At 60.7% G+C, this 57671-nt stretch carries 51 protein-coding genes and 2 pseudogenes (1 of these 53 running past the window's edge); 16 read left to right on the forward strand and 37 right to left on the reverse strand.

Annotated features, from left to right (window positions below):
• From G455_RS26015 to istB, 3 genes are all read left to right on the forward strand, one after another.
• The coding region (locus G455_RS26015) for an integrase core domain-containing protein (RefSeq protein WP_154664376.1) at window positions 1–237 on the forward strand (237 nt) is incomplete at its 5' end.
• A 301-nt stretch (window positions 238–538) separates the two neighbouring features.
• Window positions 539–2077 carry an IS21 family transposase gene (gene istA, locus G455_RS0111690; RefSeq protein WP_028093881.1) on the forward strand — a complete coding sequence of 513 codons (1539 nt, stop codon included), beginning with the start codon at window positions 539–541 and terminating at the stop codon, window positions 2075–2077.
• A gap of 14 nt (window positions 2078–2091) precedes the next feature.
• On the forward strand, window positions 2092–2856 hold the full coding sequence (gene istB / locus G455_RS0111695; protein ID WP_028093882.1) for an IS21-like element helper ATPase IstB: 765 nt from the start codon (window positions 2092–2094) through the stop codon (window positions 2854–2856).
• A gap of 334 nt (window positions 2857–3190) precedes the next feature.
• Here the strand turns inward: istB and G455_RS0111700 are convergent, their stop codons facing one another.
• Both G455_RS0111700 and G455_RS23905 read right to left on the reverse strand, forming a co-directional pair.
• The gene (locus G455_RS0111700) at window positions 3191–4219 is read right to left on the reverse strand and encodes an IS110 family RNA-guided transposase (protein WP_028093883.1); all 1029 of its coding nucleotides are present in this window, start codon (window positions 4217–4219) and stop codon (window positions 3191–3193) included.
• A 72-nt stretch (window positions 4220–4291) separates the two neighbouring features.
• Window positions 4292–4486: pseudogene (locus G455_RS23905) on the reverse strand (transposase); the annotation flags it as partial.
• Window positions 4487–4634: 148 nt separating this feature from the next.
• Between G455_RS23905 and istA (G455_RS23910) the strand changes: the two are divergent.
• The 3 genes from istA (G455_RS23910) (at window position 4635) to G455_RS0111720 (ending at window position 6808) form a co-directional block, all read left to right on the forward strand.
• Window positions 4635–5873 carry an IS21 family transposase gene (istA, locus tag G455_RS23910; protein ID WP_078522926.1) on the forward strand — a complete coding sequence of 413 codons (1239 nt, stop codon included), beginning with the start codon at window positions 4635–4637 and terminating at the stop codon, window positions 5871–5873.
• Window positions 5861–6295, forward strand: coding sequence for an ATP-binding protein (locus G455_RS23915; RefSeq protein ID WP_276202913.1), 435 nt, complete (start codon window positions 5861–5863; stop codon window positions 6293–6295). Before istA (G455_RS23910) ends, G455_RS23915 begins: the two co-directional genes overlap by 13 nt.
• A gap of 84 nt (window positions 6296–6379) precedes the next feature.
• Window positions 6380–6808, forward strand: a complete 429-nt coding sequence (locus G455_RS0111720; protein WP_240474627.1) for an acyl-CoA dehydrogenase family protein — start codon at window positions 6380–6382, stop codon at window positions 6806–6808.
• A gap of 85 nt (window positions 6809–6893) precedes the next feature.
• Here the strand turns inward: G455_RS0111720 and G455_RS0111725 are convergent, their stop codons facing one another.
• Genes G455_RS0111725 through G455_RS0111735 form a run of 3 tightly spaced genes read right to left on the reverse strand, consistent with a single transcriptional unit; the run spans window position 6894 to window position 10120 of the window.
• A complete protein-coding gene (locus G455_RS0111725) occupies window positions 6894–8060 on the reverse strand; it encodes an acyl-CoA dehydrogenase family protein (protein WP_035366638.1) in 1167 nt (388 codons plus the stop codon).
• A 16-nt stretch (window positions 8061–8076) separates the two neighbouring features.
• Window positions 8077–9315 carry a thiolase family protein gene (locus tag G455_RS0111730; protein ID WP_028093886.1) on the reverse strand — a complete coding sequence of 413 codons (1239 nt, stop codon included), beginning with the start codon at window positions 9313–9315 and terminating at the stop codon, window positions 8077–8079.
• Window positions 9316–9331: 16 nt separating this feature from the next.
• Window positions 9332–10120, reverse strand: a complete 789-nt coding sequence (locus G455_RS0111735; protein WP_051312414.1) for an enoyl-CoA hydratase/isomerase family protein — start codon at window positions 10118–10120, stop codon at window positions 9332–9334.
• Window positions 10121–10232: 112 nt separating this feature from the next.
• Between G455_RS0111735 and G455_RS0111740 the strand changes: the two genes are divergently transcribed.
• Window positions 10233–11336 (forward strand): CaiB/BaiF CoA transferase family protein, encoded by a 1104-nt coding sequence (locus G455_RS0111740; RefSeq protein ID WP_035366655.1) that lies wholly within the window; start codon window positions 10233–10235, stop codon window positions 11334–11336.
• Between the two features lie 25 nt (window positions 11337–11361).
• On the opposite strand, the gene G455_RS0111745 is transcribed toward G455_RS0111740, so the two are convergent.
• From G455_RS0111745 to G455_RS0111830, 18 genes are all read right to left on the reverse strand, one after another.
• A complete protein-coding gene (locus G455_RS0111745; protein ID WP_028093889.1) occupies window positions 11362–12150 on the reverse strand; it encodes an SDR family NAD(P)-dependent oxidoreductase in 789 nt (262 codons plus the stop codon).
• 12 nt (window positions 12151–12162) lie between these two features.
• Window positions 12163–12954, reverse strand: coding sequence for an ABC transporter ATP-binding protein (locus G455_RS0111750; RefSeq protein WP_028093890.1), 792 nt, complete (start codon window positions 12952–12954; stop codon window positions 12163–12165).
• Between the two features lie 61 nt (window positions 12955–13015).
• Complete coding sequence (locus G455_RS0111755) at window positions 13016–14254, reverse strand: ABC transporter substrate-binding protein (RefSeq protein WP_051312416.1); 1239 nt, start codon at window positions 14252–14254, stop codon at window positions 13016–13018.
• 34 nt (window positions 14255–14288) lie between these two features.
• The gene (locus tag G455_RS0111760; RefSeq protein ID WP_028093892.1) at window positions 14289–15341 is read right to left on the reverse strand and encodes a branched-chain amino acid ABC transporter permease; all 1053 of its coding nucleotides are present in this window, start codon (window positions 15339–15341) and stop codon (window positions 14289–14291) included.
• A 3-nt stretch (window positions 15342–15344) separates the two neighbouring features.
• On the reverse strand, window positions 15345–16229 hold the full coding sequence (locus G455_RS0111765; RefSeq protein WP_028093893.1) for a branched-chain amino acid ABC transporter permease: 885 nt from the start codon (window positions 16227–16229) through the stop codon (window positions 15345–15347).
• A 15-nt stretch (window positions 16230–16244) separates the two neighbouring features.
• Window positions 16245–18221, reverse strand: coding sequence for an AMP-binding protein (locus G455_RS0111770; RefSeq protein ID WP_028093894.1), 1977 nt, complete (start codon window positions 18219–18221; stop codon window positions 16245–16247).
• Window positions 18222–18246: 25 nt separating this feature from the next.
• Window positions 18247–19026, reverse strand: coding sequence for an ABC transporter ATP-binding protein (locus tag G455_RS0111775; RefSeq protein ID WP_035366640.1), 780 nt, complete (start codon window positions 19024–19026; stop codon window positions 18247–18249).
• Window positions 19027–19237: 211 nt separating this feature from the next.
• A complete protein-coding gene (locus G455_RS0111780) occupies window positions 19238–20077 on the reverse strand; it encodes an FAS1-like dehydratase domain-containing protein (protein ID WP_028093896.1) in 840 nt (279 codons plus the stop codon).
• Between the two features lie 11 nt (window positions 20078–20088).
• Window positions 20089–21252, reverse strand: coding sequence for an acyl-CoA dehydrogenase family protein (locus G455_RS0111785; RefSeq protein WP_028093897.1), 1164 nt, complete (start codon window positions 21250–21252; stop codon window positions 20089–20091).
• A gap of 3 nt (window positions 21253–21255) precedes the next feature.
• Window positions 21256–22050: a citryl-CoA lyase gene (locus G455_RS0111790; RefSeq protein ID WP_028093898.1), complete on the reverse strand. Its 795-nt coding sequence runs from the start codon at window positions 22048–22050 to the stop codon at window positions 21256–21258.
• Window positions 22050–22964 carry an SDR family NAD(P)-dependent oxidoreductase gene (locus G455_RS0111795; protein ID WP_028093899.1) on the reverse strand — a complete coding sequence of 305 codons (915 nt, stop codon included), beginning with the start codon at window positions 22962–22964 and terminating at the stop codon, window positions 22050–22052. Before G455_RS0111795 ends, G455_RS0111790 begins: the two co-directional genes overlap by 1 nt.
• A 12-nt stretch (window positions 22965–22976) precedes the next feature.
• Window positions 22977–23936 carry a hydroxymethylglutaryl-CoA lyase gene (locus G455_RS0111800; RefSeq protein ID WP_028093900.1) on the reverse strand — a complete coding sequence of 320 codons (960 nt, stop codon included), beginning with the start codon at window positions 23934–23936 and terminating at the stop codon, window positions 22977–22979.
• Window positions 23937–23940: 4 nt separating this feature from the next.
• Complete coding sequence (locus G455_RS0111805) at window positions 23941–25947, reverse strand: acetyl/propionyl/methylcrotonyl-CoA carboxylase subunit alpha (protein ID WP_028093901.1); 2007 nt, start codon at window positions 25945–25947, stop codon at window positions 23941–23943.
• A gap of 10 nt (window positions 25948–25957) precedes the next feature.
• Window positions 25958–27565 (reverse strand): acyl-CoA carboxylase subunit beta, encoded by a 1608-nt coding sequence (locus G455_RS0111810; RefSeq protein ID WP_028093902.1) that lies wholly within the window; start codon window positions 27563–27565, stop codon window positions 25958–25960.
• Window positions 27562–28953: a phenylacetate--CoA ligase family protein gene (locus G455_RS0111815; RefSeq protein ID WP_028093903.1), complete on the reverse strand. Its 1392-nt coding sequence runs from the start codon at window positions 28951–28953 to the stop codon at window positions 27562–27564. Before G455_RS0111815 ends, G455_RS0111810 begins: the two co-directional genes overlap by 4 nt.
• Window positions 28954–28980: 27 nt before the next feature.
• On the reverse strand, window positions 28981–30141 hold the full coding sequence (locus tag G455_RS0111820) for an acyl-CoA dehydrogenase family protein (protein ID WP_028093904.1): 1161 nt from the start codon (window positions 30139–30141) through the stop codon (window positions 28981–28983).
• A 9-nt stretch (window positions 30142–30150) separates the two neighbouring features.
• On the reverse strand, window positions 30151–30930 hold the full coding sequence (locus tag G455_RS0111825; protein WP_028093905.1) for an enoyl-CoA hydratase/isomerase family protein: 780 nt from the start codon (window positions 30928–30930) through the stop codon (window positions 30151–30153).
• On the reverse strand, window positions 30927–32270 hold the full coding sequence (locus tag G455_RS0111830; protein WP_308434071.1) for an acyl-CoA dehydrogenase family protein: 1344 nt from the start codon (window positions 32268–32270) through the stop codon (window positions 30927–30929). Before G455_RS0111830 ends, G455_RS0111825 begins: the two co-directional genes overlap by 4 nt.
• On the opposite strand from G455_RS0111830, the gene G455_RS0111835 reads away from it, so the two are divergent.
• Window positions 32237–34237, forward strand: a complete 2001-nt coding sequence (locus tag G455_RS0111835; RefSeq protein ID WP_035366641.1) for an NADPH-dependent 2,4-dienoyl-CoA reductase — start codon at window positions 32237–32239, stop codon at window positions 34235–34237. The genes G455_RS0111830 and G455_RS0111835 overlap by 34 nt on opposite strands.
• Window positions 34238–34263: 26 nt before the next feature.
• Complete coding sequence (locus G455_RS0111840; RefSeq protein ID WP_028093908.1) at window positions 34264–35784, forward strand: class I adenylate-forming enzyme family protein; 1521 nt, start codon at window positions 34264–34266, stop codon at window positions 35782–35784.
• Window positions 35785–36259: 475 nt separating this feature from the next.
• Here the strand turns inward: G455_RS0111840 and G455_RS26020 are convergent, their stop codons facing one another.
• Window positions 36260–36670: a glutathione S-transferase family protein gene (locus tag G455_RS26020; protein ID WP_229861753.1), complete on the reverse strand. Its 411-nt coding sequence runs from the start codon at window positions 36668–36670 to the stop codon at window positions 36260–36262.
• Between the two features lie 25 nt (window positions 36671–36695).
• On the opposite strand from G455_RS26020, the pseudogene G455_RS23920 reads away from it, so the two are divergent.
• A pseudogene (locus G455_RS23920) lies at window positions 36696–37850 on the forward strand (IS256 family transposase); the annotation flags it as partial.
• A gap of 406 nt (window positions 37851–38256) precedes the next feature.
• Here the strand turns inward: G455_RS23920 and G455_RS0111855 are convergent.
• The 6 genes from G455_RS0111855 to G455_RS0111880 form a co-directional block, all read right to left on the reverse strand.
• On the reverse strand, window positions 38257–39297 hold the full coding sequence (locus G455_RS0111855; protein WP_028093909.1) for an IS110 family RNA-guided transposase: 1041 nt from the start codon (window positions 39295–39297) through the stop codon (window positions 38257–38259).
• Window positions 39298–39812: 515 nt separating this feature from the next.
• Window positions 39813–40268: a PaaI family thioesterase gene (locus tag G455_RS0111860; protein WP_028093910.1), complete on the reverse strand. Its 456-nt coding sequence runs from the start codon at window positions 40266–40268 to the stop codon at window positions 39813–39815.
• Between the two features lie 21 nt (window positions 40269–40289).
• On the reverse strand, window positions 40290–41015 hold the full coding sequence (locus G455_RS0111865; protein ID WP_028093911.1) for a helix-turn-helix domain-containing protein: 726 nt from the start codon (window positions 41013–41015) through the stop codon (window positions 40290–40292).
• Window positions 40999–41853 carry an SDR family oxidoreductase gene (locus G455_RS0111870; RefSeq protein ID WP_028093912.1) on the reverse strand — a complete coding sequence of 285 codons (855 nt, stop codon included), beginning with the start codon at window positions 41851–41853 and terminating at the stop codon, window positions 40999–41001. Before G455_RS0111870 ends, G455_RS0111865 begins: the two co-directional genes overlap by 17 nt.
• Entirely contained in the window at window positions 41850–43787 is a 1938-nt protein-coding gene (locus G455_RS0111875; RefSeq protein WP_028093913.1) for an AMP-binding protein, read from the reverse strand. The genes G455_RS0111870 and G455_RS0111875 overlap by 4 nt, the downstream gene beginning before the upstream one ends.
• A gap of 113 nt (window positions 43788–43900) precedes the next feature.
• Entirely contained in the window at window positions 43901–44662 is a 762-nt protein-coding gene (locus G455_RS0111880; protein ID WP_028093914.1) for a glucose 1-dehydrogenase, read from the reverse strand.
• A gap of 89 nt (window positions 44663–44751) precedes the next feature.
• On the opposite strand from G455_RS0111880, the gene G455_RS23925 reads away from it, so the two are divergent.
• A complete protein-coding gene (locus G455_RS23925) occupies window positions 44752–46152 on the forward strand; it encodes a TetR/AcrR family transcriptional regulator (RefSeq protein ID WP_229861755.1) in 1401 nt (466 codons plus the stop codon).
• Here the strand turns inward: G455_RS23925 and G455_RS0111890 are convergent.
• The 6 genes from G455_RS0111890 to G455_RS0111915 are packed head-to-tail and all read right to left on the reverse strand — an operon-like array spanning window position 46134 to window position 51119.
• Window positions 46134–46535, reverse strand: coding sequence for a PaaI family thioesterase (locus tag G455_RS0111890; protein ID WP_028093915.1), 402 nt, complete (start codon window positions 46533–46535; stop codon window positions 46134–46136). The genes G455_RS23925 and G455_RS0111890 overlap by 19 nt on opposite strands.
• Window positions 46535–47017 carry a PaaI family thioesterase gene (locus G455_RS0111895; protein ID WP_028093916.1) on the reverse strand — a complete coding sequence of 161 codons (483 nt, stop codon included), beginning with the start codon at window positions 47015–47017 and terminating at the stop codon, window positions 46535–46537. Before G455_RS0111895 ends, G455_RS0111890 begins: the two co-directional genes overlap by 1 nt.
• Window positions 47018–47029: 12 nt before the next feature.
• The gene (locus tag G455_RS0111900) at window positions 47030–47833 is read right to left on the reverse strand and encodes an enoyl-CoA hydratase-related protein (protein ID WP_028093917.1); all 804 of its coding nucleotides are present in this window, start codon (window positions 47831–47833) and stop codon (window positions 47030–47032) included.
• The gene (locus G455_RS0111905; RefSeq protein WP_028093918.1) at window positions 47826–48680 is read right to left on the reverse strand and encodes an SDR family NAD(P)-dependent oxidoreductase; all 855 of its coding nucleotides are present in this window, start codon (window positions 48678–48680) and stop codon (window positions 47826–47828) included. The genes G455_RS0111900 and G455_RS0111905 overlap by 8 nt, the downstream gene beginning before the upstream one ends.
• A gap of 11 nt (window positions 48681–48691) precedes the next feature.
• Window positions 48692–49891 carry an acyl-CoA dehydrogenase family protein gene (locus tag G455_RS0111910; protein WP_028093919.1) on the reverse strand — a complete coding sequence of 400 codons (1200 nt, stop codon included), beginning with the start codon at window positions 49889–49891 and terminating at the stop codon, window positions 48692–48694.
• A gap of 13 nt (window positions 49892–49904) precedes the next feature.
• Window positions 49905–51119, reverse strand: a complete 1215-nt coding sequence (locus G455_RS0111915) for an acyl-CoA dehydrogenase family protein (RefSeq protein ID WP_051312421.1) — start codon at window positions 51117–51119, stop codon at window positions 49905–49907.
• Between the two features lie 133 nt (window positions 51120–51252).
• Here G455_RS0111915 and G455_RS0111920 point away from each other — a divergent pair, with 133 nt between their 5' ends.
• From G455_RS0111920 to G455_RS0111940, 5 genes are read left to right on the forward strand one after another with little or no spacing between them, the layout of a single operon-like run.
• Complete coding sequence (locus G455_RS0111920; protein WP_028093921.1) at window positions 51253–52038, forward strand: enoyl-CoA hydratase-related protein; 786 nt, start codon at window positions 51253–51255, stop codon at window positions 52036–52038.
• A gap of 21 nt (window positions 52039–52059) precedes the next feature.
• Complete coding sequence (locus G455_RS0111925; protein WP_028093922.1) at window positions 52060–53859, forward strand: acyclic terpene utilization AtuA family protein; 1800 nt, start codon at window positions 52060–52062, stop codon at window positions 53857–53859.
• 12 nt (window positions 53860–53871) lie between these two features.
• Window positions 53872–55341, forward strand: coding sequence for an acetyl-CoA carboxylase biotin carboxylase subunit (locus G455_RS0111930; RefSeq protein WP_028093923.1), 1470 nt, complete (start codon window positions 53872–53874; stop codon window positions 55339–55341).
• Window positions 55341–55844: an acetyl-CoA carboxylase biotin carboxyl carrier protein subunit gene (locus tag G455_RS0111935; RefSeq protein ID WP_229861756.1), complete on the forward strand. Its 504-nt coding sequence runs from the start codon at window positions 55341–55343 to the stop codon at window positions 55842–55844. The genes G455_RS0111930 and G455_RS0111935 overlap by 1 nt, the downstream gene beginning before the upstream one ends.
• A 2-nt stretch (window positions 55845–55846) precedes the next feature.
• The gene (locus G455_RS0111940) at window positions 55847–57454 is read left to right on the forward strand and encodes an acyl-CoA carboxylase subunit beta (RefSeq protein ID WP_028093925.1); all 1608 of its coding nucleotides are present in this window, start codon (window positions 55847–55849) and stop codon (window positions 57452–57454) included.
• A 114-nt stretch (window positions 57455–57568) separates the two neighbouring features.
• On the opposite strand, the gene G455_RS0111945 is transcribed toward G455_RS0111940, so the two are convergent.
• Window positions 57569–57671 carry the 3' end of an acyltransferase gene (locus G455_RS0111945; RefSeq protein ID WP_229861757.1) on the reverse strand. Its footprint extends 560 nt past the window's final position, so only the last 103 of its 663 coding nucleotides appear in the window; its start codon lies beyond the right edge, outside the window; its stop codon occupies window positions 57569–57571.

The following is a 57671-nucleotide window of genomic DNA, read 5'->3' on the forward strand; positions in this document are numbered from 1 at the left end:
GACTTCTCACGGCCCGGTAAGCCGACCGATAACGCTTTCATCGAGGCCTTTAACGGACGGTTCCGGCAGGAGTGCCTGAACACACATTGGTTCATGAACCTTGCGGATGCCTGCGAAAAAGTGGAGGCTTGGCGGAGATACTACAATGACGAACGGCCACACAGCGCGATCGGGAACAAACCGCCGATCCTGCTGACGAAATCGGGAGGCGCAACCAGCCCGTCACCCCGATCATAGCCGGAAAACTCTGCCCGCCGCTGGTCCAAAGATGGGTGTCGCTTCAAGGTTGAGCAAACTCTACATCAGAACGAGGGAGGTTTCGGGGGGCATGTATGAACTGCCTTCTCCTGCAAGCGATTTGTCGATGTGCGCGTTTCGCGTGATGGCGGGCACTGATTTCATCTGATCGTGGGCAGTGATTTCACGGGAAGGCGGGCACCTGTTTCGCGGGATCGCGGGCATTGATTTCGCGCGATCATGGGCAGGACTGGCCAACGAACTGCAGTTACTCCGCCTCCTGAAGAACAGGAGGATCGGAATGCCGACAGGACGTTTGACCATGCGCCGTATTCGGGACGTATTGAGACTGAGATTTGCCCAAGGGCTGAGCGAGCGTGCGATCGCCGCGTCGCTGGGGCTTGGGAAAGGAAGTGTTGGGACCTATCTGCGCCGCGCGCGCGATGCCGGCTTGGCGTGGCCGCTGCCGGAAGGTCTGGATGACGACAGCCTTGAGCTGTTGTTGTTTCCAAACGCATCGGATGTATCTGACCCGGAGCGTCCGGTCCCGGATTGGGCGGCGGTCGACAAGGATCTGCGTCGGCGCAGCGTGACCCGCATGTTGCTCTGGCAGGAATATCGTGCGCAGCACCCCAACGGGTTTGGTTACACTTGGTTTTGCACTCATTTTGAGGCGTGGAAGGGGCGTGTCCGACCGAGCATGCGGCAGACACATGTCGGCGGCGAAAAGGTATTTATCGACTTTGCGGGTGACACGATCGACATTGTCGATCCGGCCACGGGTGAGGTCAGCGAGGCCAAGCTGTTTGTCGCGGCGATGGGTGCCTCGAGCTATACCTATGCTGTGGCCGTCGCCAGCGAAGGCCTTGAGGACTGGATTGCGGCCCATGTCGGAATGTTCGCCTATCTGGGCGGCGTGCCGCAGGTCGTCGTGCCCGACAATCTCAAGTCAGCCGTGATCAAGGCAGACCGGTATGATCCCGGCTTGAACCGGACCTATGCAGAAATGGCGGAACATTACGGCACGGCGATCCTGCCTGCGCGCGTGCGCAAACCCAAGGATAAGGCCAAGGTCGAGGTGGCCGTTCAGGTTGCCCAACGCTGGATCCTCGCGCGGCTGCGCAATCACAGGTTCTTCTCACTGGCAGAGCTGAATACCGCCATCCGGCCGTTGCTGGACGAACTAAACATGCGCGTCATGCGCGATTATGGGGCCAGCCGGGCGGATCTGTTTGCGACGCTCGATCGCCCAAACTTGCAGCCATTGCCAGCAGAACCCTATGTCTTTGCGCGCTGGAAACGTGCCCGTGTTGCGCCGGATTATCACATCGAGGTGGATCGCTGCTGGTATTCTGTGCCGTTCAGCCTGATCCGGCAGGTGGTTGACGCGCGCATCACCCACAGAACCGTGGAAGTCTTCCATCGCGGCAAGCGCGTCGCCAGTCACCTGCGGGACCCCGGGCGCCGCAGCCATATCACGGTGCCAGAACATATGCCCTCGGCCCATCGCCGCTATGCGGAATGGTCGCCTGGGCGGATCCTCAGCAGTGCTGCAAAGCTGGGACCATCGGTGGCTGCGTTTTGTGACATCGTGATGCAGGACAGGCCGCATCCCGAGCAGGGCTTCCGGACCTGCTTGGGCATACTGTCGCTGGCCAGAAGCTTTGAGCCGGGGCGGATTGATGCCGCGTGTCGACGCGGGATCAGCCTCAAGGCCCGGTCAGTCGCTTCCATTCGTTCCATCCTGAAGACCGGACTTGATCGGGCCTTCATGGAGCCCGAACCCAATGAGCTGCCGCTGCACCACCCCAACATCCGCGGGCAGAAGTATTACCATTGAAAAGGAGAAAACCCTTGTTGACACATCCCACTTGCGACCGCCTGGAGGCGATCGGGCTGAGCGGTATGGCACAGGCCCTGCATGAGCAGCGCCGCGCTGGCGCCATGTTCGAAAGCCTCAGCTTCGAAGAACGGCTGGGCCTGCTTGTTGATCGCGAAGCGGCAGAGCGTGATGCCAAGAGACTGGCAACCCGGTTGCGCTTTGCTGCCCTGCGTCACACAGCCTGCGTTGAAGATATCGATATGCGTAGCCCGCGCGGCATCGATGCAGGTGTCATGGCGCATCTGATCGATGGGGGCTGGATCAACCGCCATGAAAATCTGCTGATCACAGGGCCAACAGGCTTGGGGAAAAGCTGGATTGCTTGCGCCCTCGGGAACAAGGCTTGCCGGGACGATCGGCGCGTCGTCTATCACCGCGTGCCCCGCCTGTTCCAGATGCTGGCCATCGCCAGAGGCGACGGACGGCATGCCCGTGTCCTTAAGGCGATCGAACGCACTGAATTGCTGATCCTCGATGATTGGGGGCTGTCAGTTCTGACACCGACCGAGCGTCGCGACCTGCTTGAAATCCTCGATGACCGCCAAGGTCGCGGCTCGACCATCGTGACCAGCCAGTTGCCTGTCGATCAATGGTTTGAGGTGATCGGAGATCCCACCCTCGCAGATGCCATCCTTGACCGCCTGGTCCACAATGCGCACCGTCTCACGCTGAGCGGCGACAGCATGCGCAGAAAAATGAGAACATTGAAAACTCTTGACCAGGGCGTCGCAACCTGACTCAATATCAACCGTTGGCCAGCCTGCCCGGAGGCGTGAAATGGCTGCCCGCGATGCCGTGAAACGCGTGCCCGAGATCACGCGAAATCACTGCCCAAATCCCGCGAAATGCGCAGTCGATGCCCCGTTGACCCTGCTTCTATGTATTCGGTCTTTCTTCGAGGCCATTCGGTTTGCCTCTGACCAAGATGGGAAGTCGCGCGTCCTGTGTCTCGTTAGCTCATCGGCACTCTGGGGCCATGCTCCCCGTCAGACTGACAAGACGCCGATCGGTCGTTGGTCCATCTCCTCCTCGCTCGCAGATTCCGTTGTTCCCTCGATTACATCGTCCTGATCATGCGCCAGACAGTGCGGTTGGGCGGTATCTCTCACCCGTGGTCAGAATTGCCCAAGCAATCCGCGCCATTTTGTTTGCCATCGCGACGGCGGCGACATTCACATGCGCCCGCTCCTTGAGCCCATCCACCCACCTGGTGATCGGTGAGGTCCTGTCTCGAACAGGGTGCAGAACTGTCCGGGCCCCATGGATGAAGAGCTTTCGCAGGTATCGGTTGCCATGCTTCGATATGCCGATCAGCTTGGCCTTGCCGCCTGTCGTGATCTGTCGAGGAACAAGACCAAGCCATGCTGCGAGATCACGCCCCTTGCCAAAGCTCGAGCCCGTGCCGATTGCGGCAACCAAGGCGGACGCGATGGTCGGGTCGACACCGGGTATTTCCATCAAGCGAAGCATGTCCGCGTCATTCCTGGCGAGTTGCTTGATCTCCACATCCAGGGCCGTCACGCGTCGATTGATCTCGTCCAGCTCGGCGGCCATGTCGGCCAGCATCTGGACGATGCGCGGTGACAGATCGGCAGCGTCTTCGACCGTCAACTTCGTCAGTTCCTTCTGGAAGACATGCCGGCCCGTGCCGACGCGGAGACCACGTTCCATTAGAAACCCGCGGCCCTGATTGATCAGGCGTGTCCTTTCCGTCACCAGGCGCTCTCGTGCGCGGTGCAATGTCTGAAGGTCGAGCTGCTCTTCGGATTTGATGGCGACGAACGACATGGTTGGTCGAGTGGCGGCTTCGGCGATCGCTTCGGCATCACGGTCGTCGTTCTTGTGGACCTTCACATAGGGCCGAACGTAAAGTGGCGATATCAGACGAGGGTCATGCCCTTGCTGGCGGCAGAAGCGACCAATGTGGTGTGCGCCACCACAAGCTTCCATGGCTACGATGCAGGGCGACAGGGCGCTCAGGAAATCCAGAAGCCTATGCCGCTGGAGACGCTTCCGGAAGATAACCGCCCCCGCCTCATCCAGCCCCGCGAGACTGCAAACCGTCTTGCCCAGATCAATGCCTAAAACCTTAATGTCCATCGGATGCTCCTCTCCTCTGCCAATCCCGCCACGATAGCAGCGGGTCGGTGGGTAGGCAGTTCATCCCATTAGGTCATCCTCCTGGAGCCGCTTCAGTTCCTTCAATTGATCTACGCCCATTCCGCCATACTGCTTGCACCAGCGATAATACGTCTGTTTAACAACGCCGATCTGTCGGATTGCGTCGAGACGGGACATGCCCTGTCCCATCAGCACCTCAACCTGTCGTAACTTCGAGACAATCTCTTCGGGCTTGAGTCGTGTAATCGCCGGACGTAATCTCCCCAAAACCGCCGTTTGAAAAATCCCCAGCCATGAGCGGCAGGGCCAATTCCGAACCTCAAATATTCGGAATTGGCGCTGCCGCGGGACACAGGCCTGATGCTCCAAATAAAGACTGACAGGGGGCAGGCAGGTGAAGGGACTGAGGGAGATCGTTTTGATCCATGATCTGAAGAAACAGGGTCTCAGCATTTCCGCGATCGCGCGGAAAGTTGGCTGTGACCGCAAGACCGTGCGGAAATACCTCGACCGTGGACTGGAGGCGCCAGTCTACGGCCCGCGCCGACCACGGGCGCGGATGATCGAGCCCTATGAACGCTATTTGCAGGAGCGTGTTCAGGCTTTCCCGGATCTGAGCGGCGCGCGCCTGCTGCGCGAGATCCGGGAACTGGGCTACGAGGGCGGCTACACCATGGTGACCGATTTCCTGCGCGAGGTCCGCCCGCCCAGGCGGACGCAGTTCGAGCGCCGGTTCGAAACCCCGCCGGGCAAGCAGGCCCAGGTCGATTTTGCCGAGTTCACCGTCGAATTCAGCGACGAGCCCGGCGTGGCCCGCAAGGTTTGGCTGTTCTCGATGGTGCTCGGGCACAGCCGCTGGCTCTGGGGCCGGTTCGTTGCCAGCCAGAACCTGCAATCTGTCCTGCGCTGTCACATCGCGGCCTTCTCGGACATGGGCGGCGTGCCTGAGGAAATCCTCTATGACCGGATGAAGACGGCCGTGATCGGCGAGGACGAGGCGGGGGTGGTGACCTTCAACACCTCCCTGGTGGCGCTTCTGAACCATTATGGCGCGGTGTCACGTGCCTGCCAGCCGTATCGGGCCAAGACCAAGGGCAAGGTCGAGCGCCCGTTCCGCTATATCCGGCAAGACTTCTTCCTGGCCCGCACGTTCCGCAACATGGACGATCTCAACGCCCAGTTTGACGCCTGTCGGACCGAGGTCGCCAATCCGCGCGTCCACGCCACCACCCGGCGCGTGGTGGACGAGGCCTTTGCCGAGGAACAGCCTAACCTCAAGCCTCTTCCGGCGATCCCTTATAGCGCTGTGCTGACCGTGGAGCGCCGGGTGAGCAGGGACGGGATGATCTCGGTCGGCGGCAGCTTCTATTCCGTCCCGGACACCACCCGGCGTCGCACGCTCGAGGTCCAGCATCACGCCACCGAGTTGCGGATCTACGAGGACGGTCAGTTGATCGCCCGTCATCCGGTTCTGGAAGGCAAGGCGCGCCGCCGCGTCGACCCGGCCCATCGCAAGGCGCCGCCGCCTAGATCATCCCTGTCGCGATCCTCGCAGGGGCTGCGACGACCGCTCTCGGCGTCGCAGCCGTCAAGGCCGGCAAGAGCGTCTACCGCGCGACCCTGGCCGATCTGATTGCAGCGTTGAGCCAGGCCGAGCGGGAGGGCCGGCTGGCCGAGAAGATCCGTTTCTATGCCCGGGCGTCTCTGCTGATCGTCGACGAGATCGTCTACCTCCCCATCACCACCGGCGGCGCCAATCTGTTCTTCCAACTCGTCAACGCCCGCTACGAAAAGGGCGCCATGATCCTAACTTCAAACCGCGGCTTCGCCGAATGGGGCGAGGTCTTCGGCGATCCCGTCGTTGCCACCGCGCTGCTCGACCAGCTCCTGCACCACGCCGTGGTCATCCAGATCGAGGGTGCCAGCTACCGCTTGCGCGGCCATGCCGACCTCATACCCGAGCATGTTTGCGCCAACGCCCCCATCACCCCACCACCGCCGCCAAATCGACGCGGGCGGCCACCCAAAACAAAAAACGGAGCTACAGATCACTGACGCCGGCTGATCACCGGGACCAAGCAAGTGGGGAATTTTACTTCGGCACTTTTGGGGAAAGTTCAAACGGCGTTGACAAGTCGCTTGTTTGCCATTCTCGGTCCTCCGTTTCCTAAACATAGCGGTGGACCAGTTCAGTTGGGGAGGCTCACGCGCGAGCGCGTTGTCTTCGGCCGTCCAATCGATCAGAACCAGGCGATCCAGCATCCGCTTGCCGCGGTGTGGATGCGTCTTCAAGCGGCGGAACTGATGACCTACAAGGCCGCCGCGCTTTACGATCAGGGCAGGCCCTGTGGGCTGGAGGCCAATACCGCGCGCAACCTCGCAGGCTCGGCAGCCTACGAAGCAGCGTTCCGGGCGGTGCGCACCCATGGCGGCTTTGGCTTCGCGCAGGAATACCACGTCGAGCGCTACTTTCGCGAAAGCGTGCTGAACTTCATCGCGCCGGTCAGCGAGGAACTGATCCTCTCCTACGTGGCCGAGAAGGCACTGGGGATGCCCAAGTCCTACTGACCCTTCGCCCGTATCGCGATTCCGCCGGGTCGTGCCCACCCTCGACGCTGACGACCGTCGAGGGTGGGGCGGCCAAGGCCCTTTTTCAGAACGCGTTCAACCCGGTCAGGTTTCGCCCGATCACCAGCTTCTGAATTTCGGTGGTGCCATCCGGGATCGGCATGACCTTCGCATTGCGGAAGTGCCGTTCAACGGGGAACTCCTTGGTGATGCCGTTGCCGCCGTGGATTTGCACCGCTTTGCCGGCGATTTCGACGGCCATCTCGGTCGCATACCATTTTGCCATCGAGGTCTGGGTGTCGCAGCGCACGCCCAGATCCAAGAGTTGCAGCCCGCGTTGGCACAAAAGCCGCCCGGCATCGAGATGTGTGGCCATGTCGGCCAGATAGCCCTGGATCAACTGATGCCCGCCAATCGGTTTGCCATGCTGCTCGCGTTCCTGCGCATATTTGACCGCACATTCCAGCGCCGCCTGGGCGATGCCGATGCTGGTCAGGCCAACAAACACACGCGCGCTTTCAAACAGTTTCAAGGTCTGGAACAGACCGCCGCCGGAATTGCCCAGAACGTGGGCCTCCGTGGTTTCGGCCTGATCAAAGAACAATTCGCAGGTCGAGGCACCGACAAGCCCCATCTTGCGCAACTCGCGGCTTTCATAACCGCCGGTGTCGCGATCGACGATGACCATGGAAATCCCGTCGTCCAGATTGCAGACTACAATGGCAAAGTCCGATTGCGCCCCATTGGAAATCCAGAGCTTCTGGCCAGTGACGAAAATCTTGTCGCCCCTGCGTTCTGCGCGGGTCTTGACCTCGCGCACGTTCGAGCCGACTTCCGGCTCGGAAATGCAGGTGGCACAGATCCGTTCGCTGCGCAGGAGTGGCTTCAGATAGGCCTCTTTTTGCGCCGCGTCGCCCAAAAGGTTGACCGCAAACACCGCGTGGCCCTGGATCAGCACCGCAATCGCCAGATCGGCCCATATCCGGGCCAGTTCCTCGTAAAGGATGCCATAGGTCATGCGGTCGATTCCGGCGCCGCCGTCCTCTTCCGGAATCAGGCCGCTGATCAGCCCGAATTCCTCGACCTTGGCGAACAGGGATTTCAGCGTTTCCGCATCGGGCGGGTGGCCGAGGTTCTCGTATTTCTCGGCCAGCGGCGCGAATTCCGCCTCGGCCATCTTGCGGAAGTTTTCCAGCAACATGCGTTGCTCATCTGTATAGATTGCCTGAGCGGCGGCGATCACGTTTTCCATTGTTCTTTTCCTTGTTTCAGCGGCCAAGAATGGTGACGCAGGCGGCCGCTTCTTCTACCCCGTGCAACCCCCCGCCGTTTTCGGCGATGGCGTTCTTTGCCCCTTCGACCTGACGCGCGCCAGCTTCGCCGCGCAGTTGCGTGACCAGTTCGAAAACCTGCCCTATCCCTGTGGCACCGACCGGGTGGCCCTTGGATTCCAACCCGCCCGAGGGGTTCACCGGAATGCGTCCGCCGATCTTTGTCTCGCCGCGCAGACTGGCGGGACCGCCCTCGCCGAATTCGACAAACCCGAGGTTCTCGATCTGGATCACTTCGCCCACGGCCGTGGCGTCATGCACTTCGGCCACCGATATATCCTCGGGGCCGATCCCGGCCTGTTCATAGGCCTCAAGCGCGGCAAGCCGGGTCAGGTGGTTCTTGTAATCTTCCGGCGGACGGTCGGTGCCCGAGCGCAGGATCGCGGCCTTGACCTTGATGGCGCGGGCGGGATCGAGGCCCAGACGTTTTATCCCCTCGCCGGTGCATAAAACGGCCGCAGCGGCCCCGTCTGAGATCGGGGCGCACATCGGTAGGGTCAGCGGATAGGTGATCGGCGGCGCGGCCAATACCTGATCGACGCTCATGGCTTCTCGGTATTGCGCCAGTGGATTATGCACGGAATGCGCATGGTTCTTGGCGGAGACGGCAGCAAACTGCTCCTGCGTGGTGCCGAAAGTTTTCATGTGAAGCCGCGCGAAACCTGCGTAGACATCCATGAATACACTATAAGGCTTGGGCGATTTCGATCCTTCGGGTTCCTCGACCCCTGCACCCAGATCGGCCAGCCGTTGCGCGACCTCTTCGCTGTTGCTGACGTCCCAGCCGCTGTCGAAGGCCGAAAACATCAATGCACGGTCGTCAGAATACATCTTCTCGGCGCCCACGGCGAGACAGCAGTCGCCATTGCCGGCCTTGAGGAAATCGACTGCCAGTTTGAACCCGGTCGAGGCGCTGGCGCAGGCGTTTTCAACATTCACCACCGGAATGCCCTGAATGCCCATTTCACGCAGCGCGATTTCGCCCCGTATCATGTGCTGGCCCTCCATGTGGCCCTGCACCGCGTTCGAGAAAAATGCGCCGTCAATGCGATCGACCGTCAGCCCGGCGTCAGTCAGTGCGGCGGCGACGGCATCGCCCGTCAGGTCCTTGATCGATTTGTCCCGGAATTTCCCGAACGGTGTCATCCCGACGCCAACAACGTAGATATCCTGCATTTTGCAGTCTCCCTGTTCAGTAGCCGCGAAACTGCGGTTTGCGCTTTTCATTGAAAGCCGCCAGCCCTTCGCGCATGTCCCAGGAACGCATATGCGCGCGCAGGTTCAGCATCTCTTCGGCCAGGGCGGCGGTTTCGTCCACGTTCAGCGACCGGTTCGCCACCTTCTTCATGCGGCGCAATACGGCGGGGCTCTTGTCCGCCAGCCGGTCGGTGAAAGCCTGTACGGCGTCGCGCAATTCTGCGTCCGGCACGACCTTGTTCACCAACCCCCAGTCCATCATGTCCTGGGCCGAAATGTTCTCGCCCGAGAATAACAGGAATTTCGCGCGGTTCAGCCCGACCCGCCGCGGCAGGATCGCCGCGCCCCCCGCGCCCGGAAAGACGCCGAAATTGGAGTGAGCATCACCCAGTTGCGCGCTTTCAGCGGCAAAGACCAGATCGCAGGCCATAACCATTTCCAAACCGCCCGCCATGGCCAGCCCGTTTACGGCGGCGATCACTGGCTTGGGGCCGTGACGCATTAACCCGAAGGTGTGTTCGACGAGATCGAGAAGGTCGGGTTCGCCGGGTACGTGCTTGGCACCGGCGACCTCCTTGAGGTCCGCACCGGCGCAGAACGCCCGCCCGGATCCGGTCAGGACAATGGCGCGAACCGCGTTATCGGCAATCGCGGCTTCAAGCGCGTCCGCCATTTCCCGTAGCATCTGCATCGACATGGCGTTCAACTGGTCGGTCCGCTGAAAAGTGATCCATTCGGTTCCAGCCACACGTTCGACGGACAGGGTCTTTGGCACTTCAGTCATCTTAACCTCCTGAAGAACAATAATAATTTTTAGTTCTGGCTTGCTTTTCCCGACGGATCGAGTTGCTATGGACGGGACCCGCCCGCGGGAAAAACAAGAGCTGGAGACTGATATGAGCACTGCACCCCTGGCCGGCCTGAAGATTCTCAGCCTCGCTGAACAATTCCCGGGTCCCTATGCGACCATGCTGTTGTCGGACATGGGGGCCGAGGTGACCATGATCGAACGACCGGGAGTCGGCGATCCGGCCCGTCAGTTTCCGCCTCTGTTTAGGGCCCTGAACCGCGGCAAACGCAGCGTGGCGCTCGACTTGAAATCCGCTGATGGCCTCGCACAATTTCGCTCCCTTGCGCAAACCGCCGATGTCATCGTTGAAGGGTTCCGCCCCGGAAAGCTCGCGGCGCTCGGTGCCGGTTTCGAGGACATGCGTAGTGCTAATCCGCGGCTGGTCTACGTGTCGATTTCGGGATACGGGCAGGATGGCCCTTATCGAGACAGGGCGGGGCACGATCTGAGCTATGAAGGGGTTGGAGGTTTGCTGGCCGATCAGGCCGATGCAAAGCAGCCCGGCCCTGTGCCGCCGATCCCCCTTGCGGATGTTGGCGCGGCGTTGTTCGCGGCGATCGCAATCCTGTCGGCGGTGGTGTCGAGCCAGCGCACAGGGCAGGGGCGTTACGTGGACGTGTCCATGTCGGATGCGGTGGTTTCGATGTTGACCGCATTCCTCGCTCCCGCCGCCAATGGAACACCGCTGGGCGAATTTATCGCCGAGCCGGGCTATGGCGTGTTCACCTGCAAAGACGGCAAGCTCTTGACCTTGTCCATCGCGCATGAGGACTGGTTCTGGAAACCGTTCTGCGATGTGATCGACAGGGCGGATCTTGCGCCGTTGACAGGCCGCGACCGTGTCGCCCGCAAGGTCGCGCTGCGCGAAGAAATCGCGGCGATTTTGGTCGGCAAGACGCGCGCCGAATGGGGCGACCTTCTGGATAAGGCGGGGGTGCCATGGGGTCCGGTCAACTCCCTGGTCGAAACGCTGGACGACCCCCATGTGCGTGCGCGCCAGCTGCTGCGCAAGATTACGCATGACGGCGGCAAGGCCGAGACTTTTATTGTCCAGCCGTTGAAATTTGATGGATTCGAAACCGCAACACCGAATCTGCCCCCTGAACTCGGGGCAGATAATGACAGCGTTTTTTCGGACGACGCCAACTAGAGGCGGCGGTTGGCCGATGTCGGCTCTAGCAGGCAAACGAATACCCTCCATTCACTGGATAGGTCTGTCCGGTGATCCAGCTGGCAGCATCCGAGCAGAGGAACAGGATCATTCCGGCGGGGTCTTCCGGCTCGCCCAGCCGGCGGATCACGTATTGCGACAATGCCCGCTTCTCGGTCTCTGCATCTGGGATCAGGTCGGCGACAGCCGGAGTTCTTGTGCCCCCCAAGGCGACGCAATTCGCGGTGATCCCGAACCGACCACCGGCTTTTGCAATTGCCCGCATGAAGCCGGCCGCACCGGCCTTGGCCCCGGAATAAACCGCCAGATGCGGTTCACCGACACGGCCGGCGTCGGAAATGACGGTCACAATGCGCCCATAGCCACCGTTGACCATCAACGGCATGGCGTGACGGGTGCAGTTCAGCACCCCATCGAAATTGGTGGCCATCCAGCGGCGCCATTCGTCGGGATCGGATTCCCAAAACGGGACCAGATCGTCGAGCCGCGATGTCGGCCCGGCGTTGCCCGCATTGTTGACCAGAATATCCACGCCGCCAAATGTGGTCTGCGTTTCGGCAAACGCCGCGCCAACCGCATCGAAATCCGAGACGTCGAAGGCGAGCGGCAGAGCATTTGCACCCGCTGCCTCCACTTCCGCGGCAACGCTTTCGGCCCGTTCTGCATGAAAATCGTTGACAACGACGGCACCGGCTCCGTGTTCTGCCAGATAAAGCGCGACTTGCCGACCAACGCCTTGCCCCGCTCCGGTTACAAATGCGGTACGACCTTTGATGGAAAGCAGGTTACTCATCTTCGTTCCTTTCTATCCCAGCCATCTCTTCCGGCGGCGATAGTGTTTGATATCTCGATAGCTTTTGCGCTCGCCCGATGCGGTGACGCCGAGATAAAATTCCTTGATGTCCTCGTTGTCCGCGAGCTTGTCGGCAAGGCCGTCCATCACGATCCGGCCATTCTCCATCACATAGGCATAGTCGGCGATCGACAGCGCCGCGGCACTGTTCTGTTCAACCAGGAAAAAGGTCGTGCCTTCTGACTTGAGCTGCTTGAGCACTTCGTAAACATCCCGGATCATCATCGGGGCCAATCCCAACGACGGCTCGTCGATCGCGATAATCTTGGGGCTGGCCATCATGGCCCGGCCGATCAGAAGCAGTTGCTGTTCGCCGCCAGACATGAAGCCAGAGGTGCGGTTGCGCAGGTCCGCAAGCCGGGGCATCAAGGCGTAAACATGGTCCAGGCGCTTTTTCAGCTCGGCGGAGTTGGGCACCATGTGTCCGCCGACGATCAGGTTTTGCTCTGACGTCAGATGCCGCAAAACGCGCCGCCCTTCCATCACATGGATGAGACCGTTCTTCACGACTTCCGAGGCTTCCATGTTCTGAATGGGAGTTCCGTCCAGAACGATGGACCCCGCCGAAACGGTTCCATCCTCGGATTTGAGCGTTCCCGAGATGGCTTTAAGCGTCGTGCTTTTTCCTGCGCCATTGCCACCGAGCAGAGCAACACATTGTCCCGCACGGACTGTCATGGACACGCCTTTGAGCGCCAGGATGACGTCGGAATATGTCACCTCTACGTTGTTGAGTTCCAGCATGGTCATATTGCCCGGGGCTAAGGATCAGAACGGGCACCGCGACTGCGGTGCCCGGAGTAGTTCACCATTTTTCTACGTGCGGAACATCGACACCAGTTGCTTCGATGGTGATTTTCCCATCTTTGACGGTGCCCACATTCACTTTGAGGCCTTCTAATGGGAAAGGCGCTTCGGGAGTAAACGTGAGGGAGGGAAGAAAGCCATGGGTTTCTTCGGTCGTGATCGTTCGAGCAAAAAGCGCCTCGCGCACTTTCTCTCCGGTCAGCCCCTCGGCGCCGTTCGCCTCGATCGCGTGATCGATCACGATCACGGTATAGAGACCCTGAGATACGCCCATTGCGGTCACGACGTTCCAAGGTGCTTCGAGTCCGTAATCGGCAACCAATGTCTCGTAGAATTGTCGCGCGGGAGTGTCCTCATCGGCCGCAATCGCCATGCCGTAGGCTTCAAAGTCCCCCTCCATTTGCTCAAGCCCGCCAAGCGCGCCACCCGAGGCCGGAAGCCCGTTATGCGAACTCATCATGATCGGGATGTTCGCCCCGTTGGCCTGCAGCCCACGTTTCGCGGCAACCACGATAGAGGTGTTCGTTTGGATTACCAGTGCCTCGGCCCCGGCTCGTACAACGCGGCGCATTTGCCCCGTCAGATCGGTGGGTTGAACTTCGGTATAGATGACCTCGACGAGGTCGATCTCCTCGGGGTGCTCTTCGGCATAGAGTTCAAGGCCCTTTGCCATGTCGACATAGGCAGGCGATGCTTCGGAGGCGAGGATCGCAACCTTGAGCGGTTCGTCTCCTCCGCGCTGTTCACGCATCCAGTTCAGAAAGCCGACACTTTCGTGCGAATAGGTCGGGCGTGGGTTGAAAATCCAGGCATCCGGTTGCCAGGCAAAACCGTAGGCCGCTGTGGCCATGAACATTGGGATTTTGTCTTCCGGCAGGCGTTCGGAAAGGGCCGCGACGTCAGGCCCGCCGAGGCCGACAACCGCAATCGGGTCCAGTTCCGATTTGATCCCGGGCCAGAGACTTGCCACCTGTGCCGCGTCATAGCGGGTTTCGTAGTTTTTGTAGTTCAGCGTGACGCCAAGTTCCTTGCCGCGGGTTTCATTCCACCAGGTGAACACAGCCTCACGTCCGCCGGCCAGGATGGGCATGATGTCAGCATAAGGGCCGGAAAAGTCCGACAGCAGGGCCAGATTATAGGTCTCTTCGGCCTGCGCCTTCAAAGGCATGGTAGCCGCGGCCGCCAAGGCAGCCGCTGCCAGTAAGCCGCGAAGACCTCGATTCGATTGGTAAGTCATATTTTTCCTCCCAGGTTTAGAGCCGCTCTATTTCTCAGTGAGGAAACGGCCAGATACGGTATGACGACTTCAGGATGTTCCAGCGGTGCATCAGCCCCTTGGGTTCGAGGATCATAAACAATGCGATCACGCCGCCAAGAACGACATTCATGCCAGCGAACACGATGTCACCGCCAAGGAATGACACCGAGTCGGCGATATTGGGTCCGACCGTCGCGATAATTTCCTGGATGATGCGGATAATGAAGACGCCGATCAGGGCCCCCACGATTGAACCCATCCCGCCGACGATGATCATCGCGACGAAGAAGATCGAGTGAAACAGGGTGAACTGGTCTACCCCCACGAAGCGGATCAGATAGGCCCAAAGCGCCCCGCCGACGCCCGCATAGAAAGCGCCGATCAGGAAGGCATTTGCCTTTGTGGCCGCGACATTGATCCCCATTATACCCGCAGCCACGTCATCATCCCTGACCGCCACGAAGGCACGGCCGAAGCGTGACCGAACGATCCCGAACGCGCCCGCCACCATGATCGTGGTGACCGCGAAATTCAGATAGAACTGCGAAGATTCGCTGACAAATCGCAGCCCGAAAAGCTCGGCCGGGGGCACGGTGATACCGTTCGATCCACCCAGCCAGGTTGACGGCAGGTTCAATACGGCAAAGTGGAACAGGAACTGAGCCGCAATCGTGGTCAGTGCCAGATAGAACCCCTTGATCCGCGCCGCGGTCAAGCCAAAAAGAAAGCCGAACAGCGCAGCCGAGAGCCCGGCCAGAGGAATGGTCAGCAGAAACGTAAGGCCGGTCTTCGAGGCCAGTATCGAGGCCGTATAGGCGCCGACCCCCATGAACGCCGCCTGACCCAGGTTGATCTGGCCCGCATAGCCGGTGCAGATCTGAAGCCCGACGGCGATGACGGCGCTGATCATCATCATGTTCAGAATGGCGATTATGCGCCCGCTCACCAGATAGGGTGCCGCCAGAAGCAAACCCATGAACAGGACGAGGGCAAGCGCTTGCCAGCGTGTGCGGACAATACGTCTGTCACTGCGATAGCTTGTCGGGAATACGCCGGAAGGGTCCATGGATTACACCCGTTCGATTGTGCGCCAGCCGAACAGGCCGGTCGGTCGGATCAGCAGAATGGCAAGCATGATGATATAGGGAACAACGCTGCCCAGTGACCCTCCGATCAGCGGGTCAAGATAGTTGGTTGTCAGGCTCTGGACGATACCGATAATCACGCCCGCAAGGATCAGCCCACCGATGGATTCCAGCCCGGCAAACAGCGCCACCGGCAGGGCCGCGAACCCGATATCCGAGGCCAGGAAGGTCAGCGATTTGCCGCTGAGAAAGATCATCGCACCAATTGTGGACAGGATTGCCCCGAGAACCCAGGCAACGGCAATCGAGCCTTTCACCGAAATGCCCATCGAGGAAGCTACGACGTGGTCCTCCGCCACAGCGGTCATACGGAGGCCGGACCGGGTCCGGTTGAAGAACCACGACAGGCCGACGGCCGCGACAATGGTGATGATCCCACCTATCAGGAGGTTCATCGGGATCAACATATCGCCGAGGAACAAGGGTTTCAGCGGAAAAATGATCGGGAAGGGTCTTACCGCGGGACCGAACACAAGCAGCACCAAACCGCGCAGCAGGATCAAAAGGCCGACGGTGACCATGACCATCGAGAAAACCGATTCACCGATCAGCTTTGTCAGGAAAATCCGTTCGATTGCGTACCCGACCAGCCCGGCCAGAACCAGCGAAAGGGGTATCGACAACCAAAGGCTAAGCCCCGCTTGCATCGTTGTGAACCAGACGATGAACCCGCCGATGATCACAAGCTCGCCCTGCGCGAAGTTGAACACCTTGCTGGCGCGGTAAATCACAACAAAGCCCATGGCCACCAGCGAATACAGAAGGCCGATCAAAGCCCCGGTAATGATGTCATTGATGAAATAGACCATTGTCGCCGACCTCCTTTAAGATTTGGACTGCCGCTTGGCAGCCTTCGATGCGTTTTCAACATCCGACACGCGAACCGTGGTCTTGAGAACGCCTTGACGGCCGTCCTGATAGGTCACAGCGATTTCGAGATCTGTCTCGTCATCGCCAGCATAGATCGCCTCGACGAGCTTGGCATACCGTTCCTCCAGAAAGGCCCGGCGAAGCTTTCGGCTGCGGGTCAACTCGCCTTCATCCGGGTCGAGTTCCTTGGGAAAATTCGCAAAACGTGCCACGCGCGAGCCTTCGGGCAGGAGCGCATTGATGCGCGCCACTTCGCCTTTGATAAGGTCCAGAACTTCGGGTTTCTGCGAGAGATCGGTGTAGGTCGAAAAGCTGATCTTGTTCTCTTCCGCCCAACGCCCGAGAACTTCCATATCGATATTGATAAGCGCGCTGACGAAGCTCCGGGTTTCGTCGCCCAAGGTCATGAGATCCTTGATGAAGGGGCTATATCGCAACCGCGTTTCGATGAATTGCGGCGGATAGGTGTGCCCATTTGCCAGGCGGCGCATATCCTTGACACGGTCAAAGAACAAAAGCTCGCCGTCGTCGGTCATCGACACCGCGTCACCGGTCTTGTACCAACCGTCTTCAGTCAATTCCTCTGCGGTCTTTTCGGGCTTGCCGTGATAGCCACCGAAGCCCGATCCGCCCCGCACCTGAAGCTCCCCTTCGTCCGAGACCCTGTATTCCAGCGGTTCGCCGTAGTTCGTGTTGCTTTGCATCCAGCTGCCGCTGGTTTCCAGCTGATAGCTTTCGCCGACATGCGCGGTCAGAAGGCCGATTTCGGTCGCGCCATACACGTTGCGCAGCTTAACCCCCATCGCGTGGAACATACGAAAGACGTCAGGTGCCATCAGGGCGCCGCCGCTCATTGCGTTTTTGGCCTTACCAAGGCCAAGATTGTCGCGCAGGTGATGCAGCACCAGAGCTTCGGCAAAGGGAAGCTGCAGGCGTGCGGCAAGGCTAGGGCTACGCCCCTCCAGCCGTTCCACATAAACGTCGTGGCCGACCTTCATGCCCCAGTTGTACATCGCATTGCGGATTTTGCCCGCCCCCAGCATCCGGGCCTGAACGATGGAGGCGAGATTTTCCCACTGGCGCGGGCTGAACACCAGTGCGTCGACCGCCAGTTCGCGAATGTTGGTCAGTACGTCTTCAGGGCCTTCGGGGAAATTGACGACCATGGGCGCGATCAAACCGATCGACAGGCCGAAAATCTGTTCCGTGACCCAGGCCGGCGAAATGTAGGTCAGGTATTCGGTGCCCGGCGCGATTTCGATTGCCCCCATCACCCGCGAGCAGTTGTCGAACAGGTAGCGATGGCTGATGACAACGCCCTTGGGTTTTCCCGTGGTCCCCGAGGTATAGGACAGCAAGGCGGTATCGTCCGCCCGTCCACGTTTTACGTGTTTTTCAAATCTGGCGGGTTCCTTGGCGTGGATCTGACGCCCTGCCGCGCTCACACTTTCAAACGAATGCAAAAGGGGATGATCATAGCCCCATAGACCGGAGTCATCCCAGTAAACGATCGCCAGGGCGCCCGAGTACTTGCCCGCGATCTCGATGCATTTATCGACCTGCTCCTGATCCTGCGCCAGAAAAATCCGCGTTTGCGAGTCTTCGGCCAGATACAGAATTTCTTCGGCGTTTTGATCCGGATAGGCAGACAGGACTTTGCCGCCTAACGACTGGACGGCGTATTCAGCCCAGAAATGCTCGGGTTCGTTTTCGCCGATCGTCATGACGGATTCGCCAGCCGACAAGCCCAGGTTCTCCAACCCGAGCGCCAGGGCACGAACCCTGTCAAGAACATCCGCCCAGGTGAATTCACGCCAGATGCCCAGGCGCTTGTGCCGTTCGGCGAGATTGGTCGGTGTGGATGTCGCTCGCGCGAGCAAAACCTGCGGCAAGGTTTCGCTATGTGTCACCGCCGGGTCCGAAAATGCCATTGCTGTCCGTTGCTTAGCCATTTCGCTACCCCAGATACGCCTTGATTACGGCCGGGTCGTTCTGGATTTCTTCCGGCGTGCCTTCGGCGATGACCCGCCCGAAATCAAGCACCACGATCCGGTCGGCAAGGTCCATCACGACGCCCATGTCGTGTTCGACCAGAACCACTGGAATCTTGCGTGCCTCGCGCACATCGAGAATGAAGCGCGCCAGGTCTTCTTTCTCTTCCGAGTTCATGCCGGCCATCGGTTCATCCATCAGGAGGATCGATGGTTCCTGCGCCAATGCACGGCCCAGATCGACACGCTTTCGCAACCCATATCCCAACGTCCCCACGGGCCGGTTGCGGATTGCCTCAATCTCTAGAAAGTCAATAATTTCTTCCGCCGCTTCGCGATGTTCCGTTTCTTCGCGCATCACGGGACCGAACTGGAAAAAGGCCTGGATCACATTCGATTTCATCAGCATGTGACGACCGATCATGATGTTTTCTACCACGGTCTGCCCGGCAAAAAGATGGGTGCCCTGAAACGTCCGCGCCAGACCGCGTCGCGCGATCTGGTCAACACGCAGGCCGGTCACGTCCTGCCCGGACAATTCGACACGGCCCTTCTGCGGACGGTAGAAGCCCGCAGTCACGTTCAGAAGTGATGTTTTTCCGGCACCATTCGGACCGATAATTGCAAGCAATTCATCGTCGGCCACGGAGATGCTCACATCGTCGAGCGCGGTCACACCGCCAAATTTCAAAGTTGCACCACGCACCGCAAGCGGTGACGATACGTGCCCGTTATTCGTGGTCATGTTACAATCCGTGCTTTTCCCCAACACCTCATGGAGGCACGCATAGCCTGACCGCACGGTTTTCCGTTGGTTACGGGTTTTCCTCGCATTGTTCCTCCTCCCACCTCTTAATTCAGAGGTTTGCCTGGTCTATTTACCAAGTCTCTCCGCACAGCCTAACAGTTGTTAGAAAAATTGGTCAACAACTGAATCCGCTACCAAAGGAAACCGATCAGACAGCCGCGTACTCTGCGGAAAAGCTTCGAAGACCGTTTTGATCCTGACACCAGACTGTCCCGGAGGTGCCGGTCTCTTCATTGTGCAGTTGCAATTCGCAGGGCAGGGTGAGTGGCGCGAGGCCGCGGAACGAAAACCGGTGGGGCGATGTTTTCAACGCATCCGCCGCCAGATTCAGAAGCAGCGTGGCCTGCAATGGACCATGCACAACAAGTCCGGAATAGGCTTCGGTTTCGGTGGCGTAGACGTAATCATAGTGAATGCGATGGGCATTGAACGTCAGCGCCGAATAGCGAAACAGAAGAACAGGATCCGGTGTCAGCGTCGATCTAAGCGTGGTGGGGTCACCCGCGTCAGCTGCGCTCTCGCCCGTGCGGGGGGTGGAAATCTCACGATAAACGATCGATTGCTGCTCCCGGATACAAAGCCGTTCGCCACTCAGATACTCGTGCTCGACGGTCACAAAAACCAATGGGCCACTGCGGCCCTGCTTGGCCGTTATGTCCCCGATCACCGAGCGGCGGGTGATGGTTTCGCCGGTCTTCAGCGGCGCGATATGCGTAACATCGCCGCCCGCCCACATGCGGGCGGGCAGCGGAACTGGGGGCAGGAATCCACCCCTCGCGGCATGGCCGTCTGCTGAAAGGGCGGCAGCTGGCACGGTATCAAGGGCAATGCACCAATGAATTCCCAGCGGGACATCGCCTGATCCGTCCCAAAGATGCGGACCGAGCGTGGCGCGGAATTTGTCGATCAACCCCTGCGTCAGAACATCTTCCTTGGTCTCGGTGCGTCCCAGCCAGGGCGCCAGCGCGTCAAGGTCGATCTCACCCATAACCCTGGCCTTCAGAACGATCTTGGCATGCCGAGGATATGTTCTCCGACATATGACAGGATCAGGTTGGTCGAGATCGGGGCGACCTGATAGAGGCGCGCCTCGCGGAACTTGCGCTCGACATCGTATTCCCGTGCGAAACCGAAGCCGCCATGGGTCTGGATGCAGGCATTGGCCGCTTCCCAGCTGGCCTCCGAAGCCAGCAGCTTTGCCATATTCGCCTGTGCTCCGCAATCCAGCCCAGCATCGAACCGCCTGCAGGCTTCAAAGCGCATCAGATTGGCGGCCTCGATGTTCACATAGGACCTGGCGATAGGGAATTGCACGCCCTGGTTCTGGCCGATGGGACGGTCAAAGACCATGCGGTCGCCGGCATAGATGCGGGCCTTGTCAACGAACCAGTATCCATCACCGATACATTCCGCCGCAATCAGGGTCCGTTCGGCATTCAGCCCGTCAAGAATATGGTAAAATCCGCGCCCCTCGGTCCCAATCAGGTTCTCGGCGGGGATTTCCAGATTGTCGAAAAACACTTCATTGGTTTCGTGGCCGGGCATATTGGCGATGGGGCGGACTTCCATACCGTTGCCGATTGCCTCTTTCAGATCGACCATAAAGATCGACAGGCCCTGCGACTTTTTCCTGACATCGCTCAACGGCGTGGTGCGTGCCAGCAGGATCATAAGGTCAGAATGCTGGATACGGCTGATCCAGACCTTCTGGCCATTGATCTCATACCGGTCACCCTTCTTGACCGCGGTGGTCTTCAGTTTGGTGGTGTCGGTCCCGGTTGTCGGTTCGGTCACGGCCATGGATTGCAGGCGCAACGCGCCGCTGGCAATACCGGGCAGGTATTTCTGCTTTTGCTCATCCGATCCATGTCGCAGAAGCGTGCCCATGTTATACATCTGCCCGTGGCAATGGCCCGCGTTTCCGCCGCAGCGGTTCACCTCCTCCATGATGATCGAGGCTTCCGTCAACCCCAGACCCGAGCCGCCGTATTCCTCGGGGATCATCGCGGCAAGCCAGCCCTCGCGGGTCAGCGCATCGACGAATTCCTCCGGGTAGGTTTCGTTTTCGCCGAACTTGCGATGATATTCTGGCGGAAACTGCGCGCATAGTGCGCGCAAGGCGTCGCGTAGATCGGTATGAGTGTCTGGGGCAGACGTCTGCATCTGTTACTGCGCTCCCGGACCCGACGTTTCAAGAATCTCCTGCTCGGCACGCTGCCAAAGCTCATAGGAAATCGGGTTTTCGCTCTCTTCGAGGATATGACCGACAAGACCGATGGCGCGTGCCATGACGCCAAAGCCCCGCACGATCTTCCAGGGGAAGCCAAATTCACAGCAGATTGCTCCGATCGCCCCGGTGGCGTTAATCGGCAGCATCTTACCCGATTTTTCTTCGGCAACGGTCTGAATTTTCTGGATCAACTCGATGTATTCACCGGACTTGCCGTTCTCGGCAGCGATCTGGAACAGGCGAGGTGTGCGCGGATCGACCGGCTTGTGCACCGGATGTCCGAGCCCCGGCACGATCATCTTGCGGGCGCGGAATTTTTCCACCGTCTCGACGGCCAGCGCATCCAGATCGACACCGGTGCCCAACTTGTCCTGCGGCAGCGCCTCGTAAAGCATTTTCGAGGCACCTTCCATCGAACCGACAAAGACGGTGCCAAGCCCGCACAAGCCAGCCGCCACAGCCGCCTGAAGCGATTCTGGCGCCCCCATGTAAGTCATCCGCGCCGCCAGGGCCGAAGGCGTGATGCCATGTTCGACCAGGGTAATGACGATGGCGTTGAACACCCGGCTTTCCTCGGGCGTGGCCTTGCGACCCGTCAACTGCAGGAACGCCAGATCGCCAAGGTTCATGTGCCCCAGGATCTCGTTGGGCAGATCGAGCCCACGCACACTGATTTTGTCAGAGGTGCTCCAGGCAATGTCGGAGCTGATTTTTTCTTTGCGTTTTCCCATTATACCGGATCCCACGAAAAGACATCCGCCGAAACCTCGAGCGGTGAGAATTGCGATTTGAGCGCGGGAATGGCACGCTCGGCGATTTCATCGGCGGTCCAGCCATCACCGGAATGAACCGACCGCACCGGGCGGGGCTGGTTGAACAGGAAGATTTCGTTCTTGCGAACCGCAAAGATTTGTCCTGACACGTCAGCCGCGCGGTCGCTCATCAGGAAGCAGGCCATCGGTGCAACCTTGGCCGGTGTCATCTCCTTGATCTTTTCGACCCGTGCCACCTGTTCCGGGGTGTCGGTCTTGATCGACGAGATCATCCGGCTCCAGGCGAAGGGCGCGATGCAGTTCGAACGCACGTTCCACCGCTTGAGGTCAAGCGCCACCGATTTCGAGAAGGCCGCGATGCCCAGCTTTGCCGCCGCGTAATTCGCCTGCGCCAGATTGCCGATCAGCCCCGAGGTCGAGGTCATGTGCACCAGAGCACCGCCCTCTTGTTCGCGGAAATAATCAGCCGCCGCGCGGCTGGTGTTGAACGCACCGTAGAGATGGACCTTCACAACCGCGTCGAAATCCTCGTAGGTCATCTTGTGGAAGAACCCGTCGCGCAGAATGCCGGCGTTGTTCACCACCGCGTCGATGCGACCGAATTCCTTGACCCCGGCTTCGATCATCGCGCGCGCGGCAACGGGATCGGTGACAGAGCCGCCATCGGCAATGGCATCGCCCCCAGCGGCCCTGATCTCTTCGACGACTTTCTGCGCCGCAGTTTCTGTCTGACCGGTGCCTTTCAGGGACGCGCCCAGATCGTTGACCACAACGGCAGCGCCTTCTGCGGCTGCCATCAAGGCGATGTCGCGCCCGATCCCACCGCCGGCCCCGGTGACCAGAACGACCTTTCCGTCAAGTGCTTTTGCCATCTTCTTCCCTCCTCAGCCCGCCTTGCGGTATTTGTCCAACCCGCCGGTATGCATGACCCGGCCCATCAGCGGCACGCCGATGATCTCTTCTGCCTTGACCGCCGCTGCGATCAGCTTGTCCAGATCAATGCCGGTTTCGATGCCGAGCTCGTGACACAGGAACACTGCATCCTCGGTGCAGACATTTCCTGCGGCGCGCGCGTGGCCGTGGCCCGCGAAAGGACAGCCGCCAAGACCGGCGACGGAGCTTTCGAACATGTCCACGCCCATCGACAGGGCCGCATAAACGTTGGCGATCCCCAACCCACGCGTATCATGGATGTGCATACCGATGCGCGCCTCGGGCGCCATTTCCCGCAGCGCGCCGATCATCCGTTTGACCGCCTCGGGGTTTCCCCAACCCATGGTGTCGGCGATCACAAGGATCGGCACGGGGATGTCCTCTTCCTCGCACAGTTGGAGGATAAAGCGGAAATCGTCCAGAATGCGTTCTTGGGGGATAGGGCCTTCGAGGTTGCAGCCGAAGGCGGTCATCACATAGGCTGCGTCGACCGTATATCCCTCTTCCTTGTAAAGACGGACCCAGTCCCGTTGTCTCTCCCGCATTTCCGCCGAGGAACAATTGTTGTTTGACTGGGCAAATGCCTCGGAGGGATAGAACAGCAGACGCGGGTCGATATCGACCTCATGCGCGGTCAGGGCCTTGCGAAACCCTTTGTCGTTCAGCCACAGCGACGTGTAATTCACGCCCGGCTTGCGCTTGATACGCTGGAACAACTCGCCGGTGTCGGCCATTTGCGGTACGTATTTCGGGCTGACGAAACTTCCGACCTGAATGCGCTTCAGACCGGTTTCGCTGAGCATGTCGATCAGTTCGATCCGCTCTTCGATTGGATAAATCTTTTTTTCGATCTGAAAACCCTCGCGCGGGCCTTCTTCACGAAATTCTACGAATTTGGGAAAGTCGGTCATTTCATCACTCCTCGGATGGCAGAATCTCGGCGATGACCTGGCCGCGATCGACCATGTCTCCATTCGAGACGGATATGTGGCTGGCGATCCCGGCCGCGGCTGCCCGGATCGAGATTTCGAGTTTCATGGATTCCATGACCGCAACCACGTCGCCTTCGGCCACGCTCTGACCATCGGAGACCTTGATTTCGACAATCATGCCGGTCAGCGGAGAGGTCACGGCGCGATCCGCCGCAGCATCGCCGCCGGCAAAGGCAAGGGGCGCGGCGGGGCGGAAGACCAGGCGGCCTTCGGGCGTGTCCAGTTCGATCACGCCCGCGTGCAGACGTGCCTCGATCAGATGGACGGTGTCGCCTTCGCCGACACGCCAACAGCCCGGGGTCAGTTCACGTGCCGACAGTGTCAGCGCCTCGCCGTTTTCCGAATAGACGGTGTATCTGGCACCCGGTTTGACAGGACTGACGCGCAGTTCCTCGGATACCTCGTCAGAATCGGTAAGCGTCACGCGCTGCCCCGCTTCAATCGCATCGCCGCCCAGACCAAGCCGCCAGCCGGTAAAGGCATCACGGTTGGTCCAGGGATTGGCGTTTGTGTCGCTGCGCGACTTGGTCACGAAGAGAATGGCAGCGGTCGCTTTCCACAGATCGGGGCGGGTCAGGCCGGGTGCCTGTGTCAGCTCATCCAGCCTGCCGTCGATCCAGCGGGTATGCACCTGCATCCGTTCGAATTCATGGTTTCGCGCCAGCGCCGTTAGAAAGGCGCGATTGGTCTCGACACCTTCGACCGCGACATGATCAAGCGCCGTGGCCAGACGTGCCAATGCGGTTTCCCGGTCGGGCGCGTGCACGATCAGCTTGGCGATCATCGGGTCGTAGTAGGGCGTGACGTCATCGCCTTCTTCGACGCCGCTGTCGATGCGCAGGCCCGATGGCAGGCTGAGCGTGGAGAGCGTGCCCGTCGACGGGGCGAATTGCATCGCCGGATCTTCGGCGTAAAGCCGCGCCTCGACCGCGTGGCCGTTGATCGTCAGATCGTCCTGCACCAGTCCAAGGCCCGCGCCTTCGGCAATCCGCAGGTGAAGCGCGACAAGGTCCAGCCCGGTGATCGCTTCGGTGACGGGATGTTCCACCTGAATGCGCGGGTTCACCTCAAGGAAGAAATACTCGTCACCCGCGACCAGAAACTCGACCGTGCCCAGCCCGCGATAGTCCAGCGTTTCACCAAGACGCACCGCGTCGCGCGCGATGTCGTCCATAAGCGTCCGGGGCAGACCCCAGGCCGGGGCTTCCTCGATGACCTTCTGGTGGCGGCGCTGAAGCGTGCAATCGCGTTCGAACAGATGCACCACATGGCCCTTGCCGTCACCTGCGATCTGCACTTCGACATGGCGCGCCTCGGGCAGGAAACGCTCCAACAGCAGCCCTTCGGAGCCGAAGGTGGATTTTGCTTCGCGCAGCGCGCCTTCGATGTCCTCGACCAGCGTGGTTTCGTCGGTGACGAGCCGTTGTCCGCGCCCACCACCGCCGCCGACAGCCTTGAGCAGGACCGGCAGGCCCATTTGGCGCACTTCGTCGGCGATTTCCCGGGGATCCGACCGCGCGCCTTCCGCGCCCGAAATCACCGGGACGCTGGCAGCCACGGCGGCTTCCTTGGCGCTGGCCTTGTCCCCGAAACGTTCAAGCGTCGCCGGCGTCGGCCCCATGAAGATCATGCCGGCGGCTTCGACCGCACGGGCAAAATCGGGGTTTTCGGCCAGAAAGCCGTAACCGGGATGGATCGCATCCGCGCCCACCGATTGCGCGGCGGCAATCACTGCGTCGATTTTCAAATAGCTCTCAGATGCAGGTCCGGCGCCGATACAGACCGACTTGCCGATCTCGCGGACATGCAGGGCATTGGCATCGGCCTGCGAATGCACGCCGACAGGGGTGATACCGCTGGCCCGCGCGGTGCGCGCGATCCGGCAGGCAATTTCGCCGCGGTTGGCGATTAGAAGCGTTTTGATTTTCACGGTTCGCTCATCACATCCTGAACACGCCGAAGTTGGTATCGACCTTGGGTCTGCGCGATGTCACATCCAGCATCAGCGCCATGACGTCACGGGTCTCACAGGGCTCGATCACGCTGTCGATCCAAAGGTTGGAAGCAAAATTATAGGCTCCCTGAAAATCTTCGTATTCCTTGCGGATCGGTGCCTTGAAGGCTTCCTCCTCCTCGGGGGTCCAGCTTTTGCCTTCGCGTTCGTTGATCTGCGCGCGGACCTGAGCCAGCACGCTGGCGGCCTGTTCCGGCCCCATGATTGCCGACCGTCCCGTCGGCCAGGCGAACATTGCGTCCGGCTGGAACGGGCGGCCCAGCATCGCCAGGTATCCGGCCCCGTAAGAGCCACCGGTGATGATTGTGAATTTCGGCACCCGGGCCGAAGACATGGCCGTGATCATCTTGGCGCCAGCCTTGGCAATGCCCATCTGCTCGACCTCGCGGCCCACCATGAAGCCGTTCACATCGGCCAGGAACAGCAGCGGAATATCACGCTGGACGCAGAGATTGATGAAATGCGTCGCCTTCAGCGCGGCTTCGACGAAAAGCACGCCTGTATTGGCGATGATCCCGACCTCGTGGCCGTGGATGCGCCCCCAGCCGGTCATGATCGTGTCGCCATAAAGCGGCTTGAATTCGTGAAAATCGCTCTCATCGACCAACCGAGCCACGATTTCGCGGTTGTCGGTCGGCACCTTGGGGTCGCGGCTGATGAGCCCATAAATCTCTTCGACCGGGTAGGCGGGCGCACGGGGCGTTTCGGGCGTCTTGCGGGGTTGGGGTTTTTCGCCAAGATGGCTGACAATTTCGCGCGTGATGGCCAGAGCGTGGGCGTCATCTTCGGCCAAATGGTCGGTCACACCGGAAACGGACGAATGCATCTTGCCGCCACCCAGTTCTTCGGCTTCGACCTTTTCGCCGGTTGCGGCAAAGGTCAATTCCGGTCCGCCCAGATACATAAAGCCCTGACCGCGCACGATCACCACTTCGTCACAGAGCGCGGGGATATAGGCACCACCCGCGGTGCAGGGCCCCATGACCACGGCGATTTGCGGCACACCATCGCCAGACATGCCGATCTGTTGGTGAAAGATGGAGCCGAACTGGCCTTCGTCGGGGAAAAGGTTGGCCTGGTCGGGCAGGAAGGCACCGCCGGAGTCCACGAGGGTGATGACGGGCAGGCGGTTTTTCCAGGCAATTTTCTGTGCCCGGACGTGTTTGCGGCAGGTGATCCCGAAATAGGTGCCGCCCTTTACGGTGGCATCATTGGCGATGATCATGCACTGACGGCCTTCGATCACGCCAATACCGGTAATGATGCCGGCGCCGGGTGGAACTCCCTTGTGCATATTCAATCCGGCCAACTCGCCGAGTTCCAGAAATGGTGTGCCCGGGTCGATCAGCCGTTCGATCCTTTCTCGCGGCAGGATCTTGCCTTTCTTCACATGCCGTTCGCGTGCCTTTTCGGGGCCGCCGACGCGTTGGGTCAGGCGAAGGGCGTGCAGTTCGGCAATCTTTGCGCGATACTGCGCGTCGTTTTCCCGGAAGTCATTAGATCCGGTGTCGAGAAGGGATTTCATTCGTGTCATGGCAGGTCGGGATATTCTCTCAGAACGAAGGCAACTTTAGCTGCGCCGGGTTTTTCGAAAGTGTCGGGCGCGACCAGATGGACGTCGGCCTTGAAGACGAGCGCGTCGCGAAGTCGCTGTTCGATCTTCTTTTTCAGGGCGCCGTCATCGGCCGGATCGCGACCGGGGCCACGTTCGACGATCACCGTCAGCGCGCCTTGCGTAGTATGGCCCTCGAAATCTGCGACAATCCGCATGACGCCGTTGGTCTCGGGCACCATTTCGATGATTAGGCTGTTGATTGCGGACGGAAAGACATTGGCCCCGCGAACGATCAGCATGTCATCTGTGCGCCCGGTGCAGCGGATCTTGGGGCCGGTGCGGCCGCAGGAGCATTCGGTGTCGATGACCTCGATGTAGTCGCCTGACCGGAACCGCACGAGCGGGCTGGCCTGGCGGCCGAGCGCGGTATAGACCATCTCGCCTTCTGCGCCTTTTTTCCAGGGAATGATCCTGCCGCTCTCCGGGTCGAGCAGCTCGGTCAGGACATAATCCATGTTGACCATGTGCATACCCGACTGGGCGTCGCACTCGGCCCAGTAGGTCACGCCCAGATCGGTGCCGCCCAGCATCTCGGTGCATTTCGCGCCCCAGGCCTTTTCGATTTTGGCGCGGATAGAGGGGATGCCGCCACCCGGTTCACCACCCACGATCACCCGTTCGACGCCCAGTTCGTCGGCCTTGCAGCCCAGCACTTCGGGCGCTTTTTCGGCCAGGTGCAGCACGAAATTCGGGGCACCGACGATGCAGCGCGGACGGGTATCGGCACAGGCACGCAGCAGCCGTTCCGCGCCGCCATCGGCGCCCACCGGCACATCGATCGTGCCCATGTACTGCAACCCCTGCATCACGGGGATGCCGCCGACAAAGCCCTTGGCGAGCGAAAACGCGTGCAGCACCATGTCGCCCGGCCGCACGCCATTGGCAAAGAAACAGCGTGCCGTCATCTCGTGCCACATTTCGGCGTCGGATTCGGTCAGGGCCACATATGAGGGGCTGCCGGTCGTGCCCGACGATGCCTGCATTTGGATGATCTCGTACATGGGCGCGGCGCGGTGTTTGCCGAACGGCGGATCGGCGGCCAGGCTTTCGCGGATCTCGGTCTTGTAGGTATAGGGCAGTTTCTGCAGGTCTTCGATGGTGCGGATATCGTCGAATTCCACACCGGCTTTCGCGAACTTCTCCTGATAGAAAGTCGAGTTTGCCTTGAGATAGGTCATCTGATCGCGCAGTCGCTCTTCCTGAATACGGCGCACCTCGTCGAGCGGCGTGCCCTCGATCGCGTGCCAGAAGCGATCATTTACCTTGTCGGCGGCATCTTCCCGCCGGAAGCGCATTCCAAATTGCATGTCGTTCTCCGTTCCAAGCGGTGGCGATCAATAGGATCGTGGCAGGCCCATGACCTTTTCGCCGATAAAGCTCAGGCACAGTTCGCGGTTCACCGGCGCTGTGCGCAGCAGGCGGACCAGCGGGTACATTTCGTAAAGTCCCGTATCTTCGGTAAAGCCCGATCCACCATGCGCCTGAAGCGCCGCGTCGACCGCTTCGATCCCGGCTTCGGCGGCGGCATATTTCGCCATGTTCGACGACGCACCGGCAGGCAGCTTGTTGTCGAACTCCCATGCCGCGCGCCGGGTCATCAGACTGGCCATTTCGACTGCCGTATGCGCCTTGGCCATCGGATGCTGTACGCCCTGGTGCGCACCGATGGGTTGGCCGAACACATTGCGCTCGGAGGCATAGGCCACGCCCTTGTTCAGGGCGAACCGGCCGATGCCGCAGCACAAGGCGGCCAGGATGATACGCTCGGGGTTGAGGCTGTCGAACAGGATCGAGAACCCTTCGTCCACCTCGCCGACCACATCCTCGGGGCCGAGATCCACATCGTCGAAGAACAGTGTCCACTGCTCCTCGGGCAGGGGGATCGAGATCTTCACCCGCTGCTTGTCGACGCCTTTTTTCTTCAGATCCACGGCGAACAGGGTAAAGCCGTCGGTCTTGCGGCTGACCTCGGTATGCGGTTTGGTCCGCGCCACCACAAGGCAGTAGTCGGCCACTTCGGCCCCGGTGATGAAGGTCTTTTCGCCCGACAGGCTGAACCGGTTGCCTCGACGCTTGGCCAGCGTAGTGGCCTTCATCGTGTTCGACCCGGCCCCCGGTTCGGTGATCGCGAAACAGAACTGGATATCACCGCGGCAGGCAGCCGGCAGCAGTTCTTTCTTGTGGAACTCGCTCCCGTGGCTGGCGATATGGGCCAGCGACATGGTCGGCCCGACCACCATCATCAAAAGCGGAATGCCGTGATTGGCGGTGCCCTCCATGAACAGGGCCATTTCGGTCATACCAAGGCCCGCGCCGCCGAATTCCTCGGGCACCATGATGCCCAGGAAACCGTCATCGGCAATCTGCCTGAACATCTCGTGCGGGAACTCATGCCTGCGCGCGTGGTCCAGCCAATACGCATTGTCGTATTTCTGCGCCAGCTGGCCGCCATACTCGTAAATCTGGCGTTGTTCGTCGTTCAAAATGAAATCCATGTTTCGTCCTCAGGCCTTGAATTCGGGGGCGCGCCGGTTCTCGAATGCGTCGAGGCCCTCGGCCACGTCATCGCTGGGCAGTGCGCGCACCGCGGCATCGCGCTCAAGCCGCATCTGCTGGTCGATACCAAGGTCCGCGCCTTCGCGCGCCAACCGCTTCATCTCCGCGATGCCGGGACGCGAGCGGGTGGCGATCTTCTGGCAGTATTCCAGCGAGATCTTGTACAGATCCGCATCCGGCACGATGTAGTTGACCAGGCCGGCCTCTTTGGCCTCGTCCGACTTGAGCCAGCGGGCCGAGAACATCAGGTCGAGCGCCCGGCGCTGCCCCATCAACCGCGTCAGCCGCTGCGAGCCACCCCAACCGGGAATCAGCCCGAATTGCGCATGCTGATCGCCAAACTGGGCGCTTTCGGCCGCAAAGCACACGTCGCAGGCCAGCATCAGTTCGATCCCGCCGGCCAGACACAACCCCTGCACTGCGACTACGACAGGGAGGGAGGAGGTTTCGAGCGCACGCAGGTTTTTCATGCCAAAGGCGATGAAATGGTCCAGCGCGGCGGGATCGTTCAATTTACCTTTCACTTCCACCAGATCGGCGCCGGTGCAAAAGTTCTTGCCTTGCGCCCGGATCAGGATCGCCCGAATATCCGGGTTCGCCTCGAATTCCGACCGCGCAGCAGAAATGCGCTCATGCACGTCAAGTGACAGGCAATTGAATTTCTCGGGGCGGGCAAGTTCGATGATGCCGGTGTTGCCCTCGGAAGTGACGAGGATGGGGCCGCTCATTTGGCCGCTCCCTTCGCCTTCTTGTCATACTGCAGCGCCATGCGACCGACCTTCTCGCGGGCGATCACCAGCTTCTGGATCTGCGCGGTGCCGTCACCGATCTGCAAGCCGAGCACATCGTTGTAGCGCTGGTGGTGGGGCAGGTCGGTGGTGTAGCCGTAATGTCCGTGCAGGATCAGGCACTGGTGCAGGATCTCGCAGGCGGTTTTGGGCAGGTACCATTTGCACATGGCGGCCTGAGAGGTGTGGGGCAGGCCACGGTCGCGCAGGTCCAGCGTGTAATAACAAAGCTGGCGCATCATGGTCAGTTGGGTCTCGGCCTCGGCCAGGGGAAAGCTGACACCCTGATACTGAACGATCGGGGCTCCGAATGCCTCGCGCTCCTGAACGTAGGCCCAGGTTTCATCCACCGACGCTTGCGCGGCCCCCAGGCACTCCAGCCCGATCAGTGCGCGGGAATAGTCGAAGCCCGCCATGATCGTGCCAAAGGCACGGTCCTGTTCCGCCATCATGTTTTCAGCCGGCACGAAAACATCGTCAAAGAAAACCGAGCCGCGCCCGACAGGCTTGGTGCCGATGTCGTCAAAATGGGTGCGCTTGATGCCTTCCTGGTTCAGATCGACGAAAAAGGCGCTGACCCCGCGTGAGCCGCCGTCAGGATCGCCGGTACGGGCAAAGACGACCGCCGCATCCGCCTGACTGGCAAAACTCATGGATGTCTTTTCACCGTTCAGCCGCCAGCCGTTGCCGGATTTCTCGGCCCTCAGAATCAGGTTCGCCGCATCCGAACCGCCGCGCGGCTCTGTCAGGCCCAGGCCAATGACAGCATCACCCGAAACAACCTTGGGCACCCATTCCGACGCGATGTCCTTGGAGGCATGTTTGGCAACCATTCCGCCCATGAGAGAGCCCAGAAGCTGCACGTAACTTGCGTTGAAATCAGCATAGGCGATCTCTTCGACGATCAGCCCTGACGTGACAGAGCTTTCGCCGAGTCCCCCGAATTCCTCGGGCAGATCGGCCCCGATCAGCCCCAGTGCGCCCATCTCCTTGATCAGCGCACGGTCGAATGTATGGCCGCTGGCGCGTTCTTGATATGTGGGCGCAAGTCTTTCAGTTGCGAAGCGCTTTGCGGTCTCGCGAAACGCCTTCTGATCGTCTGTAGGCTGGAATTGCATCGGTGCTCCTCCCCATGAGCGAAAATCTTCTTTCCAGAAAAATCTAACAAATGTTAGATTGTAGATCAAGTGCAGTTTTGAGGAGGAGAACCGAAGTGAAAAATAGACCAGATGGAAGCTTTGAAACCATGCTCTCGCCCATCCGCGCAGGCCAACATACATTGCGAAATCGTGTCATCATGGGGTCGATGCACACGCGGTTGGAAACCGAGCCTGACGGCATAGCCAAACAGATCGCGTTTTACGCCGAGCGTGCGCGGGGGGAGGCGGCGATTCTGGTCACCGGCGGGTTTTCGCCCAATGCCGAAGGCATATTTGATCCAGAAGGTCCGCGAATCGATGCCCGGCAAGAAGCGCTTGACCTGCGCCCGATCTGCGAGGCGGTGCAGGCCGAAGGCAGCCTGATCTGCGCGCAACTTCTTCACGCCGGGCGCTATGCCAAGATCGAAGGCTGTGTCGCCCCGTCGCCGATCCGCGCTCCGATCAACCGTTTCATCCCGCGTGAAATGACCGAAGCCGACATTCTCCGTACCATCGAGGATTTTGCCGTGGCGGCCGCCAATGCGCAGGCCGCAGGCTTTGATGGCGTCGAGATCATGGGGTCCGAGGGATACCTGATCAACGAATTCACCGTCACCCATACCAACAAGCGCCAAGACGACTGGGGCGGCAGCGCCGCGAACCGCCACCGATTCCCGGTCGAGATCGTGCGCGCGGTGCGCGAACGTTGCGGCCCCGACTTTCTGGTCATCTACCGGATTTCGGCGGCCGATCTGATCGAGGGCGGCGCGCCCGCCGATGAAATTGCCGCACTGGCCCGCAAGATCGAGGCCGCAGGTGCGGATATTCTGAACACCGGCATCGGCTGGCACGAGGCCCGCGTGCCGACGATCGCCTATCCGGTGCCGCGCGGTGCCTGGCGCAAGGCGGCAGCCAACGTGAAAGCGGCCGTGTCGATCCCGGTGGTCGCCTCGAACCGGATCAACACACCCCAGCTTGCCGAAGACATACTTGCCTCTGGCGATGCGGACATGATCTCGATGGCGCGCCCGTTTCTGGCCGATCCGCATTTCGTGAAAAAGGCGCGAGAGGGCCGCGCGGACGAGATCAACACCTGCATCGCCTGCAACCAGGCCTGCCTGGATTTCATCTTTTCTGACCGTCCGGTCGGATGTCTGGTCAATCCAAAGGCCGGGCGTGAAACGGAATTCCGGGATACGCCAGCCGACACGCCAAAGAAAGTGGCCGTCGTTGGCGGTGGTGCCGCGGGCATGGCCACAGCCGCCGAGGCGGCGCGGCTGGGCCACGATGTCACCCTGTTCGAAGCGCAGGACAAATTGGGCGGTCAGCTGAATCTGGCCCGCGCCGCACCGGGCAAGGACGAATTCGACGAAACCCTTCGGTATTATGCCGGTCAGATGCAAAAACACGGGGTCACGCAACGTCTGGGACAGCGGGCAGAGGCGAGCGATCTTGACGGATTTGACCATGTGGTGATCGCCACCGGGGTCACGCCGCGCATTCCCGACCTGCCGGGTATCGACCATCCCAGCGTCGCGACCTACGCCGAAATTCTGTCCGGTGACCGCGTGGCGGGCGACCGTGTCGTCGTGATGGGGGCAGGGGGCATCGGTCATGATGTGGCCGAGTTCCTGGTGACCGAATCCGCCGAGACCGCCAACGCCGAAGTCTTTTGCGAAACCTGGGGTGTGGACCCCGAATTTGTGTCGTCGGGTGCCCTGGCGGGCGACCCTCTGGCACCGAAACCGTCGCGCCGCAAGGTCGTTATGCTGCAACGCAAGACGGCCAAACCGGGCGCGGGGCTTGGTGTTTCGACAGGGTGGATCCTGCGCAACGCGCTGCGCAAACATGGGGTCGAGGCAATGGGCGGCGTGACCTATGAACGTATCGACGATGCGGGACTGCATATCGTCGCGGACGGAATGCCAAAGGTCATTGCGGCCGATACAATTGTGCTATGCACCGGTCAGGAACCGGAACGGACCCTGGCCCAAGAGCTTGCCGCGCGCGGCGTCCCGGTTACGATGATCGGCGGGGCAAAAGAGGCCGCTGAACTGGATGCGCTGCGCGCCATTGATGAGGGCGTGCGCCTGGCGCAGGATCTCTGAACCGAAGGCCGGGCAAGGGGTAAACCATGCTGACCGACGTCATCCGCGCGGGGCGCGCTGATCTGTATTCGATCTTTCGAACCCGCGCACATGACTGCGCCCGCGCCCTGGCCATCGAGGACGGCAGCAGGAAACTGACCTATGCAGAACTGCTGGAGCGGGTCGATCGTCTGGCTGCCGTGTTTCTGGCCAGGGGCGTTGCGCCGGGCGACAGGATTGCGATCCTGGCGCACAACCGCTCTGAATACCTGGAGGTCGAACTCGCCGCAGCGGGAATCGGCGCGATCGTCGCCTGTCTGAACTGGCGGCTTGCTTCCGATGAACTGCGGCACTGCATAGATCTGGTCGCGCCGGTTCTCGCGGTCGTCGAACCGGACCTTTCAGAAGCTTACCGGGCCGTCGCGGCAACGCCCTGTCTGATTATCGGGCCGGATCTGGACACGGCCATTGCCGCGGCCGGACCGGACCCGCGCATCGGAACCATGGTCGACGATCCAGAGGCTGGTCTGACGATCCTTTATACCTCGGGGACCACGGGCCTGCCCAAGGGGGCGCTTATCAGCCACCGCGCGCATATTGCCCGATCCATGGTTTTTGCGGCCCAGCTGGCGCTGGATACCGGCGACGGGTTCATCGCCTGGGCGCCGATGTTCCACATGGCCTCCACCGATCATGCGCTGGCGACGATCCTGCGGGGCGGGACCGTGGTGATGGTGGACGGGTTGAGGCCTGCCGTCATCAACGAGGCGCTGTCACGCCACAGGATCGGCTGGTTCGTGATGATGCCCGGGGCGCTGGAAGCTTTTATTGCCGAACGACGCGCCAACCCTTTGCCGGTAAAAGGCATCAAGGTTTGTGGGGCTATGGCCGATCTGGTGCCGCCGCATCAGATCGCGGAACTGACCGGCCTTCTGGACACGCCTTACCTGAATTCCTTCGGTGCAACCGAAACCGGCCTGCCGCCAGGAACCGCCGATCTGATCGCGCCGGGTGTGACCCCGGACCGGCTTTCCAAACGCATCAGCGCCTTTTGCGAGGTACGGCTGGTCGATCCCGACGACCGCGAAGTCCCGGATGGAACGCCTGGCGAAATGGCGCTTCGGGGTCAGACGCTGTTTTCCGGGTACTGGAACGCCGACGACACCAACGCCCGTGACTTTCGCAACGGCTTTTTCCACATGGGCGACTTGTTCCGGCGCAATGCGGACGGAACCATCGACTTTGTGGACCGGGCCAAATACCTGATCAAGACCGGCGGCGAGAACGTCTATCCTGCGGAGATCGAGCGTGTTCTTCTATCTCATCCCGGGGTGGTCGATGCCGCCGTGGTCAGGGCATTTGACGTGAAATGGGGGGAAAGTCCGGTGGCCTTTGTCGCCCGCGGCAAGGACGGGCCGGATGCCGAAGCGCTGATGAATTTGTGCCGCGACAACCTCGCAGGCTACAAACGACCGCGCGAAATTCGCTTCATCGCGTTCGAGGACTTTCCCAGATCGACCAGCGGAAAGGTCCAGCGGCATATCCTCGAAGCCCGGCTCGCAGATTAATTTTCGCTCTGACCCGATCGTCACCCCGCCACGCCCGTTCGCCCCACTAGCGATAAAAGCGTTCCTTTCATCGTTGCGATGAGCTCATCCCCCCCCTTTGGAGTAGCCCCCTGAAAGAGGTCCACCAACTGGGATAGATTGACCCGCGATTGATGTGCTGCCCTCTGTCGGACCACACGGCTGCGGGTATTCCGGGGGATTGAGCTCAGGAGGATTCTTCGATCCCTAAGCCATTAATCAGCGCGATCGGTGGTTTGTTCCAGGTTGCGCTGTGGGAGCAGCAGGTAACCCGGCGCTTCGCACGGACGGGCATGGAATGCCGGCAAGTGCCGGTTGACGCTGCTGCGGGCCTTCAAGGGAAAGTCGGCGACTATCCGATGTGCGGAACAGTGCGCGCATTCGCCAAGCGAACTCAAACGTCCGGTTCTGTACTGCGACCCGACAAAACGATATCAAGTGATCAGCGGTCAGCCGATTACACCTGTGTAACTGTCTTCTTCGGCCCTCCTGTCTGCATGATCTGGGACAGGTAAGAATTGCGCCGTCTGATGAAGTCACGCAGAAGAGTCGGGTAGTCTTCACTGACGGCACTCTTCACAGAAACCCGATGCTCCAGTTCATGTCGCCAGGCCCTTACCCGGGCAAGCCCTATGAAGACGCCAAACTCTCCGATGGCGTCAAAAACGTCGAAATAACGGAAGACCGGGCCGAATACGACATCGACGAGGCTGAACCGGTGGCCATCGAACCATAGTCCCTCCCCAAGCTCCGCGTCCAGCCGAAGGAACTTTGCGCGGAGCGCCGCGACTTTTGCTGGTGACGTCCCGGGGCGTGGTGTAGCTGTCGGTGGCCATCGGGTTTCTCGGTAGGGTCGGGTTGCTGACACCAACCTGAACCGAGGGATAGACCCGATGACCAAACCGATGATGGACCTTCGCGCGCTCGTCGAGAAGAGCGGCGATGCGGACTTGCTGCGCGATATGATCGGCTTTGCCGCCGAGCGGCTGATGGAGCTGGAGGTCGGCGCCAAGACCGGCGCCGACTACGGCGAAAAGAGCACCGAGCGGCTGGCGCAACGCAATGGCTACCGCGACAGGGATTGGCAGACCCGTGCGGGCAGTGTCGAGTTACGCATCCCGCGCCTGCGGACCGGCTCTTACTTTCCCTCGTTCCTCGAGCCCCGGCGCTCGGTGGAAAAGGCGCTGACGGCCGTCATCCAAGAGGCTTATGTCCATGGCGTCTCGACACGGTCCATGGACGATCTGGTGCAGGCCATGGGGGGCACCGGGATCTCGAAGAGCCAGGTCAGTCGGCTCTGCGAAGAAATCGACGAGCGGGTCGATGCCTTCCTCACCCGACCGATAGAAGGAGAATGGCCCTACCTGTGGATCGACGCGACCTATCTCAAGGTCCGCCAGGGTGGTCGGATCGTATCCGTCGCCGTGACGATCGCGGTGGGCGTGACCACCGACGGCCGACGCGAAGTGCTGGGCATGGCGATCGGTGCTTCCGAAGCCGAGCCCTTCTGGACAGAGTTTCTGCGCGACCTCGTGCGCCGCGGCCTTTCCGGCGTGAAGCTGGTGATCAGCGATGCGCATGAGGGCATCAAGGCGGCCACGGCGCGGGTGCTGACGACCTCCTGGCAGCGTTGCCGGGTTCATTTCCAACGCAATGCGCTCGCCCATGCCGGCAAGAGCAGCCGTAGGGTCGTCTCGGCCTTTATCGCCACCGCTTTTGCGCAGCCTGACCATGCCGCGGCCAAGACCCAGTGGCGGCTGGTAGCGGACCAGATGCGGCTCAAGCTGCCGAAACTGGCCACGCTCATGGATACGGCGGAGGAGGACGTGCTGGCCTACATGACCTTCCCGGCCCAGCACCGCGCGAAGTTGCATTCCACGAATCCGATTGAGCGCCTCAACGGTGAGATCAAGCGACGCACGGACGTCGTCGGCATCTTCCCCAACGAAGCCTCGATCCGGAGATTGGTAGGGGCAATCCTGATGGAGCAGACCGAGGAATGGACCGTCCAGCGCGGCCGTTACATGACACTTCCGTCTTGGGGCCCCTGCCGTCAATCCGGAATTTGCACGGCAAGGCACCCGCAATTGCCGGGCTGGCTGCGGAACGCGAGGCGCGGGCGGCGCGGAGACATCAGATATCGGAGCGCCGCCCGCGCCGACAGCCGCGTTGGTCCTGGGCAAAACCATGTGCTCCTTCTGCAGCGCCATCGCCTCCACTCCCAGTCCCATACCGGTGTCATGCTTCCGTCCGTGGTCGGCGCGCTGGCCGCCTACATGATGTCGGTGAGATCGGTTCCCGGGCGCCCATCTGGAAAACGCGCTCGGATGGAACGTCCGGCGGCAGCGTCATATCCGGCGTCGCCGGGAACCGCGTCCCGGTGGGGACTTCTTCGTGGCGGGGCAGACCCTGCCAGAAGTTGATCTTCTCCTTCTTGCCGTGTCGATGATCGTCTCAGGCTGTAGTCGGGACCGGCTTGCGCTGCGGGCGGAACTCGGTTCCGTCCAGCCACATCCGATGAAGCACGACGCCGATCCGCCGTGCGACGGCCACTGTGGCGCGCTTCGATCCGCGGCGTCTGGCAACCTGCATGCCCCATGCCTTGAGCCGGCATGGCCTCGCATTATGCATCATCACGGTGGCGGCATTGAAGAGCGCCGTCCGCAGCGCTGCATCTCCTGCCTTGGTGATCCTGCCGGTGACATCGCGCTCGCCTGACTGTTCCCGCCGCGGCGTCAGGCCGACCCATGGTCCTACATCCCGAGACGACCGGAACCGCGCCGGATCGTCGATCGCCGAGCGCACGGTCAATGCGACCACGGCGCCGACTCCGGGCATCGTCATCATCAGTCGGCAGGCATCGTCCTGCCGGGCAAGCTCGAGCACCCTGCGGTCCAGCGCCGATAGCCTGTCGCGCAGCACCGTCCGGGCATCGAGGATGGCCGTGGCTGCTGCCTCCAGCGCGGCATTCCCGGCAACCAGCTCTCGGACCCGTGATTCATAGCGCCCCTTGCCCTTGCCGACAGGACCGAGCTTCATCCCGAAATTGCGCAGGACCCCGCGCAAGGACTGCTCGATGTCCAGTGCCGCCTTCTGGACCGCCTTGCGGGCGCTCAGCAAAGCGCGCATCTCCTGGGCGGACACCGACTTGCAGTGGACCGGCCTGAACCAGCCCATGCGGAGCAGCCTGGCAATGCCCTCGGCATCGCGGCGGTCGGTTTTGACGGGCATGGCCTTCAGGACCGCCTTGACCTGCCGGGTCTCCATCAGGACCAGTTCGAAGCCCGCTTCACCCAGGCCGCGATGAAGCCACTGCGACAGCGGCCCTGCCTCCAGTCCGATTGCCTCGATGGTAAAGGGCAGGTCCCGCAGGAAGGCGATAAGCGCCTCGGGCTCGCTGTCGATCTGCGCCCGCTTCACGACCTGCCCATGTTCGTCGATCACACAGACTGCGGAGCTCGCGAGCGAAACGTCGATGCCGATGAAGATCTTCATGCCGTCCTCCTCTGGGTTGTGGAAGCGCCAGCCTATCCGGTCCTGGCCGCCCCATGACGACATCTGGAAACGCTCACGCCGGTCAGCGATGATGTCATGGTCAGCCTGCCTGCTGCGCAGCGCGACTGACCAGCTCGGCCCGCCAGTGAGCGCGAGGCCCATGAGGAGCTACACCACGCCCGGGGACATCATCCTTTTGCTTCCAACGCTTTATCCCAATTACGGTTGCAGCATCAGGCCGCTGCCGCATAAACTTGAACAGAAACCGAACCAGATCCTCCGTTACGATACAGTCTCAGCTCTCCGAAAAACCCTGACGACGGAAAATCGGCGACCGCACTGCTAAAGGCTAACATTACCGCTTGGGAGGTCTGAACCTGCTGGCGGCGATCTGGATACCGCGCGCGCCTACGGGAAACGGTTGGCCGAGGTCGCGAGCCGCTGGAACAGCTGATCCAGCTGTCTGAATAATCGGTCCGGCCGCCCGGATCGGATGTGCTGCGGCCGGGTTGCGCTCAGTCCGCGACCCCCGCCCGCCCGATCAGCGCCATGAGCGTTCCGGTCATCGTTGCGACGAGCTTTTCATCCTGGCCCTTCACGGCATAGGCACGCGCCTCGCATATGGTCAGCGTCCTGCCTGGTTTCACCACGTCAGCGACGAAGCGAAACCGTTCGCCGTCCGCCGGGTTGAGTAGGTTGATCTTGAATTCGGCCGTCAACACTGCCGCGTCCGCTGACATCAGCGAAAAGGCCGCGTATCCGCAGGCGCTGTCCAGCGCTGTCGACACGATTCCGGCATGCAAAAACCCATGCTGCTGGGTCAGTGCAACCTGATGTGCCATTTCCAGAACGATGCGACCGGGTAACAACTCGGCAATGCTGATCCCCAACGTGTTCATCACCTTCTGGCGATCGAAACTGTTGCGCACGCGTGCGTCATAGTCGGGGTTTTTCGGTTTGAATTGTGTCATGGCGGGTCTTCCTCTTCGATTTCATTCGTCAATGACCAATCTTAGGCGGTCTTTGAGGCGCGTATCTTGTAGCGAAAGGTCAAAACGACGCGGAATAGACAGAGCGCGCAACGCGCCGGGCGGTTTGCCGGCGAAGATCCGGCAAGCGGCGGACAAGTGAGATTGATCGTAATATCCGGCGTCCAGCGCCAGATCGCTCAGCGGCAGGGTCTTTGACGCAAGCTGCCCGAGAGCCCGGCGAAAGCGTCGCAAGGTCGCAAGCCGCCGCCGCGACACGCCGGTTTCCGCCCGCACCTTTCGACGTTTGGTCCGGTCGCTGTAAGCTCCGGTTGGTGCGGCAAAGCGCAGGTCTCTCGCAAGGCCGTCAAGCGCCGCGATGAGCGCAGGCAGGTCATCGTCCCCGGTCTGAATCCGGGCCAGTTCTGAGGCCAGCATGTCCAGCCCTGTGGAGTCGGGAAATCGCTGCGGTCGTGACGACAGTCGTAGCCCGGCCACGACACCCTGGAATGGCCTTGGGCGGGGCGAAAAATAGGGGCGCGGTTCTGCCAGCGATACGCGCCCGCCGCCGCTGTCGTCGCGCGTTACCGAAAGGGTAAAGAGGTCGGTTGCGAACCGCCCGCGTCCACCACCGCTCAGCACACCGGTATCGCGGAACACGAACAAATGGTCGATCTGTTTGGCCGCTTCCTCAGGCGGCGCCAGTTCGAGATAAAGCGGCGGCGCCATCAGGTTACTTGACGAAAGCATCCCGGTTCTCGGCGACGAAATCGGCAAATCGGCGCGCCGGGCGTCCCATCACATCGCTGACCGTGGTCTCGATGCCGGCAAGGTAGCCCTTGGGCGCGATGGAAGCCAATTCGACCATGGCTCTGGCGACCTCGTCCTGCATTCCGCCAGCCACCATGCCCGCCTTGGCATTTTCGGCCGACAGGGGTGCGCAGGTGACAGTGCGCCCGGTCACCCTGGACAGGAGGGCGGCGATATCTTCTCCGGTAAGAGCTTCGGGCCCGGTCAGACCAAGAGCCTTGCCTTCGTAACCCGGAGCGGTCAGCGCCTCGGCGGCGACATCCGCGATGTCGCGGGCGTCGATCCAGGCCACGGGGCCGCCCAGATCGTCATAGTACACGGCGTCCTTTGCAATGTTACCGGTCTGCCACAGCAGGTTCTGCATGAAATAGGTCGGCTGGACAAAGGTCCAGTCAAGGCCGCTTTGCTTCAGCAGCTCCTGGGTTTCGGAATGCCACTTTCCAAAGGTCAGCCCCGCCTTGGGCGACGCGCCAAGCCCCGTGGCCACAACGATATGGCGCACGCCCGCGGCCTTGGCCGCCTCGATCACGTTCGCCTTCCACTGGCGCATGTTCAGATGGGCAGGCGTGACCAAGTATATCTTTTCTGCATCGTCACAGGCCTGCGCCAGCGCGGCAGGGTCCGTGAAATCCGCTGCGACCGCCTCGCATCCTTTGGCCCTTAGCGCATCTAACTTGGAGGGGGCGCTGGTGACAGCGCGCACGGACGCGCCTTTTGCCAGAAGCGTATCGACGAGGGGCGCGCCAGTCGTGCCCGTGGCTCCGAAAACAGTGATCATGACTTTTCCTTTTGCAGGTCTGCGATGGGCTGAATGGTTTCCGGGTTGCTGATCGACGACAGATCGCCCGGATCTTCACCGAGAAAGGCGGCACGCACGACACGGCGCATGGTTTTCATGCTGCGGGTCTTGGGCAGGGCCTCGACAAAGTGGATCTCGCGCGGGCGGAAGGGTTTCGAGACGATCTCTCCGACCCGATCCTTGAGCCGCTCCACAAGCTCTGCGTCAGGCGTGACGCCCTGGGCTGCCACACAGACGCAGACGACGGCCACGCCTTTGATGTCATCAGGTGCCGCGATGGCAGCGGCGTCCACCACCTCTCCGCTCTCGGTCAGCGCCGCCTCGATCTCGGGCGGGCCGATGCGTTTGCCGGCGATGTTCAGCGTGTCGTCGGACCGGCCCAGGATATACCATGTCCCGTCCGGATCGCAGCGCACCCAGTCGCCGTGCCGCCAGAGGCCGGGGAAGGTGGACCAATAGGTTTCAAGGTAGCGATCGCGGTCCCCCCAGATGGCCGGGGTCAGACCCAGAGGCGGCTGGGTCACGACCAGTTCGCCGACCTCGCCCGGTGCGGCTTCGCTGCCGTCCTGGCGCAGAACCTTGGCCCCGACACCCATGGCCTGGGCCGAGAATCCGCCGGGCTTGAGCTCGTGCAGCACGGTCGAGGTCAGGATCGCGCCAAAAAGCTCGGTCCCGCCCGAGATGTTCAGCGGCACCGCGCGGCGGCGACAGATATGATCCAGTTGCCAAAGCCAGGCATCCTCGGTCCAGGGTTCGCCGGTCGAGGCGACGATGCGCAGGGACGACAAGTCGTAGCCCGACAAAGTTTCAGTATCCTGCGTCATGAACTGCCGTACCAGGGTCGGGGCCACGCCGAGATGCGTGACCTCCATCTCGGACGCAAGACGCAGCAGCCTGAAGGGATCGCCGGGCATTGATGGTGCGCCCTCGGCCAGCACCAGAGTCGAACCGGACAAGAGCACCGACAAAAGGGTGAGCGGCCCCATGACCCACCCCATGTCGGTCATCCAGAGGTGCCGGTCATCCCGTTTCATGTCGAGGCAAAGCAAGAAATCGGCCGTGGCCTTCGCCTGCACGCCCAAATGGGTATGCACGACGCCCTTGGGCCGTCCGGTGGTGCCTGACGTATAGGCGATCAGAAAGGTGTCATCGGCACTGACGGGAACGGCGGCAAACTCCGGACTGGCGCGGCCTATGGTTTCGCTCCAGTCCAGATCGCGGGCGGAATCGGCTACCGCACCGCCGAACCGTCGCAGGCTGATCACGGTATGAACCGATGGCACGTCGGTCAAAGCCTGGGCAAGGGTCGCCTCCATCCAGACCGGCTTGCCTCGCCGGGGTGTGGCATCCGCTGTCAGCACCGCCACGGCATCCGCGTCGTTCAGGCGCGATACGATGGCATGAGGCGCAAAACCGGAAAACAGCGGCACCGCAACCGCGCCCAGCCGGGCAATCCCCAGAAGCGCGGCCTCGATTTCGGGGATCATCGGCATATAGATGCCCACCGCCTGACCGGGCCTTACACCGCGCGCGGCAAGGGCCGAGGCGACGCGGGAGGCTTCGGCGGTAAGGTCGGAATAGGTCCAGCGACGGCGGCTTCCGTCTTCACCGACCCAGTCGATTGCGACCTTGTCGCCCAAGCCATCGGCAATTCGGGCGTCAAGACAGGTTTCCGTCAGATTCAAAGTACTCCCGAGGGCCCACCGGATCGATTCGGGCCCTTCGGAGATATCTCGCAACCGGCTGTAGGGCCGCGCGAACCGTATCCCGGCATGGTCAATGATCTGGCCCCAGAACCAGTCTGGGTCTTCATTCGAACGGCGGACGAGTTCCTCGTAACTGTCAATGCCGCAGCCCCTCAGAAATGAGGTCAGCGTGCTTGTCCGCTGGATGTCAGAGCCTGGCTGAAACATTCGCAACCTTTCTAGAATGGAAAAGGGCCGCACAAAAGGCGCGGCCAGTCGGGAAGGTAACTCTTGGCACGGTTTGGCAGCAGCGCCTTGAGTCCGGCGCTGCTGCCAGCGTTTTAACCGTGCATGGACAAGCCGCCCGAAACCGAAATCACCTGACCGGTGATGAATCCCGCGTCGTCGGACGACAGGAAGCAGATGATGCCAGGGTAATCCGTCGGCTGCGCAAGACGCTTCATCGGAATCGCCCGCTTGAGACCTTCGGCGATCTTTTGACCGGCCTCGCCTTCGGCAACCTGAGCGAACAGCGGCGTATCGGTCGGGCCGGGTGCGACCGCGTTCAATTGAATACCTTTACGCGCCAGTTCGCGCGCTACGGTTTTGGTGAACGAGATGATGCCACCCTTGCAGGCCGAATACACGGCCTCGCCGGATGATCCGACGCGTCCGGCGTCGGAGGCGATATTGACCACACGGCCGCCGCCGTTCTTGACCATGCCCGGAAGCACCGCGTGATGCATATTCAGCGGACCGTAAAGATTGATGTCGATGATCTTCTTCCAAAGGTCGGGATCGGTGTCGAGGAACGGTTTGATCACGTCCCAGCCCGCGTTGTTCACCAGCACGTCAATCGGTCCGCCGGATTCGAACTCGGCAACGGCGCTGTCGACCTGGGCACGATCGGTAATATCCGCCTGAAATGCCGTCGCTTTTCCGCCGGATTCAGTGATTAGATTGGCGGTTTCATCCGCTCCGGCTTTGTTCAGATCGAAAACGGCGACTTCGGCACCCTCCGCGCCAAACCGTTCGCAAACCGCTCGGCCAATGCCGCTCCCACCGCCGGTCACGACGACCCGTTTTCCACTCAACCCTCGCATGTGGAGGTCCTCCTCTTCCTTTGAACCTTGAAAAGATTTTGATTCGACACTCTCTCCGGTGTATTCTAACAGTTGTTAGATTTATTGCAATGGACAGCCTCATCTACAGCAAGTACCGACAAGCGATGGCACGACAGGTTGAAGATACCAGGATAGTTAATGACGATCTGAGCAAGTCGGAGAGGACCCGCGAAGCCATACTCGCTGCGGCCGCTCGACTTTTTCGGAATGAAGGCTATCACGCAACGACGATGCGCGACATCGCGCAGGAAGCTGGCATTGAGGCTGGCAGCATTTATTACCATTTTCAATCCAAGGACCAGATTCTGAGCGAAGTTCTCGATCTTGGCGTCCGTCAGCTATATCAGGCGGTCAGTGAAATCGTTCGGTCGGCACCGACAAGTTCGGAGGATTTTCGCAAGACTTTCGGACTGCTGATTGAAACACACCTTACCTACCTATTGACCGACAGCGACTTCACGTCAGCCAATATTCGGAACTATCCGATGTTGTCGGACGAAACACGCGCCCCGCATCGCGAATTGCGTGCATCATATGCGGGTGCATGGGGCAAATTCCTGAATGACGCCAAACGCGCCGGCCACCTTCGAAGCGACATATCCACTGCTGTGATCCGCCAGTTCATCCTAAGTGCCATGAACTGGACCGTAGAATGGTACGATGTCGACAAGTATCCGGTGCGCATCCTCGCGGAACGAATGAGTAAGCTGATACTTGACGGAATGTGTCCACATCGCAAGGCGGATACCGAAGGCTTGAAGCTGTGCCCCGCCACTCCCGCTAAAACCCCGGATCCCGACAGCAAGGCGGCTAGGACCCGTGCAGAAATTCTAAAGGCCGCAGCGCGCGTTCTGAGGGACAATGGTTACAAGGCGACCACGCTGAGAAAGATCGCGGAAGAAGCGGGCATGAAAGCGGGCAGCGTCTATTACCATTTCAACTCCAAAGAAGCGATCGTTGACGAAGTTCTAAACGCCGGACTGAGGGACTTGCTATCAGGTGTCGAAGCCGCCGTTCGGAAATTCGATGCCCCGTACGATCATCACGCCAAGATAGCGACTGCAATCTGGGCGCACCTGGATTTCCTCTTCAAGGCAAGCGAATTCACCTCGGCGAATATCAGAAGCTATGGAATGCTCCCCAATCATTTCAGGGAGAGGCACAGGGGTATTCGCCATGAGTATGGAAAACTCTGGGATTGGATACTCCGTGAAGCTCAGGACGACGGTGCCATACGGTCGGATATCAAGATCGTCCCCTTGCGCCAGGTGATGTTGGGTGCCTTAAACTGGACGGTGGAATGGTTCGACCCGAACAAGGCAGGAGTGGAAGGATATCTATCACTGCCTGAATTCTCCAGCATGCTCATCAATCTGTTACTGGAAGGCATTTGTAACCGGGAAGCGGCCCCGTCCACAGGACAAGGTAGCCCTGAAAGCGGTTGCCCCGGTCAGACCAGAAGGAAGTGATACAGCCCTTCGGCAACCGCCTTTTCCCGATCCGTCTGCCAGCTGAGCACGCTGACGCTTGCCATCCGCTTGCCTTTGCGCGTGACGTTAGCGCGGGCAAAAAGCGGTCCCTTCACACCGGGTCTGAGGTAATCGACGGTCAGGTTGATCGGCTTGGCCGGAACGTCGGCGAAATCGGGCTGTACCGCGATGGCGGCAGTGGCCTCCATAAAACTCGCGATTATGCCGCCATGGTAGTACTCCATGATCGGGTTACCGATATGGCGGTCATCAAAGGTCATTTCCGCCTCAGCATGGAGACTGTCTAGACTTCTGACCTCAAAGTTGAGAAATCGGAAGAACGGCACCCGGGATACATTGGCATTGACAGTTTGCACGTCCATCACGAGGTTTTTCCTTTTTTCATTGCGTCAAACAGGCTGGTTTCGCCGCGCGTCAATGCAAACGAGGCGGTTCCCCTGGCTATTTCAGCATCCTCATGGCCCGCGAACCAGACGCTGCCGGAATTGAAGGCGATGTGACGGGTCTTGCGAAAACAATGCGCTTGAACGATGACATCCGCGCGCGAACGGGCCGGGCGCAGGTAATCAACTCTGAGGTCAAGAGTGGCCATGGTACTGACGCCTTCGATGGCAACAAAGTTCGCCAGTCCAAAGACACTGTCCAGAAGTGCCGTCAGGATACCACCGTGGAGCAGCGATTGTTCCGCATCGACGCAAAAGTCCGGATTGAACGGCATCCGAACCCGAACACCTTCGGTCGAGACCTCTTCGATCTCAAGCGCCATATGCGTTATCAGACCCTTGCCGCGCGCATTCCACATCTGCGCGATTTGCTCCATCTTCTTTTGGGTGATGTCTGACATGCGATCTTTCCTTCAACGCCCCGTGAAATTGGGTTTTCGTTTTTCGACGAACGCAGCAACCGCCTCGTGGTGGTCTTCGGTCTGATGCATGAGCGCCTGATAGGCCGCCGCGGAATTCAGGAAATCCGGCAGGTCCATCCGTTCGGCATTGCGCATCAGACGCTTGGCGACCCGCACCGCGCGCGGCGGTTTCGCGGCGATGACAGCGGCCCGTTCGCGGGCCCGTTCCATCAATTTTTCATGAGGCACAAGTTCAAGCACCATACCAAGCTCCAGCGCTTCCTTGGCCTCGACCATGCGCCCTGAGAAGGTCAGATCGGCGGCCTTCTGGTGGCCCAGACGACGCAACAGGAACCAGCTGCCCGCATCGCCCGGAATGATTCCGAGATTCAGAAACACTTCGCCGAACCTTGCTTTTTCCGACGCGATGCGCATGTCGCACATCATGGTCAGGTCGCACCCCGCGCCCACCGCCGGGCCGTTGACTGCGGCGATGGTCGGAATATCCATGTTGTAGAGCGCAAGCGGCAGCCGCTGCACCCCATCAACATAGCTCTGCGCCGCCGCCAGCGGCTCCTTGCGGAACACGCTGTCGGGATCGTTCATTTCCTTGATGTCGCCGCCGGCACAAAAGGCCGGGTCGGCGCCGGTCAGGATCATCACGCTGACCTGAGGATCGGCCTGAACCTTGGCGAAGGTCTCCAGAAGGGCAGCGATCATGTCGTTTCCGGTGACCGGATTGCGCCGCTCGGGATCGTTCAGCGTAACCGTGGCGATCCTGTCGGAAACCTCCAGAAGGACCGGATGTTTACTCATTCTTGCCATCTCCCCTTTTACGTTTCTCGAACATCGCGGGGTCGATCATGTCCCGCGCGTCATGACCCATATGCAAGGTCTCACCGCCGTCTACATAAATGTCTTCTCCGGTGATGAAACCGCCAAGTTTCGAGGCCAGGAAAATGATCGTGCCTGCGATGTCCTCGGCCGCCCCCATCCGGTTTAGCACCGAGCGGTTCAGCTTTTTCCACTGTTCCGGCGGAATCGGATAGCGGCCAAGCGCATCGGTCTTGATCGTGCCGGGTGCAACGCAGTTCAGGCGGATGCCGTATTCGCCCCATTCGGCGGCCAGCGTTTTCATCATACCCGTCACACCGGCGCGGGCGGCGACGGTGTGTGTAAAGCCGGTAAGCGCGGTGCGCGCCGAGATGGCGGTGACAAACACAACCGATCCCCCATTGTCGTACATGAAGTGATCGGCAGCGGCGCGTGTCATTTGCCAAGACCCTATCAGGTTGTTGCGGATCACGGCTTCGAAGCCCTTGTTGGTGATATCGCGGGCGGCCGCGATATACTGGCCGCCGGCATTGTTCACCAAAACATCCAACTGCCCATAGTGGTCCTTGATCCGCCCCATCGCGGTTTCAATACTGTCCTCGTCGCGGGTATCTCCGGGCACGACAAAGGCCTCGCCCCCCGCCGACCGGATCATCTCGGCGGTCTCCTCCAGCGGCTCTTCCCGGCGCGCGAACAGCGCAAGCCTGGCCCCGCAAGAGGCCATTTCGATCGCCGTCGCCCGGCCCATTCCGGATCCGGACCCCGTGACCAGGGCAACCTGGCCCGCCATGAGATCCGACGCGTAACGCCTTGATTTCGCTTCGCTCATGTTCCGCCCCCTTAGTTCTTCAGCAATTCGCCGGAGATGATGAGTTTGCGAACCTCCTGGGTGCCCGCGCCGACCTCAAGCACGCGACCGGTCCGGTACAGCCGGTTCACTTCGGTATCACGCATGTAGCCCGAGCCACCGTGAATCTGGACGGCCTTGTCCAGCACGAAGGATGTCGCCTCAGCGGCCTTGTAGATCGCCGCAGCGGTGAGCTTGTGGATTTCGCCGCGCCCGCCTTCGCCCTCTTCGAGGCCTTCACACATGGCAGCGGTGCGCAAGGACAGGCTCCGCGCGGCCTCGATCTGCGTATACATGTCGGCCAGCATCGCCTGAACCATCTGAAAACTGGCGATCGGTTTGCCGAATTGCTGGCGTGTCTTGGCGTAGTCGATGGAAATATCCAGCGCCCGCTGCGCAATGCCCAGAGCGTTGAAACAGACGATGGCACGTTCCAGATCAAGTCCGGACATGGTAACGGCAACCCCGCCATCCAGCTTGCCGACCATGTTTCTAGCCGGAACACGGCAATCTTCGAATACCAGTTCGCCCGTCGGCGAGCCGCGGAATCCCATCTTGTTGAGCTTCTGCGCCACCTTGAAACCGGGCGTGTCGGTTTCCACGATAAAGGCGGAAATGCCCTTGGCCCCTTTTTCGGGCGATGTCTTGGCATAGACCAGCACCAGATCGGCAATCGGCCCATTGGTGATGTAGATCTTGGCGCCGTTCAGGATGTAGTCGTCGCCATCCTTTTTGGCCGAGGTCCGCATCGAGCCAAGCGCATCAGACCCCGCGCCGGGTTCGGTCAAACCCAGGGCACCCACCAGCGTGCCGTTGCACAGACCTGGCAGGTATTTTCGGCGCAGATCGTCATTGGCGTTGCGATAGATATTATTGACGCAGAGGTTGTCGTGCGCCACATGGGTCAGTCCGATGGCCGCAGAGGATCGCGACAGCTGTTCGGTGATGATACAGGCCGAGGTAAAATCGAGCCCGGCACCGCCGAATTCCGGCGGCACGTTCAGTCCCAGGTAGCCCATTTCGCCCAGCTTGGGGAAAACCGAAGACGGCAGGTCATCAGTATCGTCCATTTCCGCATTCAGATGGTGGAATTCGGACATGAAGAACTTGCCGGCCTGATCGGCCAGGGCCTGCTGTTCGTCCGTCATGAAATGTGTTGGCAGAGCGGTGTCGTTGCGCAGTTGCTTGTTCATTGTCTCGTCCCCCTCAGGCGCGCAAAAGTTCTTCGGCAATGATGATCTTGCGGACTTCGCTTGTTCCCGCGCCGATCTCCAACAATTTGTTGGCGCGGAACAGCCGGTTGATCTCGGTGTCCTGCATGTAGCCAGAGCCACCATGAATATGGCAGGCTTCGGTCACCGCCTTGTTGAATGCCTCGCCTGCGTAAAGACAGGCCGCCGCAGTCAGCTTGTGGATTTCGCCGCGGCCACCGGCCCCTTTCGGCAACCCGGTACAGGCGGCCAGCGCCCGATAACTGAAGGCACGCGCGGTTTCGACCTCGGTGTAGATCTCGGCCAGTTTCGACTGCATCATCTGGAAACTTGCAATCGGCTTGCCGAACTGTTCGCGAATCTTGGCGTATTCCAGCCCTAGTTCCAGGGCGCGTTCGGCCATGCCAACGCAGACTGAGGCAACCATAGCACGCTCCAGATCCAACCCGCTCATTACCACCGAAACGCCGGTGTTTTCCGGTCCAACCATGGCGGATGCGGGTACGCGGCAATCCTCAAACACCAGTTCTCCGGTTGGCGAGCCGCGAAAGCCCATCTTGTCAAGCTTTTGCGCCACCTTGAAACCGGGATTGTCCGTCTCGATGATGAAAGCAGAAATGCCCTTGGCGCCCTTCGACTTGTCGGTTTTGGCATAAAGCAGGATCACATCGGCAATCGGCCCGTTGGTGATGTAAATCTTCGAGCCGTTGATGACATAATCATCACCGTCGCGGCGGGCAGTTGTGGCCATGGACCCAAGCGCATCGGACCCCGCGCCCGGTTCGGTCAGGCCCAGAGCGCCAACCAGGTCGCCCGAGCAAAGACCCGGCACATATTTCTTTACCTGCTCTTCGGATCCATTGCGCAGCAGGTTATTCAGGCACAGGTTGTCATGCGCCCCGTGTGAGAGGCCCACAGCCGGATTCCACTTCGAAATCACCTCGGACACCAGCGCCTGGGTGAACTCGTTCTGTCCCGATCCGCCCAGCTCTTCGGGTGCGGTAATCCCCAGCAGGCCCAGCTCGCCCATCTGCTTGAACAGATCATCGGGCCACCATTCCTCGTCATCCATACGCGCTTGCAGCGGGTGTAGCACGTCGCGCGACACCCGATCCACGTGATCGACGATCTGGCGTTGCTCATCAGTCAAAGAATAGTTCGCCCTGATGGCTTCCAGATCAGCCGAGATGGCCTCACTTTGAGTGGTCATATCATCCTCCCGAAAAATGTCCTCCGCCGTGTTGACCAAAATCAAACACATGTTAGAAAATAGATCAAGCCAGGCTTTTGACGACCTGACGTAAGAAAGCGCGGTGTCCTAAATACAGGGGGGAGCTTCGGAAATGACTGAGAGCGTGGTTCAATCGCAGGCACTCGGCAAAGAAGTGCGTATCACGATTCGACGTCCTGACAATCGAAATGCCCTCAACCGTGAGGTCGCAGACGGGATCATGGCCGCCATATGTGCTGCCGAGAGGGACAGCAATTGCCGCGTGATCGTTCTGACCGGCGAGGGCGAGCGCGCCTTCTGTGCCGGGGGCGACATCAAGGCGGGGGCGGATGGCGGCCCGTTTGTTCAGGATCCGGCGGACCCGGATCATTTTGCCGGAAGGTTGTTCGAGACGATACAGGCGTGCCGAAAGCCAACGATCGCGCGCATCAATGGCGTCGCGATGGGGGCGGGGGCGGGCATCATCTGTGCCTGCGATCTGGCTGTGATGGCGGATCATGCCCGCATCGGAACGCCGGAAGTGAAGGTGGGTCTGTTTCCCATGACGATCGTGCCACCCATGATGCGCGTGCTGCCCCGGCGGAGGCTGATGGAGATGTTCATCACCGGCGTTCCTCTGACGGCCGAAGAAGCCCTGCAATTCAATCTGGTCAACTACGTGACCGATGCCGCGGGGTTGGACGACAAGGTTGGAGAACTGGTTGCCCAGATTGCCGCGCAGTCGCCGAGCGCGATCCGGCTGGGAAAATACGCCTGTCACGCGATGGAGGATATGACCTATCCGCAGCAAATGCGGTTTGCAGAAACTCTTTTACCGCGTGTGGCGCAGACCGAAGACGCGCGCGAAGGCTTTGATGCCTTCATTGCGAAGCGCAAACCTGAATGGACGGGCCGCTGATCAAGCGGGGAGGAAAGGAATATGTCGGAACGAAAGCTGCGCATCGGATGCGCGTCGGGCTTCTGGGGCGATACGCCGGAAGCGATCGGTCAACTGGTTTCAAAGGGCGAGATCGACTATCTGGTGTTTGACTATCTGGCAGAGGTGACAATGTCGCTGATGGCGCGGGCCCGCGCCAAAGCGCCCGAGTCGGGCTATGCGCCGGACTTCGTCAAGGCGCTGGCACCCTGGTTGCCGGATATCAAGGCAAAAGGGATCAAGGTCGTTGCCAATGCAGGGGGCGTGAACCCGCGTGGCTGCAGCGATGCGCTTGCCAAAGCCGCCGCCCAGGCCGGGATCGATCTGTCCATCGGAGTCGTGCTAGGCGATGACCTGTTGCCCAGGGCCGATGAAATTCGCAAAAACGGTCAGACGGAAATGTTCTCGGGTGTCGCATTTCCAGATGATATCTGGAGCATGAATGCCTATCTGGGTGCCCGCCCCATCGCTGCCGCGCTGGATGCCGGGGCCGACATCGTGATCACCGGACGCTGCGCCGACAGCGCGGTCGCGCTTGGTCCCCTGATGCATGAATACGGCTGGGGCGACGATGACTGGGACAAGCTCAGCCAGGGATCGCTGGCCGGCCACCTGATCGAATGCGGGCCCCAGGGAACCGGCGGCAACTTCACCGACTGGCAGGACGTGCCGGGTTGGGACAATATGGGCATGCCCATCGTCGAGGTGTCCGAAGACGGCAGTTTCATCATGACCAAGACGCCTGACACCGGCGGGCTGGTCGTGCCCGGGTCAGTCGGAGAGCAGATGCTCTATGAAATCGGGGACCCGCGCGCCTACCTGTTGCCCGACGTGATCTGCGACTGGTCCGGGGTCACCCTGGAACAGGTCGGACCCGACCGGGTGCTGGTCAAGGGCGGCAGGGGGCTTGGGCGCACCGACAGCTACAAGGTGTCGGCGACCTATGCCGATGGCTGGCGCGCGGTCTCTACCCTGACACTGGCTGCGATTGACGCACCCGCCAAGGCCGAACGTGTGGCCGAGGCGATCCTGACCCGCTGTCGCCGGATTTTCCGCGACCGCAACATGGGAGATTTCCGGCAGGTCAGCGTCGAGGTGCTGGGGGCCGAGGCGGCCTATGGCGCAAATGCGCGCGCCCGGACCCGCGAGGTGGTGCTCAAGATCGGCGCGGTCCATGACGATCGCGCCGCGCTGAACATTTTTGCCGGCGAAATCGCACCGATGGCGATTTCGACCGCGCAGGGTCTGACCGGGTTCTTCGCCGGACGGCCAAAGGTGCAGCCGGTGGTCCGTCTATTTTCCTTCCTTCAGAGCAAGGCCGAAACCCCCGTCGCGGTCGAGGTCGACGGCAAGGATGTGCCCGTGAGCGTGGCCACTACGCCAGTCCACCTTGATCCGCCTGCCGCACCGCCCGCAGATAGCCGCGAGCCCGGTCCGGACGTTGTCAAGGTCCGCCTCGTCGATTTGGCCTGGGGCCGCTCGGGCGACAAGGGGGACATCGCCAATATCGGCATCCTCGCGCGCAAGCCGGACTACCTGCCATATATCCGCTCGGCTCTCAGCGAAGAGGTGGTGAAGGACTATTTCTCCCATGTCTGCGACGGCAGGGTAGAACGGTTCGACTTGCCTGGAAGCCATTCGCTGAATTTCCTGTTGCATGAATCGCTTGGCGGTGGCGGCATCGCCTCGGTCCGCATAGACCCGCAGGGCAAAGGGTTCGCGCAGATGCTGCTTGATATCGAAATTCCCGTGCCAGCCGATCTGGCCGCACGTGACGGACTGAATGCCGCGGCCCGGAACTAAGAGGACGACACCATGACCATTTCGAAACTCCTGGTCGCCAATCGGGGCGAGATCGCGGCGCGCGTGTTGCGCACCGCTAAGGCCCGCGGGCTTGCGACTGCCGTGTTTCGTCATGTCGCCGAGCAAGAGGGGCCGGCGCATCTGATCGCAGATGAGGTCGTGATGATCGAGGGCCCGACGCCCGTGGCCGCCTATCTCGATATTCCTCAGATCGTCGAAGCCGCCAAAGGGATCGGCGCGGACGCGGTTCATCCCGGCTATGGCTTTCTGTCAGAGAATGCCGGTTTTGTCGCGGCGCTGGAAAAAGCCGGAGTGACCTTTGTCGGCCCGACGTCCGAGGTCATCGACCTGATGGGGGACAAGGTCCGCGCCCGCGCCTTTGTCGAGGAACGCGGGTTTCCCGTCGCCCCCTCGGCCATCGAGGATGATGATCCGGCGAGCTTTGTCGAACGCGCCCGCGCCGTTGGCTATCCGCTGCTCATCAAGCCCTCGGCCGGCGGTGGCGGCAAGGGCATGCGCGTCGTACGCGAGGACAGCACGCTGGAGACCGAAATCGAAACCGCGCGCCGCGAAGGCGAACGATATTTCGGCGACGGGCGGCTTTTCGTCGAACGCTATATCGAACGCCCGCGCCATATCGAGGTGCAGGTGATGGGCGACGGACAGGGCAACGTGGTCCATTTCTGGGAACGTGAATGTTCGATCCAGCGCCGGTTCCAGAAGATTATCGAGGAAACGCCGTCACCGGCGCTGACCCCCGAGCAACGGGATGAGATCTGCGAGACCGCTGCCGGAATTGCCCGCGCCGTCAAATACCGCGGGGCAGGGACTGTCGAATTCATCTATGCACAGGATGGGGCCTTTTATTTCCTGGAAATGAACACCCGCCTTCAGGTCGAACATCCGGTGACCGAGATGGTGACCGGCTTCGATCTGGTTGCCGAGCAGCTGCGTGTCGCGGCGGGCAAGGGCTTGAGCGCCGCGCAGGCGGATATTCCCCAAACCGGACACTCTATCGAACTGCGCATCTGTGCTGAGGATGCGACGGTCGATTTTCGCCCCGCGGTCGGCGATATCCTGCTGCTGGACGAACCCACTGGGCCCGGCGTGCGGGTGGACAGCGGCATTCTGGACGGTGGCAAGGTAACGACCGACTTTGATCCGATGTTGTCCAAGCTGATCGTGCATGGCCAGGATCGCGCGCAGGCCATCGCCCTCGCGCGGCAAGCGGTGCAAGACTATGTAATTCTCGGGGTGACGACCAACACCGGCTATCTGGATGCAATCCTTGCGCATCCGGATTTTGCCTCGGGCGACATTTCGACGGGATTCCTGGCTGAACAATCCGAAACGCTGACCGCGCCGGGCGAAGATGTCTCTGACTTGCTGATGGCGGCGGCGGCCCTATCGGACGAGCGCCTGGTGAGTGAGGTCATGCAGATACCGGAAATGTATCGCAAGATGGGTGGGTGGAGAAACTGATGCAACGGATTTTTCAGATCGACGGAGAAGAGACTGATTGCTGGCTGGGTCATGATGGCAGCCGGTTCGTGCTCAATACCCCCACTGGCGCTGTTGCCTGCCAATTGGACCCGACGGGTCTGCCGGGCGGTTACAAGCTGCGGGCCAAGGGTGTTGTGCGCGAATTGCGACTGGCCGTGGGGCCGGAAGTAACTTTTGTGCACATGGACGGGCGAACCTACGAAGTCGGACGGGTTGATCCCGCCGAACGCCTGGCCGGCAGCGACGGTGGCGCGAGCGACGACCGATTGGTGGCGCCCATGCCGGGTGTCGTGGTGTCGGTTGCGGTCAAACCCGGCGATGCGGTTAAGGAAGGCCAGCCGCTTTTGGTGATCGAAAGCATGAAGTTGGAAACCACACTGGTGGCGCCGCGCAGCGGGGTTGTTGCCGAAATGCCATTCGCCGTAGGCGACAGTTTTGGTCTGAAAGACATCCTAGCCCAATTGGCCCCGGAGGAGGAGTGACAATGCGCAGGATTGAAAGTCAGATCGACACCAATGCCGCCGACTACAAGGCAAATTATGCCGCCATGTCTGAACGGCTTAAGGAATTCCACGCCCGCCAGCACGCGGCGCGTTTCGAACGCCCCCAGCGCGATATCGACCGCCTTGCCCGCCAGAACAAACTGGGCGTGCGCGAGCGGTTGAAACTGCTGCTGGACCCCGGCACTCCGTTTTTGGAATTTTCAACCCTGGCGGCCTGTCGTGAATATGACGGGGTGGTGCCCGGCGCAGGCGTGGTTACGGGGATCGGCATCGTGCAAGGCCGCGAGGTCGCCATCCACGCCAACGATGCCAGCGTCAAGGGCGGTGCCTGGTATCCGCATACCGTGAAAAAGATCGTGCGCCTACTGGATGTCGCCTTGGAAAACCGCCTGCCGGTCATCCATATCTGCGACAGCGCGGGCGGTTTCCTGCCGCTGCAGCACGGGGTGTTTCCCGACCGGTATCTGGGTGGGCGGGTGTTCCGCAACCAGGTCAAGCTGAGCCAGGCCAATATCCCGCAGATTGCCGTGGTCGGCGGACACTGCACGGCTGGCGGTGCCTATGTGCCGACGCTGAGCGACTACAACATCATCATCGAAGGCACAGGCGCGATTTTCCTTGGCGGCCCTCCGCTGGTCAAAGCGGCCACCGGCGAGGAGGTCGGCGTTCAGGAACTGGGCGGGGCGGTCATGCACACCTCGGTATCGGGCACCGGCGACTATCGCGCTGCGACCGAACAACACGCCTTTTCACTGGCGCGCGAAATTGTCAGCCAGTGGAAACGTATGCCAAAAACAATCATCGAAACCGCGTCCTATGAAGAGCCTTTCTATGACCCGAAGGAACTTTACGGGATCATTCCAAAGGACCGGAAAACCCAGTTCGACATGCGCGAGGTTCTGGCCCGGATCGTGGACGGATCACGCTTTCACGAATACCAGCCGGACTATGGCACCACGATGGTGTGCGGCTTTGCCCATATCTGGGGTTACAAGGTCGGCATCCTTGCCAACAATGGGGTTTTGTTCAACGACAGTTCGCTCAAGGCGGCGCATTTCATGCAGCTTTGCAATCAGAACCGGACGCCCCTGGTCTTCTTCCAGAACATCACCGGCTACATGGTCGGCCGCGAATATGAAGAGCGCGGCATCGCCAAGGACGGCGCCAAGATGCTGATGGCGCAGGGCGGCTCGGTCGTGCCGAAGTTCACAGTGATCGCCAATGCGTCTTACGGGGCCGGCAACTACGGGATGTGCGGACGGGCCTGGGACGCGCGCACGCTGTTCATGTGGCCCCAGGCCGAGATCGGCGTGATGGGGGCGGATCAGGCCGCAAATACCATGGCGGACGTCAAGATCCGGCAGCTTCAGCGCGAAGGCAAAGAGCTGACTGAAGAAGAAATCGCCGCGATCCGCGAACCGGTGCTGGAAAAATACAAGCGCGATGTCGAGGCCTATACCTCGACCTCGGAATTGTGGGACGACGGCATCCTCGACCCGGCGGACACGCGCAACGCGCTTGGAATATCTATATCCGCCTCGCTCAATGCACCGATCGACGATCCGCACTACGGGATCTTCCGTCTGTAACGGCTTGAGGGGCTCGGGCGATACACCGGGAAACGGTCGTGTCGCCCGTTTTCAGATAGGTCCTGCCGCTTCGGGCCGCTTCTTAAACCCGCCCCGGTCCGGTGCCTGGAGAGGTCAGGACGATGTCCGCCGCGCCTCCTGAATGGAGACGACGTCAGAGGCCACCATCCCGGGCCGGTCTGCCTCGACCGCCTTCAGCGGTTCGACCGGCGTCAAT

The sequence above is a fragment of the Pseudodonghicola xiamenensis DSM 18339 genome (assembly GCF_000429365.1).
Lineage (GTDB): Bacteria > Pseudomonadota > Alphaproteobacteria > Rhodobacterales > Rhodobacteraceae > Pseudodonghicola > Pseudodonghicola xiamenensis.

Excerpts from the sequence above, each read along its gene's own strand:
- istA (WP_028093881.1), top strand. The coding sequence starts at position 539 with ATGCCGACAGGACGTTTGACCATGCGCCGTATTCGGGACGTATTGAGA.
- G455_RS0111700 (WP_028093883.1), bottom strand. The coding sequence starts at position 4,219 with ATGGACATTAAGGTTTTAGGCATTGATCTGGGCAAGACGGTTTGCAGT.
- G455_RS0111725 (WP_035366638.1), bottom strand. The coding sequence starts at position 8,060 with ATGGAAAACGTGATCGCCGCCGCTCAGGCAATCTATACAGATGAGCAA.
- G455_RS0111730 (WP_028093886.1), bottom strand. The coding sequence starts at position 9,315 with ATGCAGGATATCTACGTTGTTGGCGTCGGGATGACACCGTTCGGGAAA.
- G455_RS0111735 (WP_051312414.1), bottom strand. The coding sequence starts at position 10,120 with ATGACTGAAGTGCCAAAGACCCTGTCCGTCGAACGTGTGGCTGGAACC.
- G455_RS0111740 (WP_035366655.1), top strand. The coding sequence starts at position 10,233 with ATGAGCACTGCACCCCTGGCCGGCCTGAAGATTCTCAGCCTCGCTGAA.
- G455_RS0111745 (WP_028093889.1), bottom strand. The coding sequence starts at position 12,150 with ATGAGTAACCTGCTTTCCATCAAAGGTCGTACCGCATTTGTAACCGGA.
- G455_RS0111750 (WP_028093890.1), bottom strand. The coding sequence starts at position 12,954 with ATGCTGGAACTCAACAACGTAGAGGTGACATATTCCGACGTCATCCTG.
- G455_RS0111755 (WP_051312416.1), bottom strand. The coding sequence starts at position 14,254 with ATGACTTACCAATCGAATCGAGGTCTTCGCGGCTTACTGGCAGCGGCT.
- G455_RS0111760 (WP_028093892.1), bottom strand. The coding sequence starts at position 15,341 with ATGGACCCTTCCGGCGTATTCCCGACAAGCTATCGCAGTGACAGACGT.
- G455_RS0111765 (WP_028093893.1), bottom strand. The coding sequence starts at position 16,229 with ATGGTCTATTTCATCAATGACATCATTACCGGGGCTTTGATCGGCCTT.
- G455_RS0111770 (WP_028093894.1), bottom strand. The coding sequence starts at position 18,221 with ATGGCATTTTCGGACCCGGCGGTGACACATAGCGAAACCTTGCCGCAG.
- G455_RS0111775 (WP_035366640.1), bottom strand. The coding sequence starts at position 19,026 with ATGACCACGAATAACGGGCACGTATCGTCACCGCTTGCGGTGCGTGGT.
- G455_RS0111780 (WP_028093896.1), bottom strand. The coding sequence starts at position 20,077 with ATGGGTGAGATCGACCTTGACGCGCTGGCGCCCTGGCTGGGACGCACC.
- G455_RS0111785 (WP_028093897.1), bottom strand. The coding sequence starts at position 21,252 with ATGCAGACGTCTGCCCCAGACACTCATACCGATCTACGCGACGCCTTG.
- G455_RS0111790 (WP_028093898.1), bottom strand. The coding sequence starts at position 22,050 with ATGGGAAAACGCAAAGAAAAAATCAGCTCCGACATTGCCTGGAGCACC.
- G455_RS0111795 (WP_028093899.1), bottom strand. The coding sequence starts at position 22,964 with ATGGCAAAAGCACTTGACGGAAAGGTCGTTCTGGTCACCGGGGCCGGC.
- G455_RS0111800 (WP_028093900.1), bottom strand. The coding sequence starts at position 23,936 with ATGACCGACTTTCCCAAATTCGTAGAATTTCGTGAAGAAGGCCCGCGC.
- G455_RS0111810 (WP_028093902.1), bottom strand. The coding sequence starts at position 27,565 with ATGACACGAATGAAATCCCTTCTCGACACCGGATCTAATGACTTCCGG.
- G455_RS0111815 (WP_028093903.1), bottom strand. The coding sequence starts at position 28,953 with ATGCAATTTGGAATGCGCTTCCGGCGGGAAGATGCCGCCGACAAGGTA.
- G455_RS0111820 (WP_028093904.1), bottom strand. The coding sequence starts at position 30,141 with ATGGATTTCATTTTGAACGACGAACAACGCCAGATTTACGAGTATGGC.
- G455_RS0111825 (WP_028093905.1), bottom strand. The coding sequence starts at position 30,930 with ATGAGCGGCCCCATCCTCGTCACTTCCGAGGGCAACACCGGCATCATC.
- G455_RS0111835 (WP_035366641.1), top strand. The coding sequence starts at position 32,237 with ATGCTCTCGCCCATCCGCGCAGGCCAACATACATTGCGAAATCGTGTC.
- G455_RS0111830 (WP_308434071.1), bottom strand. The coding sequence starts at position 32,270 with ATGTATGTTGGCCTGCGCGGATGGGCGAGAGCATGGTTTCAAAGCTTC.
- G455_RS0111840 (WP_028093908.1), top strand. The coding sequence starts at position 34,264 with ATGCTGACCGACGTCATCCGCGCGGGGCGCGCTGATCTGTATTCGATC.
- G455_RS0111855 (WP_028093909.1), bottom strand. The coding sequence starts at position 39,297 with ATGAAGATCTTCATCGGCATCGACGTTTCGCTCGCGAGCTCCGCAGTC.
- G455_RS0111860 (WP_028093910.1), bottom strand. The coding sequence starts at position 40,268 with ATGACACAATTCAAACCGAAAAACCCCGACTATGACGCACGCGTGCGC.
- G455_RS0111865 (WP_028093911.1), bottom strand. The coding sequence starts at position 41,015 with ATGCTTTCGTCAAGTAACCTGATGGCGCCGCCGCTTTATCTCGAACTG.
- G455_RS0111870 (WP_028093912.1), bottom strand. The coding sequence starts at position 41,853 with ATGATCACTGTTTTCGGAGCCACGGGCACGACTGGCGCGCCCCTCGTC.
- G455_RS0111875 (WP_028093913.1), bottom strand. The coding sequence starts at position 43,787 with ATGTTTCAGCCAGGCTCTGACATCCAGCGGACAAGCACGCTGACCTCA.
- G455_RS0111880 (WP_028093914.1), bottom strand. The coding sequence starts at position 44,662 with ATGCGAGGGTTGAGTGGAAAACGGGTCGTCGTGACCGGCGGTGGGAGC.
- G455_RS23925 (WP_229861755.1), top strand. The coding sequence starts at position 44,752 with ATGGACAGCCTCATCTACAGCAAGTACCGACAAGCGATGGCACGACAG.
- G455_RS0111890 (WP_028093915.1), bottom strand. The coding sequence starts at position 46,535 with ATGGACGTGCAAACTGTCAATGCCAATGTATCCCGGGTGCCGTTCTTC.
- G455_RS0111895 (WP_028093916.1), bottom strand. The coding sequence starts at position 47,017 with ATGTCAGACATCACCCAAAAGAAGATGGAGCAAATCGCGCAGATGTGG.
- G455_RS0111900 (WP_028093917.1), bottom strand. The coding sequence starts at position 47,833 with ATGAGTAAACATCCGGTCCTTCTGGAGGTTTCCGACAGGATCGCCACG.
- G455_RS0111905 (WP_028093918.1), bottom strand. The coding sequence starts at position 48,680 with ATGAGCGAAGCGAAATCAAGGCGTTACGCGTCGGATCTCATGGCGGGC.
- G455_RS0111910 (WP_028093919.1), bottom strand. The coding sequence starts at position 49,891 with ATGAACAAGCAACTGCGCAACGACACCGCTCTGCCAACACATTTCATG.
- G455_RS0111915 (WP_051312421.1), bottom strand. The coding sequence starts at position 51,119 with ATGACCACTCAAAGTGAGGCCATCTCGGCTGATCTGGAAGCCATCAGG.
- G455_RS0111920 (WP_028093921.1), top strand. The coding sequence starts at position 51,253 with ATGACTGAGAGCGTGGTTCAATCGCAGGCACTCGGCAAAGAAGTGCGT.
- G455_RS0111925 (WP_028093922.1), top strand. The coding sequence starts at position 52,060 with ATGTCGGAACGAAAGCTGCGCATCGGATGCGCGTCGGGCTTCTGGGGC.
- G455_RS0111930 (WP_028093923.1), top strand. The coding sequence starts at position 53,872 with ATGACCATTTCGAAACTCCTGGTCGCCAATCGGGGCGAGATCGCGGCG.
- G455_RS0111935 (WP_229861756.1), top strand. The coding sequence starts at position 55,341 with ATGCAACGGATTTTTCAGATCGACGGAGAAGAGACTGATTGCTGGCTG.
- G455_RS0111940 (WP_028093925.1), top strand. The coding sequence starts at position 55,847 with ATGCGCAGGATTGAAAGTCAGATCGACACCAATGCCGCCGACTACAAG.